This is a genomic window from Bradyrhizobium sp. I71, from assembly GCF_022354745.1.
GTDB classification, from domain to species: Bacteria; Pseudomonadota; Alphaproteobacteria; order Rhizobiales; family Xanthobacteraceae; genus Bradyrhizobium; species Bradyrhizobium liaoningense.
This window is the reverse complement of record NZ_CP059398.1, coordinates 1,176,349-1,233,347: the sequence shown is the minus strand read 5'-3', so window position 1 is coordinate 1,233,347 and position 56,999 is coordinate 1,176,349. Positions and strand designations below refer to the sequence as shown.

General features: G+C 64.7%; 51 protein-coding genes (1 of these 51 running past the window's edge). 27 read left to right on the top strand and 24 right to left on the bottom strand.

Annotation, left to right across the window (positions count from 1 at the left end):
• Positions 1-56: 56 nt before the first annotated feature.
• From FJV43_RS06060 to FJV43_RS06050, 3 genes are all read left to right on the top strand, one after another.
• On the top strand, positions 57-575 hold the full coding sequence (locus FJV43_RS06060; RefSeq protein WP_028181148.1) for a MarR family transcriptional regulator: 519 nt from the start codon (positions 57-59) through the stop codon (positions 573-575).
• A 147-nt stretch (positions 576-722) separates the two neighbouring features.
• Complete coding sequence (locus tag FJV43_RS06055) at positions 723-2,414, top strand: benzoate-CoA ligase family protein (RefSeq protein WP_239625389.1); 1,692 nt, start codon at positions 723-725, stop codon at positions 2,412-2,414.
• Positions 2,415-2,429: 15 nt separating this feature from the next.
• Positions 2,430-2,894 carry a RidA family protein gene (locus tag FJV43_RS06050; protein ID WP_239625387.1) on the top strand — a complete coding sequence of 155 codons (465 nt, stop codon included), beginning with the start codon at positions 2,430-2,432 and terminating at the stop codon, positions 2,892-2,894.
• A gap of 40 nt (positions 2,895-2,934) precedes the next feature.
• Here the strand turns inward: FJV43_RS06050 and FJV43_RS06045 are convergent, their stop codons facing one another.
• On the bottom strand, positions 2,935-3,663 hold the full coding sequence (locus tag FJV43_RS06045) for a CBS domain-containing protein (protein WP_239625385.1): 729 nt from the start codon (positions 3,661-3,663) through the stop codon (positions 2,935-2,937).
• Between the two features lie 207 nt (positions 3,664-3,870).
• Here FJV43_RS06045 and FJV43_RS06040 point away from each other — a divergent pair, with 207 nt between their 5' ends.
• On the top strand, positions 3,871-5,724 hold the full coding sequence (locus FJV43_RS06040) for an alpha/beta fold hydrolase (protein WP_239625383.1): 1,854 nt from the start codon (positions 3,871-3,873) through the stop codon (positions 5,722-5,724).
• Here the strand turns inward: FJV43_RS06040 and FJV43_RS06035 are convergent.
• From FJV43_RS06035 to FJV43_RS06025, 3 genes are read right to left on the bottom strand one after another with little or no spacing between them, the layout of a single operon-like run.
• Positions 5,721-6,695, bottom strand: coding sequence for a CHAD domain-containing protein (locus FJV43_RS06035; protein ID WP_239625382.1), 975 nt, complete (start codon positions 6,693-6,695; stop codon positions 5,721-5,723). The genes FJV43_RS06040 and FJV43_RS06035 overlap by 4 nt on opposite strands.
• Before the next feature lie 11 nt (positions 6,696-6,706).
• Positions 6,707-8,245: a bifunctional aminoglycoside phosphotransferase/ATP-binding protein gene (locus FJV43_RS06030; RefSeq protein WP_239629327.1), complete on the bottom strand. Its 1,539-nt coding sequence runs from the start codon at positions 8,243-8,245 to the stop codon at positions 6,707-6,709.
• Between the two features lie 23 nt (positions 8,246-8,268).
• Positions 8,269-9,252: a zinc-dependent alcohol dehydrogenase family protein gene (locus tag FJV43_RS06025; RefSeq protein ID WP_239625380.1), complete on the bottom strand. Its 984-nt coding sequence runs from the start codon at positions 9,250-9,252 to the stop codon at positions 8,269-8,271.
• Between the two features lie 175 nt (positions 9,253-9,427).
• Between FJV43_RS06025 and FJV43_RS06020 the strand changes: the two genes are divergently transcribed.
• Both FJV43_RS06020 and FJV43_RS06015 read left to right on the top strand, forming a co-directional pair.
• Positions 9,428-10,261, top strand: a complete 834-nt coding sequence (locus tag FJV43_RS06020) for a universal stress protein (protein WP_239625378.1) — start codon at positions 9,428-9,430, stop codon at positions 10,259-10,261.
• A gap of 64 nt (positions 10,262-10,325) precedes the next feature.
• Positions 10,326-13,019, top strand: a complete 2,694-nt coding sequence (locus FJV43_RS06015; RefSeq protein ID WP_239625376.1) for a bifunctional acetate--CoA ligase family protein/GNAT family N-acetyltransferase — start codon at positions 10,326-10,328, stop codon at positions 13,017-13,019.
• 54 nt (positions 13,020-13,073) lie between these two features.
• Here FJV43_RS06015 and FJV43_RS06010 read toward each other — a convergent pair whose 3' ends face one another.
• Positions 13,074-13,562, bottom strand: a complete 489-nt coding sequence (locus tag FJV43_RS06010) for a phage holin family protein (RefSeq protein WP_239625375.1) — start codon at positions 13,560-13,562, stop codon at positions 13,074-13,076.
• A complete protein-coding gene (locus FJV43_RS06005) occupies positions 13,563-13,838 on the bottom strand; it encodes a hypothetical protein (protein ID WP_035704954.1) in 276 nt (91 codons plus the stop codon).
• A 175-nt stretch (positions 13,839-14,013) separates the two neighbouring features.
• Between FJV43_RS06005 and FJV43_RS06000 the strand changes: the two genes are divergently transcribed.
• From FJV43_RS06000 to FJV43_RS05990, 3 genes are read left to right on the top strand one after another with little or no spacing between them, the layout of a single operon-like run.
• The gene (locus FJV43_RS06000; protein WP_028181563.1) at positions 14,014-15,150 is read left to right on the top strand and encodes an ABC transporter permease; all 1,137 of its coding nucleotides are present in this window, start codon (positions 14,014-14,016) and stop codon (positions 15,148-15,150) included.
• Between the two features lie 2 nt (positions 15,151-15,152).
• Positions 15,153-15,920: an ATP-binding cassette domain-containing protein gene (locus FJV43_RS05995; protein WP_239625373.1), complete on the top strand. Its 768-nt coding sequence runs from the start codon at positions 15,153-15,155 to the stop codon at positions 15,918-15,920.
• A gap of 3 nt (positions 15,921-15,923) precedes the next feature.
• A complete protein-coding gene (locus FJV43_RS05990) occupies positions 15,924-17,027 on the top strand; it encodes an MlaD family protein (RefSeq protein WP_239625371.1) in 1,104 nt (367 codons plus the stop codon).
• 6 nt (positions 17,028-17,033) lie between these two features.
• Here the strand turns inward: FJV43_RS05990 and FJV43_RS05985 are convergent, their stop codons facing one another.
• Positions 17,034-17,351 carry a cytochrome c gene (locus tag FJV43_RS05985; protein ID WP_239625369.1) on the bottom strand — a complete coding sequence of 106 codons (318 nt, stop codon included), beginning with the start codon at positions 17,349-17,351 and terminating at the stop codon, positions 17,034-17,036.
• 154 nt (positions 17,352-17,505) lie between these two features.
• Between FJV43_RS05985 and FJV43_RS05980 the strand changes: the two genes are divergently transcribed.
• The 3 genes from FJV43_RS05980 (at position 17,506) to FJV43_RS05975 (ending at position 19,449) form a co-directional block, all read left to right on the top strand.
• Positions 17,506-18,219, top strand: coding sequence for a helix-turn-helix domain-containing protein (locus FJV43_RS05980; protein WP_131873074.1), 714 nt, complete (start codon positions 17,506-17,508; stop codon positions 18,217-18,219).
• A gap of 92 nt (positions 18,220-18,311) precedes the next feature.
• Positions 18,312-18,440 carry a hypothetical protein gene (locus tag FJV43_RS37145; protein WP_256457747.1) on the top strand — a complete coding sequence of 43 codons (129 nt, stop codon included), beginning with the start codon at positions 18,312-18,314 and terminating at the stop codon, positions 18,438-18,440.
• Positions 18,441-18,720: 280 nt separating this feature from the next.
• Positions 18,721-19,449 carry a Crp/Fnr family transcriptional regulator gene (locus FJV43_RS05975; protein WP_028181558.1) on the top strand — a complete coding sequence of 243 codons (729 nt, stop codon included), beginning with the start codon at positions 18,721-18,723 and terminating at the stop codon, positions 19,447-19,449.
• An 85-nt stretch (positions 19,450-19,534) separates the two neighbouring features.
• On the opposite strand, the gene FJV43_RS05970 is transcribed toward FJV43_RS05975, so the two are convergent.
• Positions 19,535-20,311, bottom strand: coding sequence for a cyclase family protein (locus FJV43_RS05970; protein ID WP_239625367.1), 777 nt, complete (start codon positions 20,309-20,311; stop codon positions 19,535-19,537).
• A gap of 280 nt (positions 20,312-20,591) precedes the next feature.
• On the opposite strand from FJV43_RS05970, the gene FJV43_RS05965 reads away from it, so the two are divergent.
• The 6 genes from FJV43_RS05965 to FJV43_RS05940 all read left to right on the top strand — a co-directional run bounded on the left by FJV43_RS05965 (position 20,592) and on the right by FJV43_RS05940 (position 27,499).
• The gene (locus FJV43_RS05965; protein ID WP_239625365.1) at positions 20,592-21,563 is read left to right on the top strand and encodes a TRAP transporter substrate-binding protein; all 972 of its coding nucleotides are present in this window, start codon (positions 20,592-20,594) and stop codon (positions 21,561-21,563) included.
• 65 nt (positions 21,564-21,628) lie between these two features.
• Positions 21,629-22,180 (top strand): TRAP transporter small permease, encoded by a 552-nt coding sequence (locus FJV43_RS05960; RefSeq protein WP_239625363.1) that lies wholly within the window; start codon positions 21,629-21,631, stop codon positions 22,178-22,180.
• Positions 22,171-23,463 carry a TRAP transporter large permease gene (locus tag FJV43_RS05955; RefSeq protein ID WP_239625361.1) on the top strand — a complete coding sequence of 431 codons (1,293 nt, stop codon included), beginning with the start codon at positions 22,171-22,173 and terminating at the stop codon, positions 23,461-23,463. The genes FJV43_RS05960 and FJV43_RS05955 overlap by 10 nt, the downstream gene beginning before the upstream one ends.
• 22 nt (positions 23,464-23,485) lie before the next feature.
• Entirely contained in the window at positions 23,486-24,292 is an 807-nt protein-coding gene (locus FJV43_RS05950) for an SDR family oxidoreductase (RefSeq protein WP_239625360.1), read from the top strand.
• A gap of 204 nt (positions 24,293-24,496) precedes the next feature.
• Positions 24,497-26,584: a molybdopterin oxidoreductase family protein gene (locus FJV43_RS05945; RefSeq protein WP_239625358.1), complete on the top strand. Its 2,088-nt coding sequence runs from the start codon at positions 24,497-24,499 to the stop codon at positions 26,582-26,584.
• A 132-nt stretch (positions 26,585-26,716) separates the two neighbouring features.
• Complete coding sequence (locus FJV43_RS05940; protein ID WP_239625356.1) at positions 26,717-27,499, top strand: enoyl-CoA hydratase/isomerase family protein; 783 nt, start codon at positions 26,717-26,719, stop codon at positions 27,497-27,499.
• Between the two features lie 183 nt (positions 27,500-27,682).
• On the opposite strand, the gene FJV43_RS05935 is transcribed toward FJV43_RS05940, so the two are convergent.
• The 3 genes from FJV43_RS05935 to FJV43_RS05925 all read right to left on the bottom strand — a co-directional run bounded on the left by FJV43_RS05935 (position 27,683) and on the right by FJV43_RS05925 (position 31,920).
• Entirely contained in the window at positions 27,683-28,111 is a 429-nt protein-coding gene (locus tag FJV43_RS05935; RefSeq protein WP_239625354.1) for a heme-binding protein, read from the bottom strand.
• Complete coding sequence (locus FJV43_RS05930) at positions 28,104-31,079, bottom strand: FAD-binding and (Fe-S)-binding domain-containing protein (protein WP_239625353.1); 2,976 nt, start codon at positions 31,077-31,079, stop codon at positions 28,104-28,106. The genes FJV43_RS05935 and FJV43_RS05930 overlap by 8 nt, the downstream gene beginning before the upstream one ends.
• A gap of 103 nt (positions 31,080-31,182) precedes the next feature.
• Positions 31,183-31,920, bottom strand: a complete 738-nt coding sequence (locus FJV43_RS05925) for a GntR family transcriptional regulator (RefSeq protein ID WP_239625351.1) — start codon at positions 31,918-31,920, stop codon at positions 31,183-31,185.
• A 130-nt stretch (positions 31,921-32,050) separates the two neighbouring features.
• Here FJV43_RS05925 and FJV43_RS05920 point away from each other — a divergent pair, with 130 nt between their 5' ends.
• From FJV43_RS05920 to FJV43_RS05890, 7 genes are all read left to right on the top strand, one after another.
• Entirely contained in the window at positions 32,051-33,253 is a 1,203-nt protein-coding gene (locus FJV43_RS05920) for an alanine--glyoxylate aminotransferase family protein (RefSeq protein WP_239625349.1), read from the top strand.
• 138 nt (positions 33,254-33,391) lie between these two features.
• Positions 33,392-34,591, top strand: a complete 1,200-nt coding sequence (locus tag FJV43_RS05915) for an aminotransferase class V-fold PLP-dependent enzyme (protein ID WP_239625347.1) — start codon at positions 33,392-33,394, stop codon at positions 34,589-34,591.
• A 61-nt stretch (positions 34,592-34,652) separates the two neighbouring features.
• Positions 34,653-35,450, top strand: coding sequence for an enoyl-CoA hydratase/isomerase family protein (locus FJV43_RS05910; protein ID WP_239625346.1), 798 nt, complete (start codon positions 34,653-34,655; stop codon positions 35,448-35,450).
• A 144-nt stretch (positions 35,451-35,594) separates the two neighbouring features.
• Positions 35,595-36,581 (top strand): tripartite tricarboxylate transporter substrate-binding protein, encoded by a 987-nt coding sequence (locus FJV43_RS05905; RefSeq protein ID WP_239625344.1) that lies wholly within the window; start codon positions 35,595-35,597, stop codon positions 36,579-36,581.
• Between the two features lie 176 nt (positions 36,582-36,757).
• Positions 36,758-37,300, top strand: a complete 543-nt coding sequence (locus FJV43_RS05900) for a tripartite tricarboxylate transporter TctB family protein (protein ID WP_239625343.1) — start codon at positions 36,758-36,760, stop codon at positions 37,298-37,300.
• A gap of 13 nt (positions 37,301-37,313) precedes the next feature.
• A complete protein-coding gene (locus tag FJV43_RS05895; protein ID WP_239625341.1) occupies positions 37,314-38,831 on the top strand; it encodes a tripartite tricarboxylate transporter permease in 1,518 nt (505 codons plus the stop codon).
• A gap of 76 nt (positions 38,832-38,907) precedes the next feature.
• Positions 38,908-39,858 carry an outer membrane beta-barrel protein gene (locus FJV43_RS05890; protein WP_239625339.1) on the top strand — a complete coding sequence of 317 codons (951 nt, stop codon included), beginning with the start codon at positions 38,908-38,910 and terminating at the stop codon, positions 39,856-39,858.
• A gap of 167 nt (positions 39,859-40,025) precedes the next feature.
• On the opposite strand, the gene FJV43_RS05885 is transcribed toward FJV43_RS05890, so the two are convergent.
• Positions 40,026-41,219 carry a CoA transferase gene (locus tag FJV43_RS05885; protein ID WP_239625337.1) on the bottom strand — a complete coding sequence of 398 codons (1,194 nt, stop codon included), beginning with the start codon at positions 41,217-41,219 and terminating at the stop codon, positions 40,026-40,028.
• Positions 41,220-41,374: 155 nt separating this feature from the next.
• Positions 41,375-41,599, bottom strand: a complete 225-nt coding sequence (locus tag FJV43_RS05880) for a hypothetical protein (protein WP_345946166.1) — start codon at positions 41,597-41,599, stop codon at positions 41,375-41,377.
• 288 nt (positions 41,600-41,887) lie between these two features.
• Here FJV43_RS05880 and FJV43_RS05875 point away from each other — a divergent pair, with 288 nt between their 5' ends.
• A complete protein-coding gene (locus FJV43_RS05875) occupies positions 41,888-44,824 on the top strand; it encodes a M10 family metallopeptidase C-terminal domain-containing protein (RefSeq protein WP_239625335.1) in 2,937 nt (978 codons plus the stop codon).
• Between the two features lie 121 nt (positions 44,825-44,945).
• On the opposite strand, the gene FJV43_RS05870 is transcribed toward FJV43_RS05875, so the two are convergent.
• The 9 genes from FJV43_RS05870 to FJV43_RS05830 form a co-directional block, all read right to left on the bottom strand.
• Positions 44,946-45,908, bottom strand: a complete 963-nt coding sequence (locus tag FJV43_RS05870; RefSeq protein ID WP_239625333.1) for a UDP-glucuronic acid decarboxylase family protein — start codon at positions 45,906-45,908, stop codon at positions 44,946-44,948.
• A gap of 142 nt (positions 45,909-46,050) precedes the next feature.
• Entirely contained in the window at positions 46,051-46,800 is a 750-nt protein-coding gene (locus tag FJV43_RS05865) for a glycosyltransferase family 2 protein (RefSeq protein ID WP_239625332.1), read from the bottom strand.
• Positions 46,801-46,811: 11 nt separating this feature from the next.
• Positions 46,812-48,218 carry a capsule biosynthesis protein gene (locus tag FJV43_RS05860; protein ID WP_239625330.1) on the bottom strand — a complete coding sequence of 469 codons (1,407 nt, stop codon included), beginning with the start codon at positions 48,216-48,218 and terminating at the stop codon, positions 46,812-46,814.
• A 4-nt stretch (positions 48,219-48,222) separates the two neighbouring features.
• A complete protein-coding gene (locus FJV43_RS05855; protein ID WP_239625328.1) occupies positions 48,223-49,611 on the bottom strand; it encodes a surface carbohydrate biosynthesis protein in 1,389 nt (462 codons plus the stop codon).
• Between the two features lie 68 nt (positions 49,612-49,679).
• Positions 49,680-51,194, bottom strand: a complete 1,515-nt coding sequence (locus tag FJV43_RS05850) for an oligosaccharide flippase family protein (protein ID WP_239625327.1) — start codon at positions 51,192-51,194, stop codon at positions 49,680-49,682.
• 10 nt (positions 51,195-51,204) lie between these two features.
• Positions 51,205-52,026 carry an SDR family oxidoreductase gene (locus FJV43_RS05845; RefSeq protein WP_239625325.1) on the bottom strand — a complete coding sequence of 274 codons (822 nt, stop codon included), beginning with the start codon at positions 52,024-52,026 and terminating at the stop codon, positions 51,205-51,207.
• Positions 52,027-52,039: 13 nt separating this feature from the next.
• Positions 52,040-52,741, bottom strand: coding sequence for an acylneuraminate cytidylyltransferase family protein (locus FJV43_RS05840; protein ID WP_239625324.1), 702 nt, complete (start codon positions 52,739-52,741; stop codon positions 52,040-52,042).
• Positions 52,738-53,646: a Gfo/Idh/MocA family oxidoreductase gene (locus tag FJV43_RS05835; protein ID WP_239625322.1), complete on the bottom strand. Its 909-nt coding sequence runs from the start codon at positions 53,644-53,646 to the stop codon at positions 52,738-52,740. The genes FJV43_RS05840 and FJV43_RS05835 overlap by 4 nt, the downstream gene beginning before the upstream one ends.
• Positions 53,643-54,926 carry a nucleotidyltransferase family protein gene (locus FJV43_RS05830; protein WP_239625320.1) on the bottom strand — a complete coding sequence of 428 codons (1,284 nt, stop codon included), beginning with the start codon at positions 54,924-54,926 and terminating at the stop codon, positions 53,643-53,645. Before FJV43_RS05830 ends, FJV43_RS05835 begins: the two co-directional genes overlap by 4 nt.
• A 6-nt stretch (positions 54,927-54,932) precedes the next feature.
• Here FJV43_RS05830 and FJV43_RS05825 point away from each other — a divergent pair, with 6 nt between their 5' ends.
• Positions 54,933-55,502, top strand: coding sequence for an acetyltransferase (locus FJV43_RS05825; RefSeq protein WP_239625318.1), 570 nt, complete (start codon positions 54,933-54,935; stop codon positions 55,500-55,502).
• Here the strand turns inward: FJV43_RS05825 and neuB are convergent.
• A complete protein-coding gene (gene neuB / locus FJV43_RS05820; RefSeq protein ID WP_239625316.1) occupies positions 55,499-56,569 on the bottom strand; it encodes an N-acetylneuraminate synthase in 1,071 nt (356 codons plus the stop codon). The genes FJV43_RS05825 and neuB overlap by 4 nt on opposite strands.
• Positions 56,566-56,999, bottom strand: partial view of a UDP-N-acetylglucosamine 2-epimerase gene (gene neuC, locus FJV43_RS05815; RefSeq protein ID WP_239625314.1) — the 3' end only. It continues 745 nt past the right edge of the window; 434 of the gene's 1,179 nt are visible here — the last part of the coding sequence; its start codon lies beyond the right edge, outside the window; it ends in the stop codon at positions 56,566-56,568. Before neuC ends, neuB begins: the two co-directional genes overlap by 4 nt.

The window sequence follows — 56,999 nt, the reverse complement described above, 5'->3', positions numbered from 1 at the left end:
CAGCCGGCTCCGATTTATTTGAAGCTCAAAACGTTGGGGAATCCGTGCCGGCGCCAATGCCGGCTGTGAGTGGCTGCATCAACATGCTCGATTCCGAGACCAAGGCCGTCGAAACGCCGGAGGACCACGCCGAAGAGCTTCGGCTGTGGCTGCGGCTCCTGACCTGCACGACGCTGATCGAAGGCGAGGTGCGCGGCCGGCTGCGGCAGCGGTTCGACGTCACGCTGCCTCGTTTCGACCTGATGGCGCAGCTCGACAAGGCGCCTGACGGCATGACGCTGTCCGACGTCTCCAAACGCATGATGGTGTCGAACGGCAATGTGACCGGCCTCGTGGAGCGGCTGGTGGACTCCGGCCATCTCGACCGGCGGACCTCGGAGACGGACCGCCGCGTCCAGGTGATCCGCCTCACGAAGCTCGGGCGCGCCGAGTTTCGCCGAATGGCTGCGGAACACGAAACCTGGATCGCCGATCTCTTCGCCGACCTGACGCCGAAGGACGTGCGCGAGCTGATGCGGCTCCTGGCCAAGACCAAGGCGTCCGCGCAAAAATCGGCCGCGCGCCGCCGGTCGTAAGCCCCGCCGCTGGGACGGCCACCAATTCCTTTTGCCGCAGGAAAAAGCACGGCGTGCCCAAAATCCGCTATTGCGCCGAATTGTTTTAAGCCTAAAATGTTTCCAGATCGTGCTGCCGGGTGCAATCCATGCTGAAAGGAGCGTGCGATGGCCAACGCCGCCAAGATTCAAGTGTCGGGTTCGTGTGACGGCAACGCCGCGACGGCCCATGTCGATATGTTCGCGCGGCAACATCTGCCGCCGCGCGAGCTCTGGCCCGAATTCATCTTCACGCGGCCGGAGCTGCACTACCCCCCGCGACTGAACTGCGTCAGCTATTTCCTGGATCGCTGGATCGAGCAGGGACATGGCGAGGCGCCCTGCGTCATCAGCCCTTCCGTCAGCTACACCTATCGCGAGCTGCAGGCGCTGGTGAATCGCATCGCCAACGTGCTGGTCGGCAAGCTCAATCTCGTCCCCGGCGGCCGGGTGCTGTTGCGCTCTGCCAACAACCCCATGATGGTTGCGACCTATCTCGCGGTGATCAAGGCTGGGGGCATCGTCGTGGCGACGATGCCGCTGCTCCGCGCCAAGGAGCTGTCCTATCCGATCCAGAAAGCGGCGATCACGCTGGCGCTGTGCGACGGAAAGCTCGCCGATGAGATGGAGAAGGCGAAGGCCGCCGCGCCCGGTCTCGAGCGTGTCGTCTATTGGGGCAATGACACCGACAATTCTCTCGAGGCGCTGATCGCCGATGCCAGCTCTGAGTTCACAGCCGTCGATACCGCGTCCGACGACATCTGCCTGATCGCTTTCACCTCGGGCACGACAGGCGATCCCAAGGGCACCATGCATTTCCACCGCGACATGCTCGCGGTCTGCGACGGTTACGCGCGCAACATCCTGCGCGCCGAGCAGAAGGATCGTTTCATCGGCTCGGCCCCGCTCGCGTTCACCTTCGGCTTCGGCGGCGTGCTGTTTCCGATGCATATCGGCGCGTCCTTCGTCGTGCTGGAGAAGACGACGCCGGACGACCTGCTGTCGGCGATCGAGCAGTACAAGACGACGGTCTGCTTCACCGCGCCGACCGCGTACCGCGCCATGATCGGCAAGCTTCCGGGCCGTGACATCTCCTCGCTTCGCAAATGCGTCTCCGCGGGCGAGACACTGCCCAAGCCGACATTCGATGCCTGGCTCAAGGCCACCGGGATCAAGCTGATGGACGGCATCGGTTCGACCGAGATGCTGCACATCTTCATCAGCGCGACCGAGGACGAGATCCGCCCCGGCGCCACCGGCAAGCCCGTGCCGGGCTATGAGGCCAAGATCGTCGATGATGAGGGCCGCGACGTTGCGCCCGGGACGATGGGCCGTCTCGCGGTGCGCGGGCCGACCGGCTGCCGTTATCTGGCCGACGAGCGGCAGCGCAAATACGTCCAGAACGGCTGGAACATCACCGGCGACACCTATCTGATGGATAGCGACGGCTATTTCTGGTACCAGTCGCGCTCCGACGACATGATCGTGTCGGCCGGCTACAACATCGCAGGGACCGATGTCGAAGCAGCGCTGCTTACGCATCCGGCGGTTGCCGAGTGCGGCGTGGTCGGCGCCCCCGACGAGGCGCGCGGCATGATCGTGAAGGCCTATGTCATCACCGCACCCGGCGTGACTGCGGATGCGCAGCTCGTGGCGGAGCTGCAGGATCATGTCAAACGCGAGATCGCGCCGTACAAATATCCGCGCGCGATCGAGTTCGTGACGCAATTGCCGAAGACCGAAACCGGCAAGCTGAAGCGCTTTGCCCTGCGGCAGCTGGCGCAGGTCGCGGCGACGTCGTCAGGCGTCGCTGCGGAATGAGAGAAGGATAGAGAATTGTCCGTGACGCCCCCGAAAGGCTCGCAACTCGCGGTGCTGCCGACGGCAGCCGAGGACGGAACGCGCATCAGGGCGCAGATCCTCCAGCCGTCAGGCTGGCCGGTTCCGAAAGGCTATGCCAACGGCATGGCTGCCGAAGGGCGCATCGTCGTCACCGGCGGGGTGATCGGCTGGGATACAGAAGAGCGCCTTGCGGAAGGCTTCGTCGCGCAGGTACGCCAGACCTTGAGCAACATCGCCGCGATCCTGGCCGAGGCCGGTGCCCGGCCCGAGCACCTCGTGCGCCTGACCTGGTACGTCGTCGACATGGACGAGTACCTGGCCAATCTGAAGGAACTGGGCAGGGTCTATCGCGACGTCTTCGGAGCCCATTATCCTGCGATGGCGCTGGTTCAGGTGGTCCGCCTCGTGGAGAAGGCGGCGCGCGTCGAAATCGAAGCCACCGCCGTCATTCCTCGCTGAATTCTGCCGGGATCGGCTCTCCCTGATCAGCTCGCCTTGGTTAGCTTGCTTTGGCGAGCTCATCGTCCTCGGGCGAGTTCAGATAGACGCCCGACATGGTGTCGACCCAGCACAGATGGTCGTGCACCTTCTTCACTCCCTCGACGTTCTCCGCGGCGACGACCGCGGCTTGCCGTGCGCGCTCTTCGGTGATGACGCCGCTGAGGTGAACGATACCGTTGCGCACGATCACGTTCAGTCCGAACGGGCACCAGTCGCTCTTCTCCATGGTATCGATGATCCGGGTGCGAATGTGGTCGTCATCCGCGGTGGGATCCGGCACTTCGCGGGCGAGCCCCGCCACCGCCTGCAGCAGATTGGCGCGGGATACGATCCCGACCACCTTGTCGCCACGCACGACCGGCAGCCGCTTGATGTTGTTCCGCTCCATGAGATCGACGATCTCCGCGAGCGCCGTATCCTCCGTGATCGTCACGGGCGAGTCGGTCATCACTTCCGAGACCTTGCGTCCGTGCTCATGGACGAAATCACCGGCGGATTTGCCCGGACCGAGGATGAATCGAAGCCAGCGTCCGCGCTTGCGCCCGGTGCCGATCTCGCTGCGGCGGATGAAATCCCCTTCCGACACGACGCCGACCAGCTTGCCGGTCTCGTCGACCACCGTGAGTCCGCTGACATGCCGCTTCAGCATGATATTTGCCGCTTCGACGATGCTGGTGTCGGGGGTGACCGAGATGACCGACCGGGTCATGATCTGGTGGGCGCGCATGGATAACTCCGCTTTGTTGAAACTTCGATGCGCGCAACCTAGCTCGGGTATCGAGGTGCTGTTTGACGCAAGTCAATCGGGCGAAACACGATCGATCCCGATTGAGAAATTGTGATCCGGACCCGGGTTTGATGCAGCTCAACACGGCTTCGACGCCTCGCGATACCCTCTACGTACGTACAGCTGAAGCCCGCAGGAACATGAGCTATGAGCGTCGTGCAGAAATTTCCACGGGCTGAAGAGCCGGCGGTGCAGGTTCTCCCCGCCCATCCCGCCGCTGGTCCCGAAGCCTTGCCTGTGAGCCCGGGAAAACTCGAAAGCATTCCGGTCGCGGCCGATTCCGTGCCTGCATCAGAGCCATATCCTCTGGACCGCGCCTTGCACGCGATGCTGGCGCGGTTCACGGGCGGGATTTCGCCGCTTGCCCTGTCGCTCGCCTGGCTCGATTGGAGCTCGCATCTGGCCGCAGCGCCGCAGCGCCAGATGGAGATTTCGCGGAACGCCCTTCGCGATGTCGGCCGGCTCGCAGAAGCTGCCGCGCACGCGGCGTCGCCCGGGCAAAAGCCGTGGTCCGTGATCGCGCCGCAGCAGCGGGATCGTCGTTTCAGCGGATCGCAATGGGAGACCCCGCCGTTCAATCTGCTGGCGCAGGCGTTTCTGCTCGGAGAGCGCTGGTGGCGCGATGCTGCGACGGGCGTACGCGGCGTGTCGCACGCAAATGAAGCCATCGTCGAGTTCTCGATGCGCCAGTTGCTCGACATGCTGGCGCCGTCGAACTTCGCTGCGACCAACCCGAAGGTGCTGGAGAAGGCGTTCCAGAGCGGCGGGGAGAATTTCATCTTCGGCTGGCAGAACTGGTGCAGCGACCTGATGCGCCTGCTCTCCAACTCGAAACTGGCGGACGACGGGCAGTTCGTGGTCGGCAAGACGGTGGCGGTTTCACCCGGCAAGGTCGTCTACCGCAACGAGCTGATCGAGCTGATCCAGTATTATCCGACCACCGCGCAGGTGCGGCCCGAGCCGATCCTGATCGTGCCGGCCTGGATCATGAAATATTACATCCTCGATCTCTCGCCGCAGAACTCGCTGGTCAAATATCTGACGGGTCAAGGTTTCACCGTGTTCGCGATCTCATGGCGCAACCCGGATGCGAGGGATCGGGATCTCGCCTTCGACGATTATCGCAGGCTGGGCGTCATGGCGGCGCTGGACATGATCGGCCTGATCATGCCGGGTCGGAAGACCCATGCGCTCGGCTATTGTCTGGGGGGCACATTGCTGTCGATCGCCGCCGCCGCGATGGAACGCGACGGTGACAACCGATTCGGCTCGGTCACTTTCCTTGCCGCGCAGACCGACTTCACCGAGGCCGGAGAGCTGACGCTCTTCATCAACGAGAGCCAGGTGGCCTTTCTCGAAGACATGATGTGGCAGCGCGGCTATCTCGACACGACGCAGATGGCCGGCGCCTTCCAGCTGCTGCGCTCCAACGAACTGATCTGGTCGCGGCTGTCACATGACTATCTGATGGGCGAGAGCGCACCGCCGAGCGACCTGATGGCCTGGAACGCCGACGCCACGCGGCTGCCTTATCGCATGCATTCGGAGTATCTGCGCAAGCTGTTCCTCGACAACGATCTGGCGGGAGGGCGCTATCTCGTCGGAGGCAGGAGTATTTCGCTCTCCGATATTCACGTGCCGATGTTCGTGGTCGGCACGCTCGCCGATCACGTGGCGCCGTGGCGATCCGTCTACAAGATCCACTATCAGGTCGATGCTGACGTGACGTTCCTGTTGACCAGCGGCGGTCACAATGCCGGTGTCGTGGCGCCTCCGGAGGAGCCCGGCCACAGCTATCAGGTGCTGACCAAGGCTGCTGATGCGCCCTATGTCGGCGCGGATGAATGGCTGAAGCTGGCTCCGCGGGTTGAAGGGTCGTGGTGGTTGGAATGGACCAAATGGCTCGCGGCGCGCTCCGGCGCGCCCTGCGATCCGCCGCAGATCGGGCTTGGAGGCGCACCCGGCCTGCCCGATGCGCCGGGAGACTATGTTCACACCTAGACCTCCGGCTCGGAGCCCGGCGCGAGGTCCGAGGAGCGGAAGGGCTTGGCCTTGTCCAATTTCCGGTAGGCCACCGACGCGGCTCGCAACAGCTTCTTTTCCCGCTTTCGGTTGAGAAAACGATCGGTGGCACCGAGGCCGGCGCCGTTCAAGGACGCCGCCAGCGTCTGTCCTCGTGCATCGTCGTTCAATTGTCCGAGTGCTCTTTGTGCCTTGCGCAATTGCTTGAGGATGGACTTGTGTTTCGTCGGCGTTTCCGCGGCGAACAGGTCCTGGAGCGATTCGATCGAATAGGTCAGCCGCTTGTTGAGAAGCCGCAGCTTGTGTCGTTTCTCGACGTCGAGCTTGCGGAGTTTTCGCGCTTTCTTGAGCAGCCTCGTCTCCCACTCGGTCAGCCGCTCCATCGCGTGTTCGGCGAGCGTGCGGCGGCGCAGTCGAATGGTTTCCTTGCTGCGCCGGGTCGACCAGGGGCCGCTTTCGATCCACGTCGAGGTCTGCTCGACCAGGCGGCGGTACCGTGCGGATTGCAGCGCGCGCGCCAGCAGCCTGTGGCTCTCGGCCCGTTTCTCGTCCCACTGCTGAAGCTCGGCGATCACGGCGAGTTCGTCGCCACTCTCGGCGACGACCCGCTCGATCGCCACGTCGAGATCCCGCACCATGCCGAGCTGGCCGTTCAGCCATCTAAGTTCGGCCCAGACGTTCGGGCGCAGGGCATCGTCGACCATCGGCGAGAAGAAGCGGATGGCAGTACGCAGATGCGTCAGTGCGATGCGGATCTGGTGCAGAGCTTCGGGATCGCCGCGGCAGGTCCCGTCGTGCTGAGCGATCACGGCATCGAGGTGACGGCGGGCGATGATCCGGAAGGCCGTGTCGCAGGCCATGCCGGGGCTGAGGCGGCCGGGCAGGGTATTGCGCCGCGTCGCCGGCTTGGCACGCGTGGTCGCCCTCGAGCTTGTGGTGGGTCCCGACATCCTTGCCTGCATCAATCAGGTTGCGTTGTGTGCCCCTTGGCGATCGCGTTCCGGCAGTTCTGCAGCGTCTGCTCTTCTGTCCCGGATGCATCGATGGTCGCCCAGCCGACATGGCCGATCTTATAGTTCTCTTGCAGCGCGGCAACCTCTTGCGTGGCGTCCGATGCATCTCCCCGGCGGTTTCCGATCCGCGCCTGCCGGGTCGCGAGGTCTGCGACCAGGAATAGACCGTTCAGCGCCACGTTGCGCTCGCGCGCCAGCGCGGCGATCGCGTCGCGTTCGTCCTCGCGGGCGAATACGCCGTCGATGAGCGCCGAGTGACCTTGCGCCAGCACCCGCCGGGCGCGCTGAGCCAGCGTGTCGTAGACGCGGGCCGTGACCTCCGGCGTATAGGCGGATGGCGGCAGGCGGTGCGTGTCCTCGACCCCGAACATTTGCTTGCGGACGAGATCGCTGCGCAGCAGGACGGCTCCCGGCTGCGGCGCGACGAGCGGCGCGAGCGCGTACGCCAGAACGGTCTTTCCGGTGCCGGACAGTCCGCCGACCGCAATCAGGCGCGGAGCGGGAGGACGGATCAGCATCCTGGCGAGGTCAAAATAGCGCTGGGCCTGGTCGAGAATGCCGGGACGATCGGAATGCGGCCGCTTCAGCCGTGCCAGGGCCACCTGGGCGCGGATCGCCGCACGGATCGACATGAACAGCGGCAGGGCCGAGAGCGCGTCGAGATTGTCGGCCGGCGTCGCTGCAAGATAGCGGTTCAGGGCGACATTGGCCGCGCGCAGTTGGTCGTGCTGCAACAAGTCCATGAGAGTGAACGCGAGATCGTAGAGCACGTCGACCGTTGCCATCTGCGCATCGAACTCGATGGCGTCGAACAGCACGGGCCGATCATCGATCAGAACGATGTTTGCGAGATGCAGATCGCCATGACAGCGGCGCACGAAGCCCTGGCGGCCGCGCTCTGCGAGCAGGGGACGAATACGCAGATATGCCTCGTGCGGCGCCTTGCCGAGCCTTCCGATGTCCTCCGCGTTGAAATGTCCGCCGGCCCGCAGGCCGTCACTGTTGCCGTCGATCAGGGCCGGGATGGATGAGACCCAGGCTTCTCCGTCGGCGCGGGTCGCCGCCGCGTGCGACGCCGCGATTGCGTCAGCGGCAGCCGAGGCGAGCTTCGCCTCCAGCGGACCGGCCTTTGCCAGCTGATCCAGTGTCCTGTTTTCGTCGAAGCGCGACATGTCGACCGCATATTCGATCGGCCGGCCGGCGCCGTCGACTTTCAGAGATCCATCCGGCTCTTCGGTGATCGCCACGACGCCGTGATAGATCTGCGGCGCCAGCGGCCGGTTGATCCTGATCTCCTCCTCGCAAGCCGCCTTGCGCTTCTCGAGTGTCGAATAGTCAAGGAACGGAAACCGGACGGCGCGCTTGATCTTCAGCGCGCGCTTTGCGTCCAGGAATACCGAGGCTCCATGCGTGTCGATCCGCGTCACGCCGGGATGATCGGTCAGCATCTGGAAGATGCGCTCCTGGGCCGCCGTTCCATCCTCGATCGGAGCGGGCATTCGAAGCACCATCACGGCGTCAGCACGGCTGCGCCGAGAATCTGGCCATTCCGCAACATGCCAAGAACCTCGTTGGCCTGATCGAGCGGAAACGCCGTCGTCTCGGTACGCACGCCGGCTTGCGGGGCGACCTTTAGAAAATCGAGGCCATCCTGCCGGGTCAGATTGGCGACCGAAACCAACTGTCGTTCCTGCCAGAGCAAGTCATAGGGAAAGCTTGGAATGTCGGTCATGTGGATGCCGGCGCATACGACGCGACCGCCTTTGCGGACGGCGCGCAACGCGGCCGGAACGAGCTCGCCGGCCGGTGCGTAGATGATGGCGGCGTCGAGCGGCTCGTCAGGCGCTTCGTCCGATGACCCCGCCCAGACTGCGCCGAGACGGCGTGCAAGGTCTTGTGCAGCGGCGTCGCCGCGTCGCGTGAATGCATGGACGGATCGTCCCTGCCAAACCGCGACCTGCGCAATGATGTGGCCGGCTGCGCCAAAGCCGTAGAGGCCGAGCCGGTCGGCGGGGCCGGCCAGAACCAGCGAGCGCCAGCCGATCAGCCCTGCGCACAGCAGGGGCGCAATCTCCACGTCGCTGCCGGCCTCACCGAGCGGAAAAGCGTAGCGTGCGTCGGCGATGGTGTGGGTCGCGTAGCCGCCGTCGCGCGTATAGCCCGTGAAGAGCGGTGCGTCACACAGGTTTTCCATGCCCTCCCGGCAGAATCGACATTTTCCGCAGGTGAAGCCGAGCCAGGGAATGCCGACCCGGTCGCCAGGCGCATGTGTTGTCACATTCGGCCCAACGAGGTCGACCCGGCCGACGATCTCGTGGCCAGGCACGATCGGATAACGAATATCGGGCAGCTCGGCATCGACGAGATGAAGATCGGTCCGGCATACGCCGCAGGCGCCGATCTTCACCCGGAGCTGACCCTCGCCGGGAATCGGGTCAGGCCGCTCCTCCATCTGGAGCCGCGCTCGTGGAGCCGGCAACACCATCGCACGCATGAGTCTCTCCGGGGCAAACCGCTCCGATTGAATTATTCATAGAATGACCAAGCGACCAGTCCTTGACGCCGGTCAACGCCTGTTCCCGGGTGACCGGATAGAGTCTTTTTGCGCTTGACGAGGATCAAGCGCCTCGACGCGCGCCGGCCTATCGTGGCGGCCCAGGAGAATGCGGATGCCCATCAAGGACGTCTTTCTGCCCCTTGTCGGCCAGCCGCGCGGACCGGCTGTGGTCGCGATAGAGAAATGCGTGGCCGTTGCCGCCGATCTCGGCGCCAGGATCACCGCGCTCGCGCTCGAGGAAGAAATCTTCGAGCGACCGAGGGTGATGCTGCCTTACGATCGCGATTCCGAGCACGCCGGCCCCGAAGCCGGCGACATGCAGCGGCTCCTGAATGCCTTCACCAGCGCAGCTTCCCGCGCCAACATTCGCGCCCAGAGCCGATCGGGCAAGGTGCCTGCGGATCAGATCGGCGCGATCCTGGCCGAGCATGCCCGCTTCAGCGACCTCACGCTGGTTCCCGTGAAACCGCACGACAGTCGAACAGAGGGCATTGTCGAAGCCCTCTTGTTCGGATCCGGCCGGCCGCTTCTGCTCTGTCCCGAACATCTCGCGGACGAACTTCGGCCTGAATTCGAAAACGTCATGATTGCCTGGGATCACTCTGCTCGCGCCGCGCGTGCGGTCGCCGACGCGTTGCCGATTCTTCGGGCTGCCACCTCGGTCCGCGTGGTGACCGTGGCGGACGACAAGACCGAGCCGGTCGTGCAATCCGGCACGGCTCTCGTCGATCATTTGAGGGAACATGGGGTCGATGCCTCGTTCGAAACAACGAAATGCGGCGGCAGCTCGATCGGCAAGGTACTGGGAAGCTGGGCGAATTCCCATGGCATCGATGCGATCGTCATGGGCGCCTATCATCATTCGCGCCTGAACGAGATCGTCTGGGGCGGTGTGACAAAGACCGTCATTGGCCAGCCACCGTGCTGGGTTATGATCTCGCACTAGGCTCCTTCTTTCGTCTTGATCGTCAACCAATCGGAACCGCCGCTGACCCGGCGCATTTTCTTTCATGTCAACCTATCGTCTGAACAACCTGCTGTCGCCGCGCTCGGTCGCGCTCGTCGGGGCGAGCGCTCGTCAGGGGTCCGTGGGACGCGCCGTCCTGGAGAACATTCGCAAGGCCGGATTCAAGGGGCAGTTTGGCCTCGTCAATCCGCGCCATGCCGAGATCGGCGGCGTCGCGGCGGTGAAGAGCCTGGACAGGCTGGACTTCGTGCCCGAGCTCGTGGTCATCACCGCCCCCGCAGGCGAGATTCCAGGCATTGTCGACCAAGCCGGGCGTCTCGGGTCTGCGGGCGCGCTGATCGTCTCGGCCGGGCTCGGCCAGGGACCGGGATCGCTGCACGAGGCCACAAGCACTGCTGCCCGAAAATACGGCATGCGGCTGGTCGGGCCGAACTGCCTCGGCATCATGATGCCCGGCGTCAGCCTGAATGCCAGTTTCGCCGCGCACATGCCGGGGGCGGGTAACCTCGCGCTGATCTCGCAATCGGGCGCAATTGCCGCCGGCATGGTCGATTGGGCCGCGCAGCGCGGCGTCGGATTCTCCGGCATCGTTTCTATCGGCGATCAGATCGACGTCGATATTGCCGATCTGCTCGACCATTTCGCGATGGATCACAAGACCCGCGCGATCCTGCTCTACATCGAGGCCATCAAGGACGCGCGCAAGTTCATGTCGGCGGCGCGCGCCGCCGCGCGCGTGAAGCCCGTCGTCGTGGTGAAATCCGGCCGCATGGCGCAGGGCGCGAAGGCGGCTGCCACGCACACCGGTGCGCTCGCCGGCGCCGACGCCGTCTACGACGCGGCGTTCCGCCGCGCGGGTGTCCTGCGGGTCTCCGATCTGCGCGAGCTGTTCGATTGTGCCGAGACGCTCGGCCGTGTCGAATCGCCGACGGGAAAGCGTCTCGCCATCCTGACCAACGGTGGCGGCATCGGCGTCCTTGCTATCGATCGATTGGTCGAACTCGGAGGAATTCCGGCAACCATCTCGGCTGAAGCGCGCAAGAAGCTCGATGCAGCGCTGCCGCCGACCTGGTCCGGTGCGAATCCCGTCGACATCGTGGGCGATGCCGACGCCTCGCGCTACGCGGTGGCGCTTGAGGAGCTGCTGGCCGATCGTGACAACGACGCAGTCCTGGTCCTCAACGTGCAAACGGCGATAGCCTCCGCCGCCGAGATCGCCACGACCGTGACGGAGCTCGTCAGAAAATATCGCGAGCAGCACCGCAGCTGGGCGAAGCCCGTATTGGCGGCCTGGGTTGGAGCCGATCAGCACATCATCCAGACACTCTCCAGCGCCGGTGTGCCGAACTATCCGACCGAGGACGACGCCGTGCGCGGCTTCATGTATCTGGTGCGGCACCGCGAGGTGGTGGAGGAGCTGAGCCAGGTTCCTCCCGCGATGCCCGATACCTTCGTTCCGGACGCCCGGGGAGCGAGGCAGATCGTCACCGCCGCGGTCGCGGATGGCCGTGAATGGCTCGAGCCCGTCGAGATCAAGCACCTGCTCGAAGCCTATGACATCGCGATGGTGCCGACCTATGCGGCGACCGATGTCGAGCAGGCGGTAGCCTATGCGAACGACATCTTCGCACAGGGCGACACCGTCGTGCTGAAGATCATGTCGCGGGACATCGTCCACAAATCCGACGTCGGCGGCGTCGTTCTCAACCTGACCACGCCTGAAGCAGTGCGAGTGGCCGCCACGGGCATTATCGCGCGCGCGAAAAAGCTGCGTCCGGAGGCGCGCATCGGCGGCGTCATCGTCCAGGCGATGGTCGTCAAGGCGAAAGCGCGCGAGCTGATCCTGGGCCTCGCCGACGATCCGACCTTCGGCACGGTCGTTGTTTTCGGCCGGGGCGGGACGGCGGTGGAGATCATCAATGACAAGGCGCTCGCGTTGCCGCCGCTCGATCTGCAGCTGGCCCGCGACCTGATCGAGCGCACGCGCGTGTCGCGGCTGCTCCGCGCTTACCGGGACGTGCCGGCTGTGAAGCCGGACGCCGTCGCCATGGTGCTGGTCAAGCTGGCGCAGATGGCGGCCGACATTCCCGAGATCCGCGAATTCGACATCAATCCGCTGCTGGCGGACGAAACCGGCGTGACCGCGGTCGATGCCCGCGTTGCGGTCGGGCCGCCGCAGCGGAAGTTTGTCGGCTCCGGCCCGGCCAATTTCGCCGTTCGCGCCTATCCGTCGCAATGGGAGCGCCGCCTCAAGCTCAAAGACGACTGGCGCATCTTCGTGCGGCCCATGCGGCCCGAGGACGAGCCGATCATCCACGAATTCCTGGGCCACGTCACCCCGCATGACCTTCGTCTGCGTTTCTTCGCACCGATGAAGGAATTCACCCACGAATTCATCGCACGCCTGACCCAGCTCGACTATGCGCGCGCGATGGCCTTCATCGCATTCGACGAGGCCACCGGCGAGATGGTCGGCGTCGTCCGGCTTCATTCGGACTCGATCTACGAGAGCGGCGAATACGCGATCCTGCTACGGTCCGATCTCAAGGGCAGGGGGCTCGGCTGGGCGCTCATGCAGCTGATCATCGACTATGCGCGGTCGGAAGGACTGAAGGTCATATCGGGCGACGTGCTCCAGGAGAACACCGTGATGCTCGACATGTGCCGGCAGCTTGGCTTCGAGGTCAAGCCGGATCCGGCCGAGCCTGACCTTTGCGACGTCAAGTTGAAGCTCTGAGCGTGCGCTGGAGCATGTCAGCGCAAGGTGCGAGGCTTCACAAGGTGCGGAGCTTCAAGAGCGCGCTTCGGCCGATGTTGCTTCGGCGGACGCCTTGGCCGGCGTCCGCAGGTTCTTGATGATGATTGCGATCAGCGGCAGCAGCACCGGCACGATCGTGCTGAGCGGATGATGCACCGCGCCCGTCACCTGGGCCTGGAGCGCGCGCGCCTCGAGCTGGAGGGCTTCGATCGAGGCGCCGTGAATTTCGTTGGCAAGCTCGATGTCACGTCCTGAGGGGGCGCGGCCGGCGATCACGAAGAGAACGGCCGCGATGACGAAATTGACGGCGCCGAGGATCGCAGCCGCGGCAATTGCGCTCCAGATCTGCACCAGCGCGAAATAGGCGGACAATTCCAGCATCAGGAGCCCGAACGCGGCGATCAGCGCCGCGAAGGCGCGCAGGCCGAGGCCGATCAGCAGATGGCGCAGCCTGATGTCTGCGATGATCCTGTCGGTACGCCACAGCACGCGCAGATGTTTGACGACGTTCTCGGTATTCACCTAGTGTCTCCTCAACATGAAGCCGACAACCACGCCCAGCGCGAAGGCGGAGGCGAGCGATGTGATCGGACGCTCCGCAACGAGGCCCTGGAGCTGTTCCTGCTCTTGTTCGACGGTCTCGCCGAGCTCGGTGAGCGCGGCCCTGATCTGATCGGCGAGCGCCTCGGCGCGGTCTTTCGAGCTCTCGAACATCTCCTCGCCGGCGGTGCTCAGCAGGCGTGTGACGTCAACCTTCAGCGCCCGCAGTTCTTCGCCCATCCTGTCACTGTCGAACATGGATCCGGTATCCTCGTTAAATCAAGGCAAGTCTAGGGCCCGCCGGTGCTATCGCGCTTGATTTGCGTCAAGAGGCAGGGCGTGATCGGGTCTTGAGACAGGTCAAACCGGCCGCCACATGCTAGCCTAGAAATGCCGGCTGAATGGGGACCGATTGTCCCGATGAGGTGGAAGCGTGAACCACGAACCGTTGCTGCTCGCGACGCCGTCCGGCGACGAGCTGAAATTGCGCCCTGAAGGGCCCTGGACTGCCGCCAATGTGGTGACGCTTGAAACTTTGTCCCGGTCGGTCGGAGGCGACGTCGACCGGTCGCGCGTCGTAACCCTGGACATGTCAGGCATCAGCGCGCTCGACACGCTCGGCGCCTGGGTCCTTGAAAAGCTGTCGCGCAGGGCCGCATCGTCAGGCAGATCGGCCGAATTCGTCGGCGTCGCCGACCATTTCAGTGGGCTGATGGACGAGGTGCGCCAGGTCAACCGCCACACGCCGGCCCCGGCGCCTGCGCCCAATCCGGTTCTGGCGAGGCTGGGCGATCTCGGCAAGTCCACGGTCGGGGCGCGGGAAGACATCACGATCTTCCTCCAGATGCTCGGCGCATTGTTCATGGCCGTGATCGGCGTGCTGCGCCGGCCGCGATCGCTGCGGCTGACGTCACTGGTCTATCAGCTCTACCGAATCGGGTGGCAGGCAATCCCCATCGTTGCGCTGATCACTTTCCTGATCGGCGCCATCATCGCGCAGCAGGGATTTTTCCACTTCCGCAGATTCGGCGCGGAGTCGTATACGGTCGACATGGTCGGCATCCTGGTGCTGCGTGAGCTTGGCGTGCTGATCGTCGCCATCATGGTCGCGGGCCGGTCGGGAAGTGCCTACACCGCCGAGCTCGGCTCGATGAAGATGCGCGAGGAGATCGACGCGCTCTCAACCATGGGGCTCGATCCCGTCGACGTCCTGATCCTGCCGCGCGTTGCCGCCCTGGTCATTGCTCTGCCGATCCTCACCTTCATCGGATCCATTGCCGCGCTCTATGGCGGCGGCCTCGTTGCCCAGTTCTATGGCGACATGGGACCGGCGATCTACATCGCGCGGCTGCATGAGGCCATTTCGGTCACCCACTTCGAGGTGGGCATCCTGAAGGCGCCATTCATGGCGCTGGTGATCGGGATCGTGGCCTGTAGCGAGGGATTGCGCGTCAAGGGCAGCGCCGAGTCGCTGGGGCGGCAGACCACGACGTCAGTCGTGAAGTCGATCTTCCTCGTGATCGTGCTCGACGGCCTGTTCGCTGTCTTCTTTGCCTCGATCGGAATGTGACGATGGACGGACCGCAAGACGAGTTCGCGATTCGCGTCCGTGACCTCGTGGTCGGCTTCGGCCGTCAGACCGTGCTCGACCATCTGTCGCTCGACGTTCGCCGGGGCGAGATCCTCGGGCTTGTAGGGGCGTCCGGCGGCGGCAAGTCGGTGCTGATGCGGACCATCATCGGCCTCATCCCGCGCCGCGGCGGGACCATCGAGGTCATGGGACAATCCGCCGGCGGCCACGGCCGGGGCGCAGCGATGGCATGGGGCATCCTGTTTCAGCAGGGCGCGCTGTTCTCCTCGCTGACGGTCCGCCAGAACGTCCAGTTTCCGCTCCGTGAAAATCTCGTCCTGTCGCAGGAGCTGATGGACGAGATCGCGATCGCCAAGCTCGAAATGGTCGGCCTGCGCGCCGAGGATGCCGACAAATATCCGTCGGAGCTGTCCGGCGGCATGACCAAGCGTGTGGCGCTGGCGCGCGCGCTCGCGCTCGATCCGCCGATCCTGTTCCTGGACGAGCCGACCTCGGGTCTCGATCCGATCGCCGCCGGCGATTTCGACGTGCTGATCAAGACGCTACAAAGGACGCTGGAGCTCACCGTGTTCATGGTGACCCATGACCTCGCGAGCCTGACCACGGTCTGCGACCGCGTCGCCGCGCTCGCCGACGGCAAGATCGTGGCGATCGGCCCGATGCGCGAATTGCTGCAATCCGAGCATCCCTGGGTGCGCGCCTATTTCCACGGCAAGCGCTCGCAGATGCTGCAACACGAGATGAGATGAGAGATGGAAACCCGCGCTCCCTACGTGCTGATCGGCAGTTTCGTGCTGGCCGCGATCCTCGCAGTGTTCGGCTTCGTCTATTGGCTGAACAACACCGGCGGCATCGGGCCGCGCACGAACTACCACGTGCAATTCCAGGGACCGGTGCCCGGCCTCCTGGTCGGCGCCGGCGTGCTGTTCAACGGCATTCGCGTCGGAGAGGTGACCCAGCTCGGGCTCGCGCCGGACAACCCGCGCTTCGTCAATGCGACGATCTCGGTTGCCACCGCGACGCCGGTCCGTTCCGACACCAGGGTCGGCCTCGAATTCCAGGGCCTCACCGGTGTGCCGGTGGTGACGTTGGAGGGCGGCGTCATCGTCGCCAAATCCGGTGAACCCGTGACCCTGATCGCGGAAGCCGGTGCCGGCCAGAGCATGACGCAGGCGGCGCGCGACGCGCTGCGGCGGGTCGACACGGTGCTTCAGGACAATTCCGGCCCGCTGAAGGACACCATTGCGAATTTCAAGACCTTCTCCGACGGGCTCGCCCGCAACACCGGCAAGATCGACGGGATTCTGGCGGGCCTCGAGAAGATGACCGGCGGCGGCACGCCCGCGCAGAAGGTCACCTACGACCTGCGCACGCCGCAGAACCTCGGCCCGGCCGGCAAGACACTGGCCGCTTCACTGGCGATTCCCGAGCCGACAGCGGTCGCAATGCTGCAGACCCAGCGGATGCTGTTCGCGCCCGCCGGGGACAGGCCGGGCTTTGGGGATTTCCTCTGGGCCGACAGCATTCCGAAACTGGTGCAGGCGCGCCTGATCGACAGCTTCGAGAACTACGACATCGCCCACGCCCCGCTGCGCACGTCCGACCTCGGGCAGGCGGATTACCAGCTCCTGATCGATATCCGGCGCTTCCGGATCGCCACGGAGGGTGAGATTCGGGCCGAGATCGGACTGTCGGCGCGGATCGTGGACAAGAACGGCAAGGTGATCGCCTCGCGCCTCATTGAGACCAGCGAAAAGCTCGACAAGGTCGAGCCGGCCGCGGCGGTCGCCGCCTTCGATGCAGCCTTCGCGCGCATCACAAAGGAGCTGATCGGTTGGACCGTGCAGGCGGTGTGAGGCCGACTATTCCAGCGTCTTCAGGTAGGACAGGAGGTCGTGGATCTGGTCCGGATTGAGCTCGAAGACCGGCATGTCGGCATGACCGGTGGAGATGCCCTCGGCCAGCGCCTCGCCCAGGCTGTCGATCGGATAGCGGCGATGCAGGGTACGCAGCGGAGGCGCGATCTCGACCGGGCTTTTGGAGACGCGGTCGATGGCGTGACAGCGTGCGCAATTGGCCTGAGCAAAGGCCTTGCCGCGCTTTTCGGCCGTGGAGGCCGCCAGCGCAGGCGTAGTCAGAAGCAGCCCGATCAGGCCGTGACGCAGAGCGCTTTGCAGCATGGAAGGTGATCCCGTCGAACCGTGGAGGGCAGAATAAGACGGGGATGCCACTCAAATTTGATCTGAGTCAATCGGCTTTGGCGCGATGCAGTAAAATGCAGCCGCGCGGTGGACTCGGCCTGGTGTCGGGGGCAGCCCGCGCGAGGAGCGGTGGATGAAGCCTTCCGTGGTCACGATTGAGCCGAACGGACATTTTTGCGACGATTGCGCCGTGCGCGGAGCTGCGGTTTGTTCGTCGCTGGATGCGGCCGAGCTCAGGGAATTCGAGCATCTCGGCCGCCGCGTCCATTTTGGCTCGGGCGAGACCGTGTTCTCCGAGGAGGAGATCACGACCTCATTCTACAACGTTCTCGAAGGCGTCATGCGGCTGTACAAGCTGCTGCCCGACGGCCGGCGGCAGATCGTCGGCTTTGCCTTGCCCGGTGACTTCCTGGGGATGAATCTATCCGGCCGGCACAACTTCTCGGCCGATGCGATCGGTGCGGTGACCGTGTGCCAATTCGCAAAGGCGTCCTTCAGCCGTTTCATCGAGGATCGGCCGCAGCTGCTCAGGCGAATCAACGAGCTGGCCATTCGCGAGTTGAGCCAGGCTCGCGACCATATGGTCCTGCTCGGCCGACGCTCGGCCGACGAGAAGGTCGCGACCTTTCTACTCGGCTGGCGTGAGCGGCTGGTCACGCTCAAGGGCCTCTCCGACACGGTACCGCTTCCGATGAGCCGTCAGGACATCGCCGATTATCTCGGCCTGACCATCGAAACAGTCAGTCGCACCTTCACCAAGCTGGAGCGTCAGGGCGTGATCGAGATCATCCACGGTGGCATCAGCCTGCTCGATCCGGCTCGCGTCGAGGCCATGGCTGCGGCCTGACCTCCTGTCCACAACGCCCCCGGGCGTTTGATCCCGATCAATGACGCCGGCCGTGCGTAGCAAAACAATGCCCCAAACAATCCGGGAGGAGCATGATGCCTGCTGACGCATTGCTGGTGACCATCGTCGTCGTCGCGATCTTCGTCGCATTTGCCGCGGCTCTGGCTTGGGCAGACCGGCAAACCAGCGCGGGCCGGCTCAATCCGGATACCAAGCCCTGAAGCTGAAGCGCCTCGGGTCTTCGTCCGCTTCCGGCGTGTCGACCGCCGACTCTTGCCGGGCCGGCGGTGACCGGCAGCTCGACGCAATCACAGCCTGTGCTGCCTGCAACTCTGCGTCAGCCGAGACGCATCCATGCATCCTTCGGATGTGAATTCTCGGCCGTACCACGTCCTTTTGATGGCATTTACCTCGAATCGCGCGCGTGCTTTCCGGTTGAAAAGCCTGATAACGTTGACTACGCAGGAACCCAGTGCCTCGTAGTCTTAGGAGCCCCGCGGCGTGCCTCAGGACAAGACCGGCGATCCCCGACAGTCGGCGGGCAGCAAATTATCGGTCCTGCGCAAGCACCCGATCTTCGCGGATCTGGAGCCGGAAGCGCTCGATCAGCTCTGCCGCTACGCCAAGCACACCACCGTCAAGCGCGGCGCGACGATCGCCGCCAAGGGCGATCCCGGCAACAGCCTGTTCGCGGTGGTCGCGGGGACGGTGAAGATCTCGTCCTCGTCGCCCGACGGACGGAACGCCATCCTCAATCTTATCGGTCCGGGTGAAATCTTCGGCGAGATCGCGGTGCTCGACGGCGCCCCCAGGTCGGCGGATGCGACCGCCAACACCAATTGCGAGCTCTACGTCATCGATCGCCGCGACTTCCTGCCCTTCGTCAAGAGCCAGCCGGCGCTGGCGATGAAATTCATCGAGCTGCTGTGCGCGCGTCTGCGCTGGACCAGCCAGCAGGTCGAGCAGGTGATCCTCCAGAATCTGCCGGGCCGGCTCGCGAGTGCGCTGCTCGGCCTCACCGAGGAGCGCAAGCTCGATTCCGGCAGCGGCACGCTCGCCATCACGCAGCAGGAAATCAGCGAGATGGTGGGGATGACGCGCGAGAGCATCAACAAGCAATTGCGCGTCTGGGCCGGACGTAACTGGGTTCGCCTCGAGCACGGCGCCATCGTGGTGCTGGATACGGACGCGCTGCGCGAGCTCGCCGAGAGCGGCCTCGACGACGACTGACGCCCCGGAGCCAAAGAATGGTGCGGAAAAGTGCGTAGCGCTTTTCCTAAAGCGCGATGACGAATCACCCTGATCGCATCGCGCTTTACTCGTCGATGATGGCGACCGCGCGGGTCCAGCCCGCGGACGCGCGCTCGATCTTCACCGGAAAGCAGGAGACCGTGAATCCGGTCGATGGCAGCTGGTCGAGATTGTGCAGCTTCTCGAGATGGCAATAGCCGATGTGCCGTCCCGCCTTGTGGCCTTCCCAGATCAGGCTGGCATCTTTCGTTTCGGCATACTTCCGCGCGGTGTAGACGAACGGCGCGTCCCAGCTCCAGCCGTCGGTACCCGTCAGCCGCACGCCGCGTTCGAGCAGGTACATGGTGGCTTCGTAGCCCATGCCGCAGCCGGAATTGACGTAGTCGGCCTTTCCGAACTTCGCGCCGGCGCTGGTGTTGACGACGACGATCTCCAGCGGCGACAGCGTATGCCCGATGCGCTTCAGCTCCGCCTCGACGTCGGCCGCACTTGCCACGTAGCCGTCGGGCAGATGCCGGAAGTCGAGCTTCACGCCGGGCTGCAAGCACCATTCGAGCGGTACCTCGTCGATCGTCCATGACCGCTCGCCGCGGTTCATGGTCGGATGGAAGTGCCAGGGCGCATCGAGATGCGTCCCGTTGTGGGTCGACAGCGAGACCTGCTCGACGGCCCAGCCCTGACCGTCAGGCAGATCCTGCGCCTTGAGGCCGTCGAAGAACTGCAGCATGCGCGGCAGCCCCTGCTGGTGATCGATATACTGGATCGTCGGGTGATTGCCCGGCGGATCGGCGGTCACGTCGTTCGTGAGCGGCACCGAGATATCGATCAGCTTCCGCGGCATGGCATTCCTCGAGATGGTCCGGAGTCTCCGATATCTTGAGGGGCCTTCATTGGTTGGGTCAAGTCACGTGCCGGCGACGTCAACGCGGTCCATCGCCTCCATGGATTGCGCAGATCGATGCAACTCTTGCATTGATCGATGCCGGATTTGGCTTGGACAGAGAATGCCGCCCGCCCTAGGGACGACATTGGCGCTTGACTTCACACCAGAAGGGGAGCGACCCAAGGCGGCCGAGCATCTGCCCCGACAACGACATAATCAATCCAGGAGGAGAGCCCAGATGAAGACACTCACCGGCATCATCACGGCCGTTGCACTGGCGGTTTCAGCGCCCCTGGCGACCGCACGCGACTTCCGTTCCGCCGACATTCACCCCGCCGACTATCCGACCGTCGAGGCCGTCAAGTTCATGGGCAAGCAGCTCGCGACGGCGAGCGGGGGCAAGCTCGGCGTGAAGGTGTTTCCGAACGGCGCCCTGGGCTCCGAGAAGGACACGATCGAGCAGCTCAAGATCGGCGCGCTCGACATGATGCGGATCAACGCATCGCCGCTCAACAACTTCGTGCCTGAGACCATCGCGCTGTGCCTGCCCTTCGTCTTCCGGGATACGCAGCACATGCGCACCGTCCTCGACGGGCCGATCGGCGACGAGATCCTGGCGGCGATGGAGCCCGCGGGATTGGTGGGGCTTGCCTATTACGACAGCGGCGCCCGGTCCATTTACACCGTGAAGGCGCCGGTCAAATCGCTTGCGGATCTGAAGGGTTTGAAGATTCGCGTCCAGCAGTCCGACCTGTGGGTCGGCATGATCCAGAGCCTCGGCGCCAACCCGACGCCGATGCCGTATGGCGAGGTCTATACCGCGCTCAAGACCGGCCTCGTGGACGCTGCCGAGAACAACTGGCCGTCCTACGAATCCTCGCGTCACTTCGAGGCTGCCAAGTTCTACAACATCACCGAGCACTCCCTCGCTCCGGAAGTTCTCGTGATCTCGAAGAAGGTCTGGGACACGCTGAGCAAGGACGATCAGGCCATGATCCGCAAGGCGGCCAAGGAATCGGTGCCCGTCATGCGCAAGCTCTGGGACGAGCGTGAGCAGGCCTCCCGCAAGACCGTCGAGGCCGCCGGCGTTCAGGTCGTCACGATCGCCAACAAGGCGGAATTCGTCGATGCGATGAAGCCGGTGTACCAGAAGTTCGCCGGCGACGAGAAGCTCCAGAGCCTCGTCAAGCGTATCCAGGACACGAAGTAAGACACGGCGGCGACCGGGTCCGGCGTCGCCGCGCGGCGGCACCGGACTCCGCATGGAGGCGCGGGATGACAGACCCACACGTCGCAAGCCACGAGCAGGGCGTCGTAGCGGCACGCCCGTCCACCGGCCTGCTGTCGCGGATCAACGCCCCCGTTGCGCGCGTGGGGATGTATCTGTCGGTGACCGGCCTGCTCGTCATCGTCACGATTGTCTTCTACCAGGTGTTCGGTCGTTACGTGCTCAACTCCAGCCCGACCTGGACGGAGAACCTGGCGCTGGTCCTGATCCTCTACGTCACGCTGATCGGCGCCGCCGTGGGCGTGCGCGATGCCGGGCACATCGGCATGGACAGTCTGCTGGTCATGCTTCCGGATCACGTGCGGGAGAAGATCGAGATCGTGATCCACGTTCTGGTCGCGATGTTCGGCATTGCGATGGCCTACAACGGCTGGATCCTCGGCGCGTCGGTCGGCACCGTGAAGATTCCCAATCTCGGTCTGCCTGAAGTCATCCGCTACGTGCCGCTGATCGCTTCCGGCGTCCTGATCCTCTCCTTTTCCATCGAGCACATCATCGCTCTCCTGCGCGGCGAAGAGGTCGTGCCCTCATGGAACTGATCATCCTCGGCGCCACTTTCTTCGGCTTCCTGATCCTCGGCGTCCCCGTCGCCTTTGCGATCGGCCTGTCGGCGATCTGCACCATCCTCTACGAGGGCCTGCCGGTCGCCGTCATCTTCCAGCAGATGATGTCGGGGATGAACATCTTCTCCTTCCTCGCCATTCCGTTCTTCGTCTTCAGCGGTGAGCTGATGCTGCATGGCGGTGTCGCCGACAAGATCGTGCAACTCGCCAAGAACCTCGTCGGACACATCCGCGGCGGCCTCGGCATGTCGAACGTGGTCGCCTGCACGCTGTTCGGCGGCGTCTCCGGCTCGCCCGTGGCCGACGTGTCGGCGATGGGCGCGGTGATGATCCCGATGATGAAGAAGGAAGGTTTCGACACCGACTACGCCGTCAACGTCACCACCCATGCCTCGCTGGTCGGAGCCTTGATGCCGACCAGTCATAACATGATCATCTATGCGCTGGCCGCCGGCGGCAAGGTCTCGATCGGCGCGCTGATCGCCGCGGGTCTGCTGCCGGCACTGGTGCTGATGGTGTGCATGCTGGTCGCCGCCTACGCAGTCGCGGTGAAGCGCGGCTATCCCGCCGGCAAGTTTCTGGGCTGGAGCGAGGTTTTCCGCTCGCTCGCGGCCGCGCTGCCGGGCCTTCTGATCGTCGGCATCATCCTTGCGGGCATCCTGTCCGGCGTCTTCACGGCAACTGAGTCGGCGGCCATCGCGGTCACCTACACGATCCTGCTGACCTTCTTCATCTATCGCACCATGACCTTGCAGAACTTCCTGCGGGCCGCGGCCAAGGCGGTGAAAACGACGGGCGTGGTGCTGCTGCTGATCGGCGTTTCCACGATGTTCCAGTACCTGATGGGACTCTACGAGGTTGCCGACCTTGCCGGCGAAATGATGAGCAAGGTCTCCACGCAACCCTGGATGATCTTCCTGCTCATCAACGTCATCCTGTTCGTGCTCGGCACGTTCATGGACATGGCGGCGACCATCCTGATCTGCACCCCGATCTTCCTGCCGATCGCGATGAAGGCGGGCATGGATCCCGTGCAGTTCGGCATGCTGATGCTGATCAACTGCGCCCTCGGGCTCAACACGCCTCCGGTTGGGACCACGCAGTTCGTCGGCTGCGCCATCGGCGGCATCTCGGTCGGTGCCGTGATGCGCACCATCCTGCCGTTCTATGCCGCGCTGATCGCAGCACTGATGTTCGTGACCTATGTCCCCGCATTCTCGCTGTGGCTGCCGCGCCTCTTGATGGGCTACAAGGGCTAGCAGTACCAGGGAGAAGCTATCAGTGACCGACTATCGCAAGCTCTTCGATCTCACCGGCAAGACGGCCGTGGTGCTCGGCGCCGCCTCGGGCATCGGCAAATCGTCGGCCGAGGCGCTGGCCGGGCTCGGCGCCCGCGTCGTCTGCGCCGATCGCGCGCTTGACGCTGCGGAGGCGACCGCCGCCGGCATTCGCGAAAAGAGCGGCTGGGCGGAGGCGGCTAGCTGCGACGCCGCGAGTGCTGCGGAGGTCAACGCGCTCGCCACAACCGTGATGCAGACGTTTCCGCGGCTCGACATCGCGGTGACGACGCCCGGGCTCAACATTCGCAAGACCATCCTCGACTACACCGAGGAGGATCTCGACCGCGTCCTCAACCTCAACGTCAAGGGCACGGTCTGGTTCTTCCAGGCCTTCGGTCGCATCATGGTCGAGCAGAAGGGCGGCAGCATTATCGCCTGCTCCTCGGTGCGCGCGGTCACCATCGAGCCGGGCCTCGGCGTCTACGGTTCGACCAAGGCAGCGATCGGCCTGCTGGTGAAGGGCTTTGCCTCCGAGGTCGGCCACGCCGGCGTGCGCGTCAACGCGATTGCGCCGAGCATCGCCGAGACCGCGCTGACCGGCCCGTTCAAGCAGCGTCCCGACATCTACGATCTCTATGCCGGCCACACCGTGTTCAACCGCTGGAGCAGTGCCGACGAGGTCGCCACGGCGGTGGCCTATCTCGCCTCGGATGCCGCGAGCTATGTCAGTGGCAGCACGCTGTTCGTCGACGGCGGCTGGACGGCGGTCGACGGCCCACCGACTGGTCTCACCCAACTGCACAAATAGGGAAGGCATTCGCTTCTCGCCGTAGAGCTGGCGGCACGCGCCCCTCGGAAATTGACCGGCGCGCAACCGCCGCTCTTGTCCCTGGCCAAGCCGTCTTCGCGGTTGCAGCAGGAACCCGTGGCGCGTGCGCTTTGTGCAAATCGCATGGGTCTTGCCGGATAAACGCGCTCGGCTGGCCGGTATTTTGGTGTTACGAACTGGGGCATGAACCAGCACGCCAAGATCGAAATCCGCCATTCGACCTGTCCGCATGACTGCCCCTCGGCCTGCGCCCTCGATGTCGAGGTGATCGAAGGCCGCAGCATCGGCCGCGTCCGCGGCTCGAAGCAGCAGACCTACACGGCCGGCGTCGTCTGCGCCAAGGTCGCCCGCTATGCCGAGCGCATCCATCACCCCGAGCGGCTGATGTATCCGATGCGCCGAACGGGTGCGAAGGGCTCAGGGCAATTCGCGCGGATCTCCTGGGACGAGGCGCTGGACGAGATCGCGCACCGTTTCAACGAGGCCGAGCGCGAGTTCGGCGCGGAATCGATCTGGCCCTATTACTACGCCGGCACGATGGGCCTTGTGATGCGCGACGGCCTCAATCGCCTCACCCATGTGAAGAAATATTCGCGCTTCTATCAAACGATCTGCGCCAACGTCGCGCGCATTGGCTACGCGATCGGCACCGGCAAGATCGCCGGCGTCGATCCGCGCGAGATGGCGCTGTCCGATCTCGTGGTGATCTGGGGCACCAATCCCGTCAACACCCAGGTCAACGTGATGACGCACGCCGCCCGTGCGCGCAAGGAGCGCGGCGCGAAGATCGCCGCGGTCGACATCTACGACAACGAGACCATGAAGCAGGCTGACATCAAGATCATCCTGCGCCCCGGCACCGACGGCGCATTTGCCTGCGGCGTGATGCATGTCCTGTTCCGCGACGGTTATGCTGATCGCGCCTATATGAACAAGTACACGGACTGTCCCGCCGAGCTCGAGGCGCATCTGAAAACGCGCACTCCGGAATGGGCGTCCGCCATTTGCGGCGTTCCGGTGGCGGAGATCGAGGCCTTTGCCAAGGCGGTCGGCGAGACCAAGCGGACCTTCCTGCGCCTTGGTTACGGCTTCACTCGCTCGCGCAACGGCGCGACGCAGATGCATGCGGCGCTGTGCATTCCCGCGGTGACGGGCGCCTGGCAATACGAAGGCGGCGGCGCGTTCTTCAACAATTATGCGCTGTGGCACTTCAACGAATCCATCATCGAAGGCCACGACGCGATCGACAAGTCGACGCGCGCGCTCGACCAGTCTCAGATCGGCCGCATCCTCACCGGCGATGCCGAAGCCCTGCAAGGCAAGGGCCCGGTCAAGGCGATGCTGATCCAGAACACCAACCCGATGACGGTCGCGCCGGAGCAGGCGCTGGTGCGGCAGGGTTTTGCGCGCGAGGATCTGTTCGTGGCGGTGCACGAGCAATTCATGACCGAGACGGCCCAAATGGCCGACATCGTGCTTCCGGCGACCATGTTCATGGAGCACGACGATCTCTACTACGGCGGCGGCCACCAGCACATCTCGGTCGGACCGAAGCTGATCGATCCGCCCGGCGAATGCCGCTCCAACCACGAGGTCTTGCAGGCGCTGGCGCCGCGGCTCGGCGCGAAGCATACGGGTTTCGAGATGACGCCGCGCGAATTGATCGATGCGACGCTGAAGCTGAGCGATCACGGCGACATCGCCGGCCTCGAAGCCGATCTCTGGCGCGACCTGCAGCCGGATTTCCGCACCTCGCACTATCTCGATGGCTTTGCTCATGCCGACAAGAAGTTCCACTTCAAGGCTGACTGGGCGCATCCGCCGTTCGGTGTGACCATGGGCGATGTCGACAAGATGCCGGCGCTGCCGGACCATTGGGCGGCGATCGAGCACGCTGATCAGGCCCACCCATTCCGGCTCGCGACCAGCCCCTCGCGGAGCTTCCTCAACACCACGTTCAACGAGACGCCGTCCTCTCAGGCGCGCGAGGGCAAGGCGAGTGTGATGATCCATCCCCTGGATGCGGCCGCGCTCGACATCGCCGATGGCGACGCCGTGACGCTCGGCAACAGCCGCGGCGAGACCACGCTGGTCGCAACGCTGTTCGAGGGCGTGCGGCGCGGTGTGCTGATCGCAGAGTCCGTTCATCCCAACAAGAACCACATCGGCGGCCGCGGCATCAACACGCTGACGGGTGCGGACACGATCGCGCCGATCGGCGGGGCCGCGTTCCACGACAACAAGGTCTGGATCAGGAAAGCGGTCGCCTGAGCGGCGCGCACCGCTATCGGCTCGCAATTTGTGTCGAGGCGCTAAAGCAGCGGCGCGCCGCAGTTTGCGCTTGCACCTCCTGCCCGAGCTGCCGCAAATGGCTGCAAGCGGAGCCAAGGAAGCGAGCGTGCCATGACCGACACAACAGCCGTCATCACCGAAAAGCGCGGGCAGGCGTTCTGGATCGTCATCAACCGGCCGGAGAAGCGCAACGCGCTGAACGGCGACGTGATCGCCGGCATCAGCAAAGGCTATCGCGACGCGCATGAGGACAAGGACGTCCGCGTCATCGTGCTGACGGGCGCCGGCGACAAGGCGTTCTGCGCCGGAGCCGACTTGCAGAACTCCGGCGCGGCTTTCGCGATGGATCATTCCAAGCCAAATGTCGACTATGCCGATCTGTTGCGTCTCTCACAGAACGCGACCAAGCCGGCGATTGCGCGGGTCGGTGGTGTCTGCATGGCCGGCGGCATGGGCCTTTTGTGCATGACCGATATGGCGGTCGCGGCCGATCACGTCGTCTTCGGCCTGCCGGAGGTGAAGGTCGGCGTCTTCCCGATGCAGGTGTTGAGCCTGCTCCAGAGCATCGCGCCGCCGCGCCTCGTCAACGAATGGGCGCTCACCGGCGAGCCGTTCGACGCCAAGGCCGCACAGGCCGCGGGCCTCCTCAACTACGTCGTGCCCACCGCCGAGCTCGACGCCAAGGTCGATTGGCTGATCGGCCGCATCGTCGACAAATCGCCGACCGCGATCCGCCGCGGCAAATACGCCATGCGGGCGATTGCCTCGATGTCGTTCGACGAGAGCATCGCCTATACCGAAAGCCAGATCGCACTGCTGGCGATGACCGAGGACGCCAAGGAGGGGCTGAAGGCGTTCAGCGAGAAGAGGAAGCCGGTCTGGACGGGACGGTGAGAGAAGGCTGCTGGCTGATCCGTCATCCTGAGGTGCGAGTGGCGCGGTGCGTCTAGCATCGCGCCGGGAGCCTCGAAGGATGCACGGCCGAGATGCAGCCGGGCCGTCGCCCTTCGAGGGCCGCTGAAGAAGCGGCCACCTCAGGGTGGCGGTGATGGTTCAATGTGATGCGCTCTGGGACGACTACCCCGCGTTCGCCTTCAATCCCGCCGCCTGGATGCCCGCCACCGCGCAGGCCTCGTCATTGTCGGAGGTATCGCCCGACACGCCGACGGCGCCAGCCAAGGTCGCGCCGTCCATGATCAGCACGCCGCCGGGCACCGGCACCAGCGCACCCTTGGCCATGGTGTTCACGGCATCGATGAAATAGGCCTGCTCCTGCGCACGCTGGAACAGGGCCCGCGAGCCCATGCCCATGGCGAGCGCGCCATAGGCCTTGCCATGGGCGATCTCGGCGCGCATCAGGCTGGTGCCGTCCTGCGCGGCCGCAAGCTTGAGCACGCCGCGCGCGTCCAGGATGGTGACGACCAGCGGCTTCAGCTTGAGCTCGCCGGCCTTTGCGAGGGCGGCGTCGAGGATCTTGCGGGCGGTGTCGAGGGTCAGTTCAGCCATGGCTGGTTTCCTTTGCGGCTTGAGAGGTGGAATGGGTTTCGGCGCGATCGAGGCTCATCGCCAGCACGCGCGCGACGTGAAGTGCCTCGCGTTGGGTGCCGTCATGGATCTGGTGCCGGCACGAGGTGCCGTCGGCGACGACCAGCGTATCTGGGTCCGCGCGCCGGACGGCAGGCAGCAGCCACAGCTCGGCCATCTCGATCGAGGCGTCATAGGTGTCCGCGCCGTAACCGAAGGCACCCGCCATGCCGCAGCAGCTGGACTCGATGGTCTCGACCTTCAGGCCGGGGACGAGGCGCAGCACCTGCGCGACCGGCTTGAAGGCGCCGAAGGATTTCTGATGGCAATGGCCGTGCACAATGGCTTTGTCGGCGACGGTCCCGAGCGGCAGCTGCAGACGGCCAGCCTCGGCCTCGCGCACCAAAAATTCCTCGAAGGTGAGGGCATGGGCACTGATGGCCTTGGCATCGTTGTCCTTGCGCAGCGAGGCGAGCTCGTCGCGCAGCGTCAAGAGGCAGCTCGGCTCGAGGCCGACGATCGGCACGCCGCGCGCGGCGAAGGGCGCGAAGGCGGCCACGAGGCGATCGAGCTCAAACTTCGCTTCGTCGACGAGGCCGGCGGAGAGGAACGTGCGGCCGCAACAGAGCGGCCGGCCGCCGCGCGCAGGCTTCGGCAGATGCACGCGATAGCCGCCGGCCACCAAAACGCGGAGCGCCGCGTCGAGATTTTCGCGCTCATAGATGCGGTTGAACGTGTCGGCGAACAGAACGACTTCGCGGCCGGCGTCCGGGCCGACGCTGTCGGCCGGCGGCTCGAACACGTCGCTGCGGAAGGCGGGCAGGGCGCGGCGCGCGCTGATGCCGGCGAAGCGCTCGAACAGCTTTCGCAAGAGCGGGCTGCGGTTGCGCAAATTCGAAAGCGGCGCAAAGCGCGACGCGAGGCCGGCATAGCGCGGGAGATAGCCGACGAGCCGGTCGCGCAGCGTCAGGCCGTGCGTGGTAGCGCGCGCGGCGAGCACCTCGATCTTCATCTTGGCCATGTCGACGCCGGTGGGGCACTCATGGCGACAGGCCTTGCAGGAGACGCAGAGCTTCAGCGTCTCCATCATCTCGTCCGACGCCAGCGCGTCGGGGCCGAGCTGACCCGAGATCGCGAGCCGTAGCGTGTTGGCGCGCCCTCGCGTGACGTCCTTCTCGTTGCGCGTCGCGCGGTAGGACGGGCACATCACGCCGCCCTCGAGCTTGCGGCAGGCGCCGTTGTTGTTGCACATCTCGACCGCGCCCTGGAAACCGCCACCCGCGCCGGGATAAGCGGACCAGTCGAGCCTGGTTTTCAGCTCGCCGGCGCGATAGTCCGGCCGGTAGCGGAACAGCGAACGGTCGTCCATTTTGGGCGCATCGACGATCTTGCCGGGGTTGAGGACGCCGGCGGGATCGAAGCGCCGCTTCACTTCCTTGAAATCGGCGACGAGGCGCCCGCCGAACATGGTCTCGTGGAATTCCGAGCGCACCAGCCCGTCGCCGTGCTCGCCGGAATGCGAGCCCTTGTACTCGCGCACCAGCGCGAAGGCTTCCTCGGCGATGGCGCGCATTGCCTTGACGTCCTTGTCCAGCTTCAGGTTCAGCACCGGACGCACATGCAGGCAGCCCTCCGAGGCGTGCGCATACATCGTGCCGCTGGTGCCGTGCCTGGCGAACACCTCGTTCAACCGCGCGGTGTAATCGGCCAGATGCGGCAGCGGCACGGCGCAGTCCTCGACGAAGGAGACCGGCTTGCCCTCCTGCTTCATCGACATCATGACATTGAGGCCGGCGGCCCGGAAATCGGCGATGCCGCCCTGTAGCGCGGGCTCGGTAATCTCGACCACGCCGCCCCATTTGCGCGTGTCGTTGTTCCAGCCGAAGCCGAGATCGCCCATCAGCTCGCCGAGCTGCTTCAGACGGAGGAGGTTGTCCGCCTGGTCTTCCTCGGCGAACTCGACCACCAGCACGGCATCCGGATCGCCCTTGATGGCCGCGGAGATGATCGGCCGGAACATCGCGATGTCGCGGCCGAGCGCGATCATGGTGCGGTCGACCAGCTCGACCGCGATCGGCTTCAACTTCACCAGATGCTGGGCCGCGTCCATGGCCTCGTAGAAGCTGCCGAAATGACAGATGCCGAGCGCCTTGTTGCGGATCACGGGCCACAGCTTCAGTTCGACCTTGGTGGTGAAGGCGAGGGTGCCTTCGGAGCCGACCAGGAGATGTGCCATGTTGTTCGGCGCATTGCGCGGCACCAAGGCGTCGAGATTGTAGCCGCCGACGCGGCGCTGCACCTTGGGGAAGCGAGCCGCGATCTCGTCGGCCTCGCGGGCCCCGAGATCGAGCATGTCGCGGAACAAGGCGCGGGTGCCGTCCCCGGCTTTGAGATCGGAGAGATCGCGCGACACCTCGCCGAAGCGGCTCAGAGTGCCGTCGGCGAGGGCGGCCTCCATCGACAGCGTGTTGTCGCGCATGGTGCCGTAGCGCAAGGAGCGGCCGCCGCAGGAATTGTTGCCGGCCATGCCGCCGATGGTGGCGCGCGAGGCGGTGGAGACGTCGACCGGAAACCACAGGCCGTGCTTCTTGAGCTGGCGGTTGAGGTCGTCGAGCACGATGCCGGGTTCGACCACGCAGGTGCGGCCTTCGATGTCGAGCGTCAGGATCCGGTTGAGATGCTTGGAGAGATCGACCACCAGGCCGTCGTTGACGGTCTGGCCGCATTGCGAGGTGCCGCCGCCGCGCGGGGTGACCTTCAGCCCCTCGCCGCGGGCAATCGCCAGCGCCCGCAGGGCCTCGTCCATGGTCTTGGGCACCACCACGCCGGCCGGCATGATCTGGTAGAACGAGGCGTCGGTAGCGTATCGGCCGCGGCTGAAGGGGTCGAACAGGACGTCGCCGGTCAGTTCCGACCGCAGGCGCCGTTCGAGCGAGGAGGCGTTTGTCATCCCTGATCCCGGACTGCTCCAGTAAGGCCCCGCCTTGTTGAGTTATTCATTATTGTTCCCGACCGACGCATTATGAATTCAAAAGTGAGCAGGCTGGCCGCCCTCAGGGCGAGGCCGGTGCAGGCTCTTGGGGCTCGGTCAGGTGCTCGATCGCCGCCGTCCGCTTGTTGCGCAGGTGCTGGAACAGGATGTCGCTGAGCTCGCTGCCGGCTCTCCGGCGCAGCGCATCGAGGATGCCCTCGTGCTCGCGCATCGCTTCCGCCCAGCGCTGCCGCTTGCGGGCGAAATTGGCGGAGTAACGGACGCGGCGGATTCTCCCCGCGAAATTGGCGTAGGCCGTCTTCAGCGCCTCGTTGCGCGCGGCCGCGACAATGCTCTCATGGATGCGCTGGTTGGCCTGGAAATAGCCGTGCATGTCGCGGTGCAGATAGTGGCCGTACATCTCGTAATGCAACTGCTCGATCGCGGTGATTTCCGCGTCGCTAATCGCCTCGCAGGCAAGGCGCCCGGCAAGGCTCTCCAGCCCCGCCATAACGTCGAACAGCTCTTCGAGGTCGCGCTGGCTGAGCTGGCGGACCCGTGCGCCGCGGTTGGGCAAAAGCTCGATCAGGCCCTCGGCGGCAAGCACCTTCAGGGCTTCGCGCAGGGGCGTGCGGGAAATGCCGAGCATCTCGCAGAGCTGCCGCTCGGGAATGCGGGCTCCTTCCGCGATGTTGCCTTCCACCACGTAGTCGCGCAGCCGCAGCAGGATCTCGCCGTGGAGCGAGGCCTCGGGGCGGTCGCCGCCATTGCCTGCGGCCAGGGCGATCGGAACCCCGCTGTCGGGAATCGTGGATTTCATTTGCAGCACAATAGTTTGCCCATTCGATCGCGTCGATGTCCACAAACGCATACCAAAAATCGATTGAAACGGCAAAAAATGAATGCAAAATGGCTGTCGACTTTGCCAAGACCGCAGCCAGGGAGGCCTCATGCATCAGGGACGTCATTTCCTTCAGATTCCGGGCCCGAGCCCGGTCCCTGAGCGCGTCCTGCGCGCCATGGACATGCCCGTCATCGACCACCGCAGCGCGGAGTTCGGCGAGCTCGGCCGCGCCGTGCTCGAAGGCAGCCAGCAGATCTTCCAGACCACGGGGCCGGTCGTGATCTTCCCCTCCTCGGGCACGGGGGCTTGGGAGGCTGCGATCGTCAACACGCTGTCGCCGGGTGACAAGGTGCTGATGGTCGAGACCGGCCATTTCGCCACGATGTGGCGGCAGATGGCCGGCCGCTTCGGCATCGAGGTCGATTTCGTGCCTGGCGACTGGCGGCGGGGCGCCGACCCGGCGGTGATCGAGGCCAAGCTGACCGAAGACGCGGCGCACGCGATCAAGGCCGTGATGGTCGTGCATAACGAGACCTCGACCGGCGCCACCAGTCGCATCGCCGAGATCCGCGCTGCGATCGACCGCGCGTCGCATCCCGCGCTGCTGATGGTCGACACCATCTCCTCGCTCGGCTCGGCCGACTACCGCCACGACGAGTGGAAGGTCGACGTCAGCGTCAGCTGCTCGCAGAAAGGCTTCATGCTGCCGCCCGGCCTCGGCTTCAACGCGATCTCGGAGAGGGCGCTGGCTGCGTCCAAAGCCAACCGGATGCCGCGCTCCTATTTCGACTGGGAGGAGATGCTCAAGCCGAATGCAAAAGGCTTCTTTCCCTACACGCCCGCCACCAATCTGCTCTACGGCCTGCGCGAGGCGATCGCGATGCTGCTGGAAGAGGGGCTCGACAACGTGTTCGCGCGCCATCAGCGGTTAGCCGCGGCGACGCGCGCCGCCGTCAATCATTGGGGGCTCGAGATCCTATGCCAGGAGCCGGCCGAGTACTCGCCGGTGCTCACCGCGGTGCTGATGCCGCCGGGGCATGACGCCGACCAGTTCCGGAAAGTCGTGCTCGACAATTACAATATGTCGCTCGGCTCGGGCCTGTCGAAGGTGGCGGGAAAGGTCTTCCGCATCGGCCATCTCGGCGAATGCAACGCGCTGACGCTGCTCGGTGCGCTCACGGGCGTCGAAATGGGCCTCTCGGTCGCCGGCGTGCCGCACCGCGCCGGCGGCGTCGACGTTGCGATGAAGCTCCTGGAGCAGCGCCCGCAGGGCAATGCCTCGCCGCATTTGAAGATCGTCGGCACGTAAGGGGCCGTGATGGAAGGAAAGGCAGGTGAGGGCGGGCCGGTCCGCCAAGCACGGACGGACCCTTTCGAGAGGGGACAAGCCGGTCAAATGGTGCTATTCGGCGCCCACCAAACCAAGGCTCAACCGGGAAGGACGCCGATGACCGTGCATACTGGAAGGCATTTCCTACAGATTCCAGGACCGACCAACGTGCCCGACCGGGTGCTGCGGGCGATGGACATGCCGACGCTGGACCACCGCGGTCCGGAGTTCGCCGAGCTCGGTTTCGGCGTTCTCGCTGCAATGCAGCGCGTGTTCCGTACCAAGCAGCCCGTGATCATCTTCCCCTCGTCGGGCACCGGCGCCTGGGAAGCGGCGATGGTCAATGTGTTCGCGCCCGGCGACAAGGTCGTGATGTGCGAGACCGGCCAGTTCGCCGTACTGTGGCGCGGCATCGCCGAAAAGTTCAAGCTCGACGTCGACTTCATCCCGGGCGACTGGCGCCATGGCGCCGATCTCGCCGAGATCGAGAAGCGCCTCGCCGCCGACAAGCAGCACAAGATCAAGGCGGTCTGCGTCGTCCACAACGAGACCTCGACCGGCTGCGTGACGCCGCCTGCGGAAGTGCGCAAGCTGCTCGACCGCGTCAAGCATCCGGCGCTGTTGATGGTCGACACCATCTCCGGTCTCGGCTCGATGGAATATGAGCACGATGCCTGGGGCATCGACGTCTCGGTCGCGGGCTCGCAGAAGGGCCTGATGCTGCCGCCCGGCCTCGGCTTCAACGCCGTCTCGGAGAAGGCGCTTGCCGTGGCCAAGGCCAACCCGGGCATGCGTTCCTACTGGGATTGGCAGGAGGTGATCAACTTCAACAAGCTCGGCACCTTCCCTTACACGCCCGCCACCAACCTGCTCTACGGCCTGCGTGAAGCGGTCAAGATGCTGGAAGAGGAGGGGCTGGAGAACGTCTGGACCCGCCACAAGCGCCACAGCGCTGCGACGCGCGCCGCGGTCAAGGTCTGGGGCCTGGAGACGCAATGTGCCAATCCCGCCGCGCATTCGCCCGCGCTGACCGGTGTGCGCGTGCCGGAAGGGCACGACGCCGACGCTTTCCGCAAGGTCGTGCTGGAAAACTTCGACATGTCGCTCGGCACCGGGCTGAACAAGGTCAAGGGCAAGGTGTTCCGCATCGGCCATATCGGCCATTTCAACGATCTGATGCTGATGGGGACGCTTGCCGGCGTCGAGATGGGCCTGGATTTTGCAAAGATCCCGCACCGGAGCGGCGGCGTGCTCGCGGCCATGGACGTCCTGAAGGGACGCGACGTGGTGCCGATGGCCAAGGCCCAGGTCGCTTGAGGCCTGGATAGCTTGAAGGTTCAGGTGGCCTGAACCGGCGTAACGAAGAAGAGAGCGCGCGATGAACGCACCGACGACTGCCAACGAAGACCTGCTCTACTCCGTCGAGGACGGCATCGCGCGGATCACCTTCAACCGCCCGCAGGCGCGCAACGCCATGACCTTCGCCATGTATGACCGCATGGCGGAGATTTGCCTGGAGATCAACGCCGATCGCTCGATCAAGGCGCTGATCCTGACCGGCGCCGGCGACAAGGCGTTCGCCTCCGGCACCGACATCTCGCAATTCCGTGCCTTCAAGACCGCGCAGGATGCGCTCGACTACGAGGCGCGGATCGACCGCGTGCTGGGCACGCTCGAGCAGTGCCGCGTTCCGGTGATCGCGGCCATTGCCGGCGCCTGCACCGGCGGCGGCGCCGGCATCGCCGCGTGCTGCGACCTGCGCATCGGCACCGAGACGACGCGGATGGGCTTTCCGATCGCGCGCACGCTCGGCAACTGCCTGTCGATGTCGAACATCAGCCGCATCGTCGCGCTGGTCGGCCCCGCCCGCACCAAGGACATGATCTTCAAGGCGCGCCTCGTCGAGGCACAGGAAGCGCTGGCGCTCGGCCTGCTCAACGAGGTCGTGCCCGACGTCGAGACGCTGCAACGCCGCGCCGACGAGACCGCAAAGCTCGTCGCCGGCCACGCGCCGCTCACGCTGGAAGCGACCAAGGAAGCGGTGCGCCGCATCCGTCGCACGCTATCGCGCGAGGAGGGCGAGGACCTGATCCTCAAGGCCTATATGAGCGAAGATTTCCGCGAGGGCATGGACGCCTTCCTGAACAAGCGGGCACCCGTCTGGAAGGGCAAGTAAAGCTCATGCGCTATCGGCGTCGTCCGTCGAAAGTCATATGCGCCCAATTGCCGGGCTGCTTGCACTCGTCAGCGTTAGTCCGCACAATGCAGGGATAGAATTCTTCCGCACTACAACTCAAAAAAACATCAGGGGGCGAAACTCGTGCGAATTCCAGTGAAAGCCGTCGGCGCTGCGACGGCGCTGTTGTTGAGCACGCCGGCCTTCGCCGGCTGGGAACCGACGAAGCCCGTCGAGATCGTGGTTGCGGCGGGCGCGGGTGGCGCCTCCGACCAGATGGCGCGGATGATGCAGGCCGCGATTCAGAAGAACAATCTGATGAAGCAGCCGATGGTCGTCTCGCTCAAGGGCGGCGCCTCGGGCGCGGAAGCGCTGATGTACATGAAATCCAGCGAGGGCGACCCGAACAAGGTGCTGATCGCCTATTCGCTGATCTACATGCTGCCGCTGTCGGCCAAGATCCCGTTCAACTGGCGTGAGCTGACCCCGGTCTCCGTGGTCGCACTCGATCAGTTCGTTCTCTGGGACAACAGCGCGGGTCCCAAGACGGTGAAGGAATTCGTCGCAGCCGCGAAAGCCGCGAGTTCGCCGTTCAAAATGGGCGGGACGGGCTCCAAGCGCGAGGACCACGTGCTCACCGTATTCCTCGAGCAGAAGACCGGCGCGAAATTCTCCTATCTGCCCTACAAGTCCGGCGGCGAGGCCGCGACCCAGCTGGTCGGCAACCACACCGAAGCCAACGTCAACAATCCGAGCGAGAACCTCGAAGTCTGGCGCGCGGGCCAGGTGCGTCCGCTCTGCGTGTTCGACAAGGAACGCATCTCCTACACGACGAAGGTGACGGAGACGCAGTCCTGGTCCGACATCCCGACCTGCAAGGAGGAGGGCGTCGACGTGCAGTATCTGATGCTGCGCGCGATGTTCCTGCCCGGCAAGGTGACGCCGGAACAGCAGGCGTTCTATGTCGACCTGTTCCACAAGGTGACGCAGACCACGGAATACAAGGAGTACATGGAGAAGCAGGCGCTGAAGCCGATCTTCCTCACCGGCAAGGACATGGTGCAGTTCCTCGAGGAGGACGATACGCTGAACAAGTCGCTGATGACGGAAGCCGGTTTCGTCGCGAAGTAGCTGTTTCACCTCGCCCCGCTTGCGGGGAGAGGTCGGATTGCATCGAAGATGCAATCCGGGTGAGGGGGACTCTCCGCGAGTCCAACTCTCGCCGTCTCCGCGGAGACTCCCCCTCACCCTAACCCTCTCCCCGCAAGCGGGGAGAGGGGATTGGCCACAGCATTTGTTGCTCGCCCATGTCCCAAACCGAACTTGAAATCGTCGTCGACGATCCGACCGCGCCTGAAGACGACTCCCCCTCCGTCGTCTCTTCCGGGACGATCGAGATCGTCGTCTGTCTCCTGCTGCTCGCGCTCGCCGCCACGCTCGGCTACGACAATTGGCGTACCGGCGCGTCCTGGGATGCGACCGGGCCGGAGCCGGGCTATTTCCCGTTCTACCTCGCCATCATCCTCGGCGGCGGCAGCCTCTACGGCCTGATCGCGGCGCTCCTCGCGCGGCGCGCGGTGCGTGAGACCTTTGTCACGCGGGCGCAGGCCCGCCGCGTGATGGCGGTGTTCGTCCCGACGCTGCTGTTCTGCGCGGCGACCCAGTTCCTCGGCCTCTATGTTGCGAGCTTCCTCCTGATCGCGGGCTTCATGCGCCTCGTCGGCAAGATCGCGCTGTGGAAGTCGCTGCTCACCGCCTTCGTGTTCACGGCGATCATGTTCGTCACCTTCGACATCGCCTTCGACGTCATCATGCCGAAAGGGCCGCTCGAAGCGGCCCTCGGCCGCTAGGCGGGCCCGCGCAATGGAAGCTTTCGGGCTCCTGCTCCACGGTTTTGCCGTCCTGCTGACGTGGAAGACGCTCGTGCTGATGATGGTCGGGCTGGTGCTCGGCATCTTCGTCGGCGTGCTGCCGGGGCTCGGCGGCCCCAATGGCGTCGCGATCCTGTTGCCGCTCACCTTCACGATGGACCCGACCTCGGCGATCGTGATGCTGTCCTGCATCTATTGGGGCGCGCTGTTCGGCGGCGCCATCACCTCGATCCTGTTCAACATCCCGGGCGAAGCCTGGTCGGTCGCGACCACCTTCGACGGCTATCCGATGGCGCAGCAGGGCCGGGCGGCGGAGGCGCTGACCGCGGCATTCACCTCCTCCTTCATCGGCTCGCTGGTCGCCGTGCTGCTGATCACTTTCCTCGCGCCGATGATCTCGTCCTTCGCGCTGAAGTTCGGCCCGCCCGAGTTCTTCGCGGTCTATCTCTTGACCTTCTGCTCCTTCGTCGGCCTCGGGCGCGAGGCCAAGCACAAGACGGTCATCTCGATGTCGCTGGGGCTGCTGCTCGCCGGCATCGGCATGGATACCGTGTCCGGCAATCTCCGCATGACCTTCGGCTCGCCGGAGCTGCTTCGCGGCATCAACTTCCTGGTCGCCGTCATCGGCCTGTTCGGCATCAGCGAGATCCTGCTGACGATGGAGGAGCGGCTGGCGCTGCGGGGACATGCGGCGGGCATTTCGCTGCGCGTCGTGCTCAGCGTCTGGAAGGACCTGCCGAAATACTGGGTGACGCTGCTGCGCTCCTCCTTCATCGGCTGTTGGCTCGGCATCACCCCCGGCGGCGCGATCGCGGCCTCCTTCATGGGCTACAACCTCGCCAAGCGCTTCGCCAAGGAGCCCGAAAGCTTCGGCAAGGGCCGCATCGAGGGCGTGTTCGCGCCGGAGACGGCTGCGCATGCCTCCGGCACCTCGGCCCTGCTGCCGATGCTGGCGCTCGGCATCCCCGGCTCGGGCACTGCGGCGATCCTGCTCGGCGGCCTGATGGTGTGGGGGCTCAATCCGGGGCCGCTGCTGTTCGTCGAACACAAGGACTTCGTCTGGGGCCTGATCGCTTCGATGTATCTCGGCAACGTCGTCGGCCTCGTCCTGGTGCTGACGACAGTGCCGATCTTCGCCTCGATCCTGCGCGTGCCCTTTGCCGCGGTGGCGCCGATGATCGTGGTGTCCTGCGCGATCGGCGCCTATGCGATCCAGAACGCGATGTTCGACATCTGGCTGATGCTCGGTTTCGGAATCGTCGGCTACGTCTTCAAGAAGATCGGCATTCCCCTGGCGCCGTTTACCCTCGCGCTCGTGCTCGGCAACCGCGCCGAGGATGCCTTTCGCCTGTCGATGATTGGCTCCGGTGGGACCTTGAAGGTGTTCTGGTCGAACGGTCTGGTCGGCTCGATCACGACGCTGGCGATTCTGCTGCTGTTCTGGCCGGTGATCGACGGCTTGCTCGGCCGTGTCGGCTGGCGGCAGCAGGACAAAACGGCGACGCAATGAAAGGTGAATTTGATCTGTGTCTTAGTTCTATCGTGTCGCCATAGTCCGGTCGCTGACGCTTAGTGGTCGTTCCCAAATGTTGCTGTCGCGCGACAGCCTGGGCCGGCCTTGGCGCTTATGCTGCTCGTGGATTTCTTGTTTTTCACGGGGCATTGCAATGAAGATTGTGACGGGAGTTGTGGTGGCATCGCTGGTCGCGACCAGCGCATTGGCAGCTGATCTGGCATCGAAGCCTTACGTGAAGGCTCCAGCCGTCGTCGATCCGGTCTGGAGTTGGACGGGCTTTTACGCCGGATTGAACGCCGGATACAGCTGGGGCAGGGCAGAGACGACTGTGGCGCCGATCGCACTGCCGTTTCCGGTCACACAATTCAGCGCGTTTGGCCAGAACGTCGACGGTTGGCTGGCCGGCGGTCAGCTGGGCTACAACTGGCAGCTCGATCCGAAATGGGTCGTCGGTCTCGAGGGCGACATTCAGGCGACCGGCGAGCGGTCATCGCGGACGGTGACCACGACGAGCGCGCGCTACGGTTCGAATATCATCGGTCTCCCATTCGGCACCGACTTCAACTCCATTGCGACGCTCACCGCAAATCTCTCCTACGACCTGCAGTGGTTCGCGACATTCCGCGGGCGCGTCGGTATTCTGTCGGATCCGCAGACTCTCTGGTACGCGACCGGTGGTCTCGCCGTAGGCGAGTTCAAATATTCGTCCGCGACCGCGCTTGGAATCCAGGTCTTCGGGCCGGGTCTCGGCGGCACGACTCCGCTCGGAGGTTTCAGCTTTCCAATCGGGGCGGGGGCAACCAGCACTGATACCCGAGTTGGCTGGACGGTGGGCGCGGGCGTCGAACGCAAGTTCACCCGGAATTGGTCGGCCAAGCTCGAATATCTCTACATGGATTTCGGGAGCAAGTCTTACTTCGCGGGCACCGCCAACCAGGCGGACGTAAGCTTCCACGATCACGTGCTGCGCGCCGGCTTCAACTACGCGTTCACTCCAACGCCCGTCGTTGCAAAATACTGAGCTGTCCAGCGCGAACTGCCATCGATGCCCGACAACCTTGCCGGGCATTGTCGTTTCCGACCTAAAGCGCGATGAGATTTGGATGAAGCGTCATCGCGCTTTAGGTTGTTGTTCACGCATGATCTTTCCGGAAAACCGCTTCGCACTTTTCCGGATCATGCTGTAGGTCACACCACCTTGGCGTCCCTGAGTCCAGCAATCTCGTCGGCGCCGAAACCGAACTCTTTCAGCAGCTCATCGGTCTGCTCGCCGAATTCCGGCGGCCGCGCCACCATCCTGCTCGGCGTGCGCGACAGCGTCACGGGCTGGCCGACCAGGCGGATATGGCGGCTCTCGTCGTTCGGCACGTCCTGCGCAATGCCGAGATGCTTCACCTGCGCGTCCTCGAACATCTGGTCGATGGCATAGATGGGACCGCAGGGCACGCCGGCCTCGTTGAGCTCGCGGACCCAGGTCTCGGTCGACTTCGTCACGGTGCGCTTCTCGATCTCGGCGTTGAGCGCATCCCGGTTCTTGGAGCGGGCAGGCGCCGTCGCATAGTCGGGATGGCCAAAGAGCTCCGGCGCGCCGATCGCCTGCGCACAGCGCTCCCAGATCCGGCCGCCGGTGGTAGCGATATTGATGTAGCCGTCCGAGGTCTTGAACACGCCGGTCGGAATGCTGGTCGGGTGGTTGTTGCCGGCCTGCCTGGCGACCTCCTTCTCCATCAGCCAGCGCGCGGCCTGGAAGTCGAGCATGAAGATCTGGGCCTGGAGCAGCGAGGTCTGCACCCACTGGCCCTTGCCGGAGACCTCGCGTTCGAGCAGCGCGGTGAGGATGCCCATGGCGCAGAACAGGCCAGCGGTGAGATCGGCGACGGGAATGCCGACCCGCATCGGACCTCCGCCCGGCGCGCCGGTGATCGACATCAGCCCGCCCATGCCTTGCGCGATTTGATCGAAACCGGGGCGCTTATGGTAGGGGCCGTCCTGACCGAAGCCGGAGATGCTGCCATAGACGATGCGCGGGTTGATTGCGGCGAGGCTGTCATAGTCGATGCCAAGCTTCTTCTTCACGTCGGGCCGGAAATTTTCGACGACGACGTCGGCTTTGGTGGCGAGGCGCTTGAAGACGGCGAGCCCGCGTTCGTCCTTCAGGTTCAGCGTCATCGCCCGCTTGTTGCGGTGCAAATTCTGGAAGTCGGAACCCCGCCGGGGGCCGCCCGGCTGCTCGCCGCCGGCGTCCTCGGTCAGCGCGTCGATCTTGACGACGTTGGCGCCCCAGTCCGCGAGCTGCCGCACGCAGGTCGGCCCGGAGCGCACGCGGGTCAGATCGAGCACGGTGAAGCGCGACAGGGCTTCCGAGGCATGCGGAAAGGGCATCTTGAGAGGCTCCGGGACGGATTGCGGGGCCTACCATAGTGCCGAAAGACCTTGCGGCAACCCTCGTCCGATGCGCATGCCGCCTGCCGAAATGCCATGCCTGACACGGCTTTGCTGCGGTGCGTGGCGGCTTTGCTGCGGCGCGTGGGGAAGGGTCAGCGCGACAGGCGCTTCAATTCCGCGCGCGCCTGCTCGGCCAAGGGATCTTCGCCGTGGCGCGCAATGAAGAGCTCGAACGCTTCCCGCGTTCCCTTCCGGCGGGCGGCTTCGTATTCCTCTGCCACCGCGACGGCAGGATCGCGGGCGATTGGCATGGAGGGCGCGCGGCCTGCCTTGCCGCTCTCCTTCCTGCCGTCATCCGCTTTGGCTTTCCCGACCATGGCAGGCTGTTCTCCGTTGGACAGATGATCCGACCCCGCGAACGTCGCGAAGACACCGATCAGACCGGCTGACAATGCGCCTCGTTTCATCATATCGTCTCTGGGACATGCCAGGGGGCCGGAAGCCGTATCCCATCGGTGTCCGTATGACTACGGGATTTGACGCCTAACAAGGTCTTACGGAAGGGAGCGGACGCCGCAGCCCAAGTTAAACCAAACGTTCAACTCTCAGGCTAGAATCATGCGCCTCCGCCGCGAATCTGGCGAGGCATTGCTCTGGAGAGTCAATTGGCTACCGCTGTGAATGTCAGTGCCACCAACAACGCCGAGATCGACGGCCTGCTGTCCGGCTACAAATGGACCGGCGCGATCACCTACAGCTTTCCCGACGCGCCCGGCGACTATTCCAACCCCTATTACGGCGGCAGCAGCGAGCCGACCACTTCGGGCTTTGCCTCGGTGCCGAGCCAGATCCAGGCGGCGATCAACTACGCGGTCGGATTGATCCTCGGCTACACCAACGCCGACATCCAATACGCGGGGACGAACGGCGCCGACATCATGGTCGCGCAGTCGTCCGCGGCCAACCCGACCGCTTACGCCTACTACCCCGGCAATTATGCGCCCGGCGGCGACATCTGGTTCGGAACTCAATACAATTTCTCGCTGGCCAAGCTCGGCAATTATTACTTCACCACTGCGCTGCACGAGCTTGGCCACGCGATCGGCCTCAAGCACAGCCAGGAGGCTGGCGGCCCCGGCAACGTCGCGGTGCCGAGCGCGCATGACAGCAGCGAATATACCGTCATGAGCTATCGCAGCTATGTCGGCGCTTCGACCACGGGCGGCTACACCAACGAAGCCTATGGATATTCGCAGACCTACATGGCCAACGATATCCTCGCGCTCCAGACGATGTACGGCGCGGACTACACGACGCAGAGCAGCAACACCGTCTACACCTGGAATTCGACCACCGGACAGCAGTTCATCAACGGCGTCGGTCAGCTCGCGCCGGGCGGCGGCGTCGGCGGCTCGGCCAACCGCATCTACGAGACCGTCTGGGACGGCGGCGGCGTCGATACCTACGACCTGTCGAACTACACGACCAACCTGAGCATCAACCTCAATCCCGGCGCTTCGTCGGTGTTCTCCTCCGTGCAGTTGGCCTATCTCGGCAACGGCCATTATGCATCGGGCAACGTCTACAACGCCTATCTCTACAACGGGGACACGCGCTCCTACATCGACAACGCCGTCGGCGGGTCCGGCAACGACGCGATCCTTGGCAACGCCATCGCCAACGCGCTGAACGGCGCCGGTGGCAACGACACCATCACGGGCGGTGCGGGCAACGACAGTATAAATGGCGGCACCGGCACGGACACTGCGGTGTATTCGGGCAGCCGGGCCAACTACCTGATTTCGTACGACGTGGCGACGCAGATATTCACAATCGTCGACCAACGTTCCGGCCTGCCCGACGGAACCGACACTGCCGTGGGTGTAGAGTACTTCCAATTCGCCGATGGTACCTTCGCAAGCTCCAGCTTGGTGACAACCACGATCGAGGCGCTTGGATCGACGCGTCTGGTTTTATCCGGCGGCAACTACCATCTCGAGAGCATCGCCACCGGGACCGGGCCCATCTTGAACTATGCGGGCTCTGCGGTGATCGCAGCGAACTGGGGCACCTGGTCGGCGATCGGCGCCGAGAAGGTATCGGGCGGCGGCTATGACGTGGTCTGGAAGGAAGGGGCCAGCGGGCAATATTCCGTTTGGAGCACGGACAGCAACGGCAACTTCCTGACCACGCTGGGTTCGGCCCCGCAAATGCTGGGAACCGATCCATCCCTGAAGACGCTCGAGCCGACCCTGCAGCAAGACCTGAACGGTGACGGTATGATCGGCTTCCCAGTTGCCGTCACGATCGAGGCGCTTGGATCGACGCGCGTCGTTTCATCCGGCGGCAACTACCATCTCGAGAGCATCGCCACCGGTACCGGGCCGACCTTGAAATATGCAGGCTCTGCGGTGTTCACAGCGAACTGGGGCACCTGGTCGGTGATCGGCGCCGAGCAGGTGTCGGGCGGCGGCTATGACGTGGTCTGGAAGAACTCGGCGAATGCCCATTATTCCGTCTGGAGCACGGACGCGAATGGCAATTTCCTGACGACCCTTGCCGCGGCCCCGGAAGTGCTCGGGTCCGATCCGTCTCTGAAAGCGCTGGAGCCGACGCTGCAGCAAGATCTGAACGGTGACGGCATGATCGGCGTCGCTGCTGCCGTCACCACCACGATTGAGGCGCTTGGATCGACGCGTCTGGTTTTATCCGGCGGCAACTACCATCTCGAGAGCATCGCGTCGGGTACCGGGCCGATCTTGAAATACGCGGGCTCTGCGGTGATCGCAGCGAACTGGGGCACCTGGTCGGTGATTGGTGCCGAGCAGGTGTCGGGCGGCGGCTACGACGTGGTCTGGAAGGATTCGGCAGGCGGGCAATACTCCGTGTGGAGCACGGACAGCAACGGCAACTTCCTGACCACGCTGGGTTCGGCTCCCCAAATGCTGGGAACCGATCCATCGCTGATGACGCTGGAGCCGACGCTGCAGCAAGATCTGAACGGTGACGGGATGATCGGCGTCGCTGTTGCCGGCAGCACCACGATCGAGGCGTTTGGATCGACGCGCGTCGTTTCATCCGGCGGCAACTACCATCTCGAGAGCATCGCGACAGGTACCGGGCCGACCTTGAAGTATGCAGGCTCTGCGGTGATCACAGCGAACTGGGGCACCTGGTCGGTGATCGGCGCCGAGAAGGTGTCGGGCGGTGGCTACGACGTGGTCTGGAAGAACTCGGCGAATGCCCATTATTCAGTCTGGAGCACGGACGCGAACGGCAATTTCCTGACGACCCTTGCCGCGGCCCCGGAAGTGCTCGGGTCCGATCCGTCTCTGAAAGCGCTGGAGCCGACGCTGCAGCAGGATCTCAACGGCGACGGCACGGTGGGCGCTGCGCCGACATCCGGCGACGGTTTCGCGTTCGATTTCACCCACTCGTTGACCGCTCCGTCCGAGCCGCCGGACCTTATCCCGGCACCCGCCGATCCGTGGACTGCGTCGGATCAGTGGACTCGACCGGCGGACAGTCACGGCACGGCTGCAATCGACATTCTGGCCGACTTTCTCCAGGCCCGTCACGATTTCGATTTCCAGCTGACCTGAAGGCGTGGTCGTTTTCCGCGAGGCTTCTCCGGCAAACGTCTCTGTCTTGGTTCGCCGGTGTCCCATCCTGCCGGCTACATCGCAGCTATCCGCAACCACGGGAATGGCCCCGCGGGCCGGATCAGGCGATTTCGAGCGAGTGCTTGAAGTAGGCAATCGTCTCCTTCAGCCCATCCTCGAGCGCAACCTTTGGTTCCCAGTTCAGCACCGCCTTCGCCTTGGTGAGGTCGGGCTGGCGCTGGCGCGGATCGTCCTGCGGCAGCGGCTTGAACTCCAGCCTGGAACGCGAGCCGGTGAGCTTGATGACCTTTTCGGCGAGCTCCCGGATGGTGAACTCGGAATTGTTGCCGAGATTGATCGGTCCCGTGACGTCTTCCGCACTCACCATCAACCGCGTGATGGCCTCGACGAGGTCGTCGACATAGCAGAACGAGCGGGTCTGGCCGCCGTCGCCGAATACGGTGATCGGCTCGCCCTTGAGCGCCTGGACGATGAAGGACGACACCACGCGCCCGTCATTCGGCTGCATGCGCGGGCCGTAAGTGTTGAAGATGCGCGCGACCTTGATCGGCAGGCCGTGCTGGCGCCAATAGTCGAAGAACAGCGTCTCGGCGCAGCGCTTGCCCTCGTCGTAGCAGGAGCGGATGCCGATCGGGTTGACGTTGCCCCAGTAATCCTCGGTCTGCGGATGGATCAGCGGATCGCCATAGACCTCGCTGGTGGAGGCCTGGAAGATGCGCGCCTTGAGCCGCTTGGCGAGCCCAAGCATATTGATGGCGCCGTGCACAGAGGTCTTGGTGGTCTGTACCGGATCGCGCTGGTAGTGGATCGGCGAGGCCGGGCAGGCCAGGTTGAAGATCGCGTCGACCTCGATGTAGAGCGGGAAGGTGACGTCGTGCCGGACCGCCTCGAACAGCGGATTTGCGATCAGATGGGCGATATTGCGCCGGCTGCCGGTGAAATAGTTGTCCGCGGACACCACCTCGGCTCCCGAATCGAGCAGTCGCTCGCAAAGGTGCGATCCGATGAACCCGGCTCCCCCGGTCACGAGGATGCGGCTGTTCCTGTAGTTTTCAAACGGCATGATCGGTTCCAGATTGTTCGCAAAGGGAGCGGCTGAGTGGTATCGGCAACGGCCGGACTCGCCAATAGCCAAATGCCTTGGATCGAGGTATCTAAACACCTCTACTGTGCATGGGGTTGTTTTCGCACTTTTTAGGCTGGGCCTAAAACTCCCGCCGCTTCAACCAGGCCCGTGCCCCCCAATGGCCGAAGCACCAGGCCGATCGGGCCAGGGAGAGGTGCTCGACATTGCGGTAGATCTGCCAGACCCATTTGGCCGAGCGCACCGGGCGGCTGGAGACGGAGGAGCCCCTGACGCGGTAGCGCGCCAGATCCTCGTTGAGGCCGTATGCGGTATGGCCGCGCTTGAGGATCGAGAGCCACAGGCAGAAATCGTCATAACCCTCGTTCTTCATCGCGATGGGGCCGGCGATCTCGCGGTCGACCATCGCGGTCAGCGTGGCGATCGCGGTGTTCTTCAGGAGCTGCCCATAGCTGAGCGAGGCCGGCACCTCGATCAGCCGTCCTGTCGCCGTGTTGGTCTCGTTGATGCGGCGGAAAGCGGTGTAGCTCAGCGCGGCCTGCTTCGCCTTGGCGAAGGCGAGCTGCCGCTCCAGCTTCCCGGGCAGCCACAGATCGTCGCTGTCGAGGAAGGCGAGATAGCGGCCCTGCGCCCGGTCGATCGCGGCCTGGCGCGCCAGCGCCGGCCCGCCGTTCTTTGCCTGCCGGATCAGCTTGACGCGAGGATCGCGCTCGCCGATGTCCGCGATGATCTGCGGTGTCCTGTCGGTCGAGCAGTCGTCGGCGATCAGGAGCTCCCAATCGGGAAAGCTCTGGCTCTGCACGGAGCGGATGGTCTCCTCGATCAGGCCTTCGACGTTCCAGGATGGGGTGATGATCGAGACGAGCGGCATGACGGGTCCGTTCAATTCGCGCGGGCGGCGGGCTCGGCGATCGCGGCGCACAACGAGGCCGCAAACGTGTCGAGCAGCCCTGGATCGCTGATATAGAGTTCGCCCGGATAAGACCTGCGCCAGGCCGCTTCGAAATAGGGCGCGCCCTTGGCTGGATCGAATGGCCCGGCGGAGAGCGCCTCGCGCAGCCGCGCGGGCACGTCCGCCAGCCGATCGACCGCGTAGACCAGCGGGCAGGAGCGGTAGAACGCATCGCCCATTACCACGACCGGCTTGCCGAGCAGCAAGGCCTCGGCGCCCGACTTGCTGTTGACGGAGATGACCGCATCGGCGCGGTTGAGCACTGTGTAATTGTTGGTCTGCGGCGGCAGCAGCACGAAATTGTCGAAGCGGCGCGCCAGCTCGAACAGGCGATCGGCCGAGATCGCGCCGATCTGGGCGGGGTGTTCCTTCACAACCAGCACATGCGAGTCCGGGATCGTCCGCAGCAGGAAGTCGACCGTTGCGACCTGGTCGAGGTAGTCGGGCGAGCGCAGCGTCAGCGCCATGTCGGCGGGAACGTGGAATGGATAGTAGACGAAGGGCGCCCCGGGGATCGGCTTGTAGAGCTTGCGCAGCCGCGTCGCATTGAGCGCCATCGCCGCGTGCACGCGGGCGTGACGCAGATTGTGTCCGAACTCCTGATGCTTTCCGAGCGCGAACTGGTCCCACAGCTTTTCGGTGAGGCGGCGGGCATTGCGCAGGTTCACGACCTTCTTGAAGGCCGCTGAATAATGATGCTGGTCCTTTTTGGGGATGACGATCGCGCGCTGCTTCAGCGTGTCGTCGAGATAGGCGCGTACCTCTGCCGACACCGCATCTGCCGGTGTCGGCATCACGTCGGGCGCGGCGAGACTGTCGGGCGTGAAATACATCCGGCCACGAAAGAACGAGGGCTCGATGAACCAGTTGCGGATGTTGCGACGCCTGGCGGCGTAGAAGCTCGCGATGACGGAGAGGAAGCCGCCGAGCTCCTGAACCAGCTCGACGCGTTTGCCTTGCCGCTCCAGCCGGTCGAGCACCGTCTCCATCGCGTTGGCATAGATCATGAAGCGCCGGCGCAGCGCCGCGGTGTCGCGGATGCCGAACGTGAACCGCTCATGGCTGAACAGCAAATTGGTCCCGTCGAGCCCGTAGACGGCGACGCGCGCGTCGAACGCGCCGCGGTCGTCGGGCGAGGGATCGGTCCTGAGGCCGTCGCGGTACATGTTGGTGACCGGCACGCCTTCGGCCGCCGACATTTCGGCGCTGCGATCGTCGAAGGCGAGCAGCTCGACATCGTTGCCTGCCGCACGCAGCCGCTGCGCGACCGGAATCCAGAACCGGGTCTGGTATTCGGCAAGCGTGGTGATGAGAATGGTCTTTGAGGGTGTGGCCATGAGTCTATCGGGTGGGGTCGATGGCAATGCTCGCGAGCGGCAAGCCTGTCGTCGCGCAGTGTGCGCGTCTTGTGGCGAATTGCGCCGGGCTCGCGCGGTCATGAGCTGCGATACGCTGCAACAGGGTCCTGACGACGACCGGCTCGATGCGCTTGTCGCGCCGGGCCGGGTTGAACCGGCTGCGCAGCCGTTCCGTCACGGCCGATCCGAGCGCGGCGCTGGCAGCGCCCTTGACGATCTGGCCGACACTCGGCTTGTCGCGCGTGCCCTTTACGGTCGCCAGTAGCGACACGTAAGGCCGGCGCGCCCCCGCAGCGCGCGTCAGGACATCAGCGACCCGTTCTGCGGCTTGCCCGTCGTTGAGATGGAAGAAGGCCTCGATATCGGCGGCATGAACGCGGGCGAAATCGAAGCTCTCGGTCTCGCGCTCGATATGGTCGATCGCGCCAAGCAGCTCTTCGAACGAGGCGACCGGTCGGCTCACGCGCGCGGGCAGCGCGGCATGGCCGGCGGTGGTCGGTGTGTTCAGATATTCGAGCTGGAGCGGAAGCTTTCCGAGCAGGACCGATTCGACGGCCGTGCCGCAGTTGAGATGAACGACCGCGGCCGCATTGCGGATGCGGTCGAGTACGCTGCCGGTGCCGTCGATCAGGACGTTGGGGTGGCGCGCCAGCGCGTTGCGATAGACCTCCTCGCTCTCGAAGGGATGCGGACGCACCAGGATGGTGCGGTCGGGCCGCGCTGCGGCAAGACGGTCGATCTCGGCGAGGTAGTTGGCGAAGACCTGCTTGAGGTCCGCGATGAAGCGATCGACATAGCCGCCATCCCAACCGGCCCGCACCATCGCTTCGCGCTCGCCGCCCGGCTTGCCGGTGAAGCGTGAATTGACCAACGGGAAGTTGGCGTTGACGAGCAGGTAGTCGCGCAATTCGCCATCGAGCAACGCGCGCCAGCGCGGCGCAGCGAAGTCGAAGCGCGGGCATCCGGTGAGGTGAAGCTGCTCCGGCTTCATGGTTCCGGCCGCGAGGAAGGCCTCGTGCAGCCGACTGCCCCAGAAGAAATAGCCCGCCAGGATGTCGGCGTAGCCGCAGCCCTTGATGTGGGCCGCCATTGCCGGCGGCGAGTTGCCGCCCTTTTCCGCGAGCACGCCGCCTTCGGTATCAAGCACGTAGAGCGCGAGCCCGTCCCTCGCAAAGCTGCGCATGAGATCTAGGTTGACGGGACGCGCGTAGTTGACGACCAGCGCGTCGAGCCCGAGCCGAGGAACGTCGACGGCCTGCTCGTACATCGGCACCAGCACGACGGAGACGCCGCGCCGCGCGAGCTGATAACCGAGCATGACCGCACCCGGCAGGTCCCGCTTGGGGTGATCGACCACCAGGCCTATGCGCACCGTTCACGTCTCCTCGTATCGACCAAGGCGCTCATCGATCTCCCGAACATACTCGTGCAAATTGTAGGCTAGGTCGACGCCCAGCCGAAGCGCTGGCTGAGTTCCGTGAAGATTGCCCGCTGGCGGTCTTCCAGAACGAGAAAATACTGTGCGGTCCAGCTCACTACGCAGAACGAGGCGATCGCAAGCCCAAGCCCCCAGAAGCCGTCGATTGCCAGGTACTCTGCAAGCTCGAGGAGCAGCAGGCCCAGGACCACGAGAATGACGGCCTGCATGAGAAGTGCTCTAAGGAGGCGGTGGGAGTCAAGCTGCAACGCGCGGCTCACGGTGCCGATCTGCAACGGTAGAATTACGGCGTTGGCAACCACTTGGCCAAGAATCAGCGCTCGCTCGTCGAACAGGTGCAATGTCGCAACCGCCACCGCGGCCCACACCGCCAATTGATAGATCATGAGCCGGTTCAGACGCGACTGCACGTCTGTGCGGGTCAGGAACATGACGTTGCCGAAGGCGAGGTATTGAGCGCAGATCGGCACCACGAAGCCGAGGCCCATCCAGACAGCGTAGGGGGCCATCTGTGGTCCGATCCATACCTGCATGATCTCGCGCGACAGCACGGCGGCCGCCATCAGCGGCGGCACCGTGAACATCGGCAGGATGACCAGGCCGAATTCGCCAAGGCGCTGGAACGTGGCAGCGTTGCCGCGTTCGTCGAGGCGGCTTGCCACCGGCAGCAGGGCCGACGTCAGGAGGCCAACGACGACCTTGGACACACGGGGCAGCCTGACCAGGGTGTCGTATACCCCCACGCCCTTGGGTCCGAACAAGAGGCCGACCAGGAAGGGTTGAATCGGGAGTGCCAGGCCGCCCGTCAGCTTGCCCTGCGCGAACAGCGCACAGCGGTGGAACAGCTCGCGCCGGATCGGCGCGTCCCACATCGCGAGTTTGACCTTGCGCACGACGGCGACGAAGGCTGCGGCGAACGCCAAGCATGCGCGCATCAAAGTGCTGGCGAGATAGATGTAGGCCACCACCTCGAAAGAGGCCGCGGTGTTGGCGGCCCAGATCGTGCAGGTCACATAGGCGATCGTGGAGCTCACCTCCGCCAGCCGCAGGACATTGTAGCGTTCAAAGCCCTTGACGATGCCTTCCCAGACCAGTGCCGGGATCAGCACCACGTTGGCAAGCGCAGTGTAGCGCAAAATTTGCGCGAACCTGTCGGCGTGAGCAGCATCGACGCGGAGCGCGATGGTCAGGTAAGGCGCGCTGATCCAGATCGTGACCGCGAGCAGTCCTGCAAGGCCCACGGCCATCACGGTAAGAAGCGCGAGCTGCTGGCCGGCGATGCGCCAATTGCGATGCTCCCGCGCCCGCGCGACCGCTTGCGTTGTGACCTCGGAGAGGCCGAGATCGAGCAGTCCCATCATCCCGCTTGGCAGCAGGATGCGGGCCAGTACGATGAGGCCGAATTCGGTTACGCCCCAAGTACGGATGATGACGGGTATAACGACGAGCCCGAGCACAGCCGCAATTCCGAAGGCTGCACTGGATATCAGCGTGTTGCGGATCAGCTGTTTGAGCATGCTCCGCCGCTCACCACGCGCTCAGGCCGCCATCGACCGCGATGTTCTGGCCGGTGACGTAGGATGCCGCATCGGACACCAGGAAGAGGATCGTTCCCACCATTTCGTCCGCGCGAGCCATGCGGCCCAGTGGGATACGGGCACCATAGCGTGCCTTGAAGGTCTCGTTTTGCCCGCTCTCCACCCCGCCGGGGGTGAGGGTATTGACGCGAACGCCCTTGCTTGCCCAGTAGGTCGCCAGGTGCTTCGTGAGGCCGATGACACCGGCCTTCGAGGCGGTATAGACCGCCGGCGTGTTGATGGCGCGGCCGAGATATTCGGAGCCTTCGTAGATGCGCTGATCGGGGGCCATCAGTCCGTAGATCGAGGCGGTCTGCACGATGGCGCCGTAGCCGCGTTCGGCCATCCGGCCGCCGAACACCTGCGCGACGTTGAACATGCCGTCGAGATTGACAGCCATGATCTCGCGCCAGGTCTCCTGCGAGAATTTCTCGACAGGCGCGAAGAAGGCGTCGACGTCGCGGGTCTTGCTGGCCGCGTTGTTGAGCAGGATCGAGACCGGTCCGAGGTCGGCCTCGATCGCATCGGCTGTGTTGCGCACCGCATCTGGGTTGGTGATGTCGCAGCCGTAGCCTCTGGCGCGGACGGTATGGCGGGAGGCGACGTCGGCTGCCGCGGCATCGGCAACGGCCTGATCCAGATCGACAATCGCAACGTTGGCGCCGAACTCGGCAAGGCCCTCGGCAAAGCGACGACCGAGAATGCCGCACCCGCCGGTCACGACGGCGGTGCGGCCGGTCAGATCGAACAGAGCCTTGAAGCTCGTGGTCATCGCTTGCGCCTCCTCAGGCCGCCAGTCGTTGGCGGAGCAACAGTTCCACCAACGTGAAATCGAGATCGGAATCGATGTCGATCGAACGCTCTTCCGGCATTTCGAGCAGGCGCGTGTCCGGGTAGAATACCGCAGGCCGCTCCAGGAATGGCGCGACGCGCCAGACATAGATCGACGCGTTCATGTCGAAGCAGCGCGGCGCATCCTGCCGGCGCGTGATCGGAGGATCGGCAGATTTGGACAGGCCGACGCTGCCATCGGAGCGCTGCTCGACAAGGTTGAAATAGGGCGACCGTCGCGCCGGCGCCCCGGTAATGACATTGCGCGCGCCGCTCTCGCGCAGCAGTGCCACCGCACCGGTGATGTCGGAGGCGAGCCTGAGCGGCGAGGTTACGTCGAGATCGACGAAGATCTCGGGCGTCGCGCCCATTTGCGCGATGGCCTGCTCGAGACAATGGCGGATCGCCGGCAGCTTTGGCGCGGTATCGGTCGCCATCTCGTCGGGGCGCCTGACCGCGATGTCGGCGCCGGCCTTCAGCGCCGCCTCGAGCAGGGCGTCCGAATCGCTGCTGAAGGCGATCGCATCGAACAGGCCGGTCTCTCGCGCCTGCGCGATGCTCCACGCGAGCACCGGCCTGCCCAGGAGATCGCGCGCGTTCTTGCCGACCACCCCTTTCGAGCCGCCTCGCGCGCAGATGGTGCAGACGAGACTCATGGCGATATCCAGGTCTTGGTGCGCAGCGCGCGCTCGCTGGCGTCGATCAGGTGCACGACGCCGAGGGCCTCGGGCAGCGAGCAGACCGGGCTCGCGCCGCGCATCGCCGCGACATGCATGTCGCGATAGCTCTGGTCGCGCTCGCTGGGAATCTCCGTTGCCTTGCCGTTGACCGTGAGACGGCTGCCGACGAGATCGGCCTCGATGGTATCGTCGCCGACATTGACGCGAATGCGGCGGATGCCCTGGCGATCGAGATAGTCCATGTGGACGTGCACCGATGGCGCCAGCTGCATGTCGAGCAGCAGGTCGAGATGGTCGTCGACGTCGATGTCGCGAGCGCCGGAGGAGCCGCCGAGCGCTGCGACGCGATGCCATGGCCCGAACAGCCACAAAAGATAGTCCAGTTCGTGGCTGAGATCCCGCAGCACGCCGCCTCCGGCATCGGCCGTGGCGGATGCGGTCGCACGGTGATCGCGGCCCGGCCGCCAGTCCCTGATGTCCTGGCCGACATAGGCGTCGACCGTGATCACGTCGCGCCCGCGCAGTCGTTCCGCCAGCGCCGTCATCACCGGGTGAAAGCGCAGATTGTATCCGACGCTGACACGGGCGAAGGGATATTTCGGGGCCGGGGCCGGTGTTGCGAACAGCGGCTTTTCGACAAGGACGCTGCCATGGAACCCCGACTGCGCGAGCTCTTGCAGATTGTCCGCATGACGCGCAGTCTCGGTAGCGATCACCACGTAGTCCGGATGCGCCGCCGCGAGGGCCTGCGCGATCGACCCGTAGTCGCCGCCTTCGCGCCGGCTGACCGTCGCGACCCGAAGTCCGAGCTCGCGCAGGACCCGCGCATGCCTTGCGCCAATCGAGCCGAGGCCAACCACGACGGCGGTTGTTGAGGTCACGGGAAGACCTCGTGAAACTCTGCATGCGCCTGCTCGAAATCCTCAAGGCGGCCGATGTCGAGCCAGTATTCGCGAATGGGATAGACGGCGACGCGTCCCTTATCGGCGATCACCCGCTCCAGCACGGTCGGCATATCGATGCTGACGCCGGGGGCGACATGGCGGAAGACCGAGCTTCCAATCACATAAATGCCGGCACTGACGAACCAGCTCTCGGTCGGCTTCTCGCGAATGGTCTGGAGAAAGCCCTCCGACGTGGAAACCACGCCATAGGGGACGTGCACCTTGTGCTCGCGAACGGCCATCGTCGCTTCCGCCGGCGTTCCGTTGTGGAAGTCGAGAAGCGCTCCATAGTTGATCGTGGTGAGGATGTCGCCGTTGGTGACGATCATCGGCAGATCCGGCGGTGTCGAAAAGAGCCCGAGCGCGCCGGCGGTACCCAGGCGTTCGGTCTCGTGCACGTACTGGATGTTGGCACCGAAGGCGGCGCCATCGGCAAAGTAGTCTTTGATCGTCTGGGCCTTGTAGTTGACCGAAATGAAGATGTTGCCAAAACCCTGCTGCACCACGTTGCGGACGATCGTCTCCAGCAGTGGTCGGCCGCCGACATTGAGCATCGGCTTCGGCACGTCGCGCGTCAGCGCACCCAGGCGCTCGCCGAGGCCGCCGGCCATGATCAGCACAGGATTAGGATAGTGACGAGGTTCGAGCAGCTCATCGAGCGTCTCGACCACGACCAGATGGCCGCCCTCGTCGACGAGTGGGAGCTGCTTGATCGACCTCTGCCGCATCAGCTGCAGGCGATCCTCGCGCGGCAAGGTCGCAGGGGCCGACACCGGCGTCCGATTCATGATGTCGGTCGCAAGTCCGGTGAGAGGGATGCCGCGCAGCAGCCCGCGCCTCACGTCGCCGTCGGTGACCACGCCCAGCAGGCGATTGTGGTCGTCGAGCACCAGCGCAACCTGGATGCTTCCGCTCTCGATCGCGGCGATGGCCTCGCCCACAGTCGCCTGGGTACCGACGACGGCTTTGCGCCAGGATTTCATGGCAATTTGCCTCGTATACGCCAGATATTGGGGGCGGCCCACGGCTGAGCCTGCTATATCGCGGCTGCGAGAGGCGGCGTCAACCCCGCCAGGGGCCCGGGCGTTGACCTTGTTAATACCCGTGTTTTCGGGCCAGGCCCCGTCGATTTGAAGTACCGCAGCCCCGTCGCTAAGATTGGTCTGTGCAGGGGAAATGCGATGGACGATCTCATCATCATCGGTGGCGGCGAGCATGCCTTCATGGTCTATGAGGCCGCTCTCCTGTCGGGCCAGTTCAACGTCGTCGGCTTCCTCGATCGCCAGCCGGGTACACTGGGCAATGCGCCCTACCTCGGAACCGATGACGTTGCGCCCAACTATCCGGATGCCGCCTTCGTGGTCGGGATCGGAACGATGCAGGCGGGGCCCGCGCGCCGGCAATTGATCGGCCGGCTGCAGCTCAAGCGCTGGGCGTCGGTGATCCATCCGCGCGCGTTCGTCTCGCCTTCGGCAACGATCGGCGCGGGCAGCGTCATCATGCCGGGTGCGATCGTCAATGCACGCAGCATGATCGGCCATCACTGCATCATCAATTCCGGCGCGGTCGTCGAGCACGATGTGCGAGTTGGGCACTGCACGCATCTGTCTCCCGGAACCGTGGTCGGCGGCGGTGCAGAGATCGGCGACAACTCCTTTGTGGGGCTCGGCAGCCGGGTCCGCGATCACATTTCCATTGGCAATGATACGCTGGTGGCGATGGGTTCCGTCGTTACGGCTTCATGGCCGCCCGGGTCCGTGCTGCGCGGGGTTCCTGCTAAGCCCCGTCGTTAAACCGGGTCGTCCGGGTCAAGCGCCTGCGGCGCCGCCGTTCCGATCAAGGACCAATAGTCGATCGGCGGCCGCCCGGTGCCCGGCCGCTTGGCCGTGATGTCGGCCGGTCCGATGATCTCGCCGGCCCTCAGCGCGCGCGCCGCCACGATGCTCTTGCGCGCCACCGGGACGTTCCTGATTTCGGAGTCCTTCGGCGTCTTCACGCCGTCGCCGAGCGCGGTCTCGACATTGCGGATGGCGCCGACCATGCGCTTGAAATCGTCCGGCTCGAGTGAGGCAGCGTGGTCGGGGCCGGGCGCGTTGCGATCCAGCGTCAGGTGCTTTTCGACGATGGTCGCGCCGAGCGCGACCGCGGCTATCGAAATCTCGAACCCATCGGTGTGATCGGAATAACCGACCGGAAGCTGGAACGCCGATCGCATCGTGGCCATCGCGGCGAGGTTCACATCGGCGATGGGGCAGGGATATTCGGTCGTACAATGGAGCAGGCTGACGTGCCGCGCCAGCGCGGCACGTGCCGCCCGATCGCGCCATGCTGCGCGGAACGAGGCGATGCCTGCGGGATCCCTGCGATGCGCGTAGCCATGGGCCAATACACCCAGCGCTTCCTCAACCTCGCCGAGCGTTGCCATGCCGGTCGACAGGATCAGCATGGCGCCGGCCCTCGCCGCTGCATGGAGCAGCGGCGCATTGGTGAGATCGCCCGAACCAATCTTGATGCGCGCCAGTTTCAGAGACAAAAGGAAGTCGAGCGAAGCATCATCAAACGGCGTCGACAGAAATTCGATGCCGCGCTCCTTGGCGCGCGCGATCAGCGTCTCATGCGCGGCCTGCGGCAGCTCGAGACGTTCGAGCATGGCTAGCTGGCTCTCGCCGGCATCGGTGGTGCGCTGCTGATAGTCGGCCTTCTTCGCCGCGCCGCCCGCCAACGCCTTTGCATTGAAGGTCTGGAACTTGACGATGTCGGCTCCGGCATCGGCTGCCGCATCGACCAAGGCCAGCGCCTTTTCCAGGCTGCCGTCGTGATTGACCCCGGCTTCCGCGATGATCAGCGTGTGCGTCGTCATGGCCGCGCTCCGCTTGCAGGAAGTTCGTAAAAGCCCTTGGCCAGAAGCCGCCTGAAATCGGGGATGTCGGCGACAATGTCGGCAAATCGCCGGCTGGATTCACCGTCGCCGTAGGGGTTGACGGTGGCTTCGCGCCCACGCTGGAGTCCTGTCGAGATCGCGGCGGCAATTGCGCCACGTTCGGGCGCTGCATGAAACACCGAGGCCGCGCGCTCACGCCCCTTCTGACGGTCGCCTATATCCACCGTGGGAACGCCGAAGGAGGGTGCTTCGAGCACGCCGCTCGAGGAGTTGCCGATCACCACGTCTACTTGGCTCATCAGGCTGAGGTAGCGGAGCTGCCCGAGCGAGGCGACCGCGATCGTGTTCGGCCGGCGCGCCGCGAAGGCCTTGGTCCGATCGTTCAGCGCGCGCCCTTCGGCATCGGCAT

Bases quoted from the DNA above. Each gene is read 5' to 3' on its own strand.
- FJV43_RS06060 (WP_028181148.1), top strand. From the start codon at position 57: ATGCCGGCTGTGAGTGGCTGCATCAACATGCTCGATTCCGAGACCAAG.
- FJV43_RS06055 (WP_239625389.1), top strand. From the start codon at position 723: ATGGCCAACGCCGCCAAGATTCAAGTGTCGGGTTCGTGTGACGGCAAC.
- FJV43_RS06045 (WP_239625385.1), bottom strand. From the start codon at position 3,663: ATGCGCGCCCACCAGATCATGACCCGGTCGGTCATCTCGGTCACCCCC.
- FJV43_RS06040 (WP_239625383.1), top strand. From the start codon at position 3,871: ATGAGCGTCGTGCAGAAATTTCCACGGGCTGAAGAGCCGGCGGTGCAG.
- FJV43_RS06035 (WP_239625382.1), bottom strand. From the start codon at position 6,695: ATGTCGGGACCCACCACAAGCTCGAGGGCGACCACGCGTGCCAAGCCG.
- FJV43_RS06025 (WP_239625380.1), bottom strand. From the start codon at position 9,252: ATGCGTGCGATGGTGTTGCCGGCTCCACGAGCGCGGCTCCAGATGGAG.
- FJV43_RS06020 (WP_239625378.1), top strand. From the start codon at position 9,428: ATGCCCATCAAGGACGTCTTTCTGCCCCTTGTCGGCCAGCCGCGCGGA.
- FJV43_RS06015 (WP_239625376.1), top strand. From the start codon at position 10,326: ATGTCAACCTATCGTCTGAACAACCTGCTGTCGCCGCGCTCGGTCGCG.
- FJV43_RS06005 (WP_035704954.1), bottom strand. From the start codon at position 13,838: ATGTTCGACAGTGACAGGATGGGCGAAGAACTGCGGGCGCTGAAGGTT.
- FJV43_RS05995 (WP_239625373.1), top strand. From the start codon at position 15,153: ATGGACGGACCGCAAGACGAGTTCGCGATTCGCGTCCGTGACCTCGTG.
- FJV43_RS05990 (WP_239625371.1), top strand. From the start codon at position 15,924: ATGGAAACCCGCGCTCCCTACGTGCTGATCGGCAGTTTCGTGCTGGCC.
- FJV43_RS05985 (WP_239625369.1), bottom strand. From the start codon at position 17,351: ATGCTGCAAAGCGCTCTGCGTCACGGCCTGATCGGGCTGCTTCTGACT.
- FJV43_RS05980 (WP_131873074.1), top strand. From the start codon at position 17,506: ATGAAGCCTTCCGTGGTCACGATTGAGCCGAACGGACATTTTTGCGAC.
- FJV43_RS37145 (WP_256457747.1), top strand. From the start codon at position 18,312: ATGATGCCTGCTGACGCATTGCTGGTGACCATCGTCGTCGTCGCGATC.
- FJV43_RS05970 (WP_239625367.1), bottom strand. From the start codon at position 20,311: ATGCCGCGGAAGCTGATCGATATCTCGGTGCCGCTCACGAACGACGTG.
- FJV43_RS05965 (WP_239625365.1), top strand. From the start codon at position 20,592: ATGAAGACACTCACCGGCATCATCACGGCCGTTGCACTGGCGGTTTCA.
- FJV43_RS05960 (WP_239625363.1), top strand. From the start codon at position 21,629: ATGACAGACCCACACGTCGCAAGCCACGAGCAGGGCGTCGTAGCGGCA.
- FJV43_RS05955 (WP_239625361.1), top strand. From the start codon at position 22,171: ATGGAACTGATCATCCTCGGCGCCACTTTCTTCGGCTTCCTGATCCTC.
- FJV43_RS05945 (WP_239625358.1), top strand. From the start codon at position 24,497: ATGAACCAGCACGCCAAGATCGAAATCCGCCATTCGACCTGTCCGCAT.
- FJV43_RS05940 (WP_239625356.1), top strand. From the start codon at position 26,717: ATGACCGACACAACAGCCGTCATCACCGAAAAGCGCGGGCAGGCGTTC.
- FJV43_RS05935 (WP_239625354.1), bottom strand. From the start codon at position 28,111: ATGGCTGAACTGACCCTCGACACCGCCCGCAAGATCCTCGACGCCGCC.
- FJV43_RS05930 (WP_239625353.1), bottom strand. From the start codon at position 31,079: ATGACAAACGCCTCCTCGCTCGAACGGCGCCTGCGGTCGGAACTGACC.
- FJV43_RS05925 (WP_239625351.1), bottom strand. From the start codon at position 31,920: ATGAAATCCACGATTCCCGACAGCGGGGTTCCGATCGCCCTGGCCGCA.
- FJV43_RS05920 (WP_239625349.1), top strand. From the start codon at position 32,051: ATGCATCAGGGACGTCATTTCCTTCAGATTCCGGGCCCGAGCCCGGTC.
- FJV43_RS05915 (WP_239625347.1), top strand. From the start codon at position 33,392: ATGACCGTGCATACTGGAAGGCATTTCCTACAGATTCCAGGACCGACC.
- FJV43_RS05910 (WP_239625346.1), top strand. From the start codon at position 34,653: ATGAACGCACCGACGACTGCCAACGAAGACCTGCTCTACTCCGTCGAG.
- FJV43_RS05900 (WP_239625343.1), top strand. From the start codon at position 36,758: ATGTCCCAAACCGAACTTGAAATCGTCGTCGACGATCCGACCGCGCCT.
- FJV43_RS05895 (WP_239625341.1), top strand. From the start codon at position 37,314: ATGGAAGCTTTCGGGCTCCTGCTCCACGGTTTTGCCGTCCTGCTGACG.
- FJV43_RS05890 (WP_239625339.1), top strand. From the start codon at position 38,908: ATGTTGCTGTCGCGCGACAGCCTGGGCCGGCCTTGGCGCTTATGCTGC.
- FJV43_RS05885 (WP_239625337.1), bottom strand. From the start codon at position 41,219: ATGCCCTTTCCGCATGCCTCGGAAGCCCTGTCGCGCTTCACCGTGCTC.
- FJV43_RS05880 (WP_345946166.1), bottom strand. From the start codon at position 41,599: ATGGTCGGGAAAGCCAAAGCGGATGACGGCAGGAAGGAGAGCGGCAAG.
- FJV43_RS05870 (WP_239625333.1), bottom strand. From the start codon at position 45,908: ATGCCGTTTGAAAACTACAGGAACAGCCGCATCCTCGTGACCGGGGGA.
- FJV43_RS05865 (WP_239625332.1), bottom strand. From the start codon at position 46,800: ATGCCGCTCGTCTCGATCATCACCCCATCCTGGAACGTCGAAGGCCTG.
- FJV43_RS05860 (WP_239625330.1), bottom strand. From the start codon at position 48,218: ATGGCCACACCCTCAAAGACCATTCTCATCACCACGCTTGCCGAATAC.
- FJV43_RS05850 (WP_239625327.1), bottom strand. From the start codon at position 51,194: ATGCTCAAACAGCTGATCCGCAACACGCTGATATCCAGTGCAGCCTTC.
- FJV43_RS05845 (WP_239625325.1), bottom strand. From the start codon at position 52,026: ATGACCACGAGCTTCAAGGCTCTGTTCGATCTGACCGGCCGCACCGCC.
- FJV43_RS05840 (WP_239625324.1), bottom strand. From the start codon at position 52,741: ATGAGTCTCGTCTGCACCATCTGCGCGCGAGGCGGCTCGAAAGGGGTG.
- FJV43_RS05830 (WP_239625320.1), bottom strand. From the start codon at position 54,926: ATGCTCGCCGCCACCGATGATGATGAGATCGTCCATCGCATTTCCCCT.
- FJV43_RS05825 (WP_239625318.1), top strand. From the start codon at position 54,933: ATGGTCTATGAGGCCGCTCTCCTGTCGGGCCAGTTCAACGTCGTCGGC.
- neuB (WP_239625316.1), bottom strand. From the start codon at position 56,569: ATGACGACGCACACGCTGATCATCGCGGAAGCCGGGGTCAATCACGAC.